Raw genomic sequence first — 55903 nt, forward strand, 5'->3', positions numbered from 1 at the left:
TGCCCGGCGTAGGCATCGAGGTAAGCCACGTCGTCGCGACGCCGGCCACGCACCTCCGCGTCGTACAGAGGCTCGTCCTCCGCGCCTGTACCGACCGGCTCTCCGTCGAGCGTGGCGCCGCGCAGCACGACCGATGTGGATTCGTCGAACCAGGGGTGTGTGCCGATCCCCGAGTCGAGAACTGCCACGACAGGCCGTGCCGTGCCATCTGAGGCCGTCAACGGGGAGCCGCCCGTCGCGAGCGTGCGCCGTGGCGCCGGACCCAGGAAGACCGCTGGCTCACGACCGACAGGGCGCCCGTGCCCCTGCCACCTCCCATGGCCGGTCAGAACGTGGTCCAGAGACACCCGACGCCGGTCCTCACCATCGACCGCGTCCGCCACCTCGTCCAGAAGATCCCACACGTCCCTGTCGGTCGTGCTTTGCTCTCCCGCCGACACCCGGAACGCCATTCCGGGCCGCGGCCCGGGCGAGTTCGACGCATCTGCTCGTGACGCCGCTTCCTCGAACGCGGTCTCTTCCAGCTCCAGCCCGCGTGCTGCCGCCCGTTCGCGGACCATGCCCACCACGGCGTCACTCTCGACGTCGTCGACCGCCCGTACGATCAGCCGGTCCGCCACGTAACGAGTCGGCATCAGCCGCCCCTGGCGCCGCGAAGAGACCCGCGCAGGATCCAGGTCCTGAACACGGCACCACGCACCAGCGTGGTCTCGGACTCGCAGCTCGGACTCGGGCATGGGCTCACTCACAGCAGTACCTCTCCATCGATAGACGCACGTGGCCGACCCCGCCGCGCCCCCTCGGCCGGGTCAGAGAACAGTTCAGAAAAGTTCAGAGTTCGATGACCGGCGTGCTCACAGCACCGCCACCGCCATCGGTCCGGCGGACCACCAGGCTCGCTCGCCCGCGCTCGACGGAGTCGAAGGCGAACCGGCCGTCCTCGTCGGAGGCGACCGTGACGACGTCGACCCCCGGTCGGTGCAGCTCCACGTCCAACCCGGCCGCTGGAGCGGCCCAGCCGTCGATCCGTACCCGGCCGCCGGGGGACGGGGACAGGCTGATCATGACGGTCAGCGAGTCGTGCGTGAAGGTGATGGTCTTGGCCTCGGCGGGCGCGGTGTCGTCAGCGCGTGCGGCTGCGGCGGCCCCCCGGACGCCCGCAAGGGGCGCGTCGAGGTAGACGGCCTCCATCAGGTCGGCCTCCAGGCCGGCCAGCGTGATCGCGAACAGCGAGCGCTCGACGAGGTCGTTCGGCACCGGGTCGACCGTCTCGACCAGCCGGGCAAGACGAGTGAGCACGGCTCCGTCGTCGGTGTCGAGCCGGCCCTTGGGATCGAACGAAAGGTCCCCCACGGCGCCTTCGTCCTTGTTCGGTTCCGGCGTCAGGCCCACGAGAAGTCCCCCTGCTCGTCGAGGATGGTGCGCAGCTTTGCCAAGCAGCGCCCACGAGTCGAGCCGATGGAACCCATCGGCATTCCGATCGCCGCCGAGATGTACCGGTAGTCCGGCCGGTCGGCGAGCGAAACCAGACGCAGCAGCTCTTGGCAGCGTCCGGGAAGTTTCTGGAGCGACATCCACAGGAGGCGATCGCGCTCGTCGCGCAGCACCTCGGCGTCGGGCAGCGGGTCCTTCGAGGGGAGGGCCATCGGATGCTCCGGGCTGTCGTCCGGGAGCTCGGTGCGGCGCTTCTCGTCGTCACGGTGCTTGCGCACGGCCTCCCAGGCGGCGCGCTTCGCCGTGACCAGGAGCCACTTCAGCACGGCCTTGGGCTCGGTGATCGAGTCGGCGTGCCGCACGAGCGCGACCCAGGTGCTCTGCACCACGTCCTCGGCGGCGTCGGGTTCGACGCCCTGCGCGCGGACCGTGTGCCACAGCAGCGGCGTCGCCTCGCGGACCAGATCGCCGAGCGCCTGGTGGTTGCCCTCGCGGTACTCGGTCAGGGCGATCGCAGCGCGATCGCCCAGCGTGGGCCCAGACCCGTCGACGTCGGGCAGGGCCTCCCTTGATCCTGTCATTGCACCACGGGATTCTCTGCTGGCGGATGTTGCCCTGTCCGATACCGGACGTGGACCACTTGGACCAGCCGAGTCTACGGCCGAGACTGCGGATCCGGGGAGGAAAAAGACTGTGCCCATCGGGCACTCCCCCCTCCTCGATGCGCGTCGGCACGGTGCCGCTCATCAGACAAGAGGGGCTAATGCCCAGTTCGATACATACTGTTGAAAAGAAACAAGAAGGCCCGCATCCCTGAGGGATGGGGGCCTTCTCGCGCTCAGGAGCGCTCGGTTCAGGCCGAGACGTCGTCCAGGAGCTTGGTGGTCTTGCTCTGGTCCAGCGGGATGCCGGGGCCCATCGTCGTGGCCATGGTCGCCTTGCTGATGTAGCGACCCTTCGAGGACGACGGCTTGAGGCGCAGGACCTCGTCGAGCGCGGCCGCGTAGTTCTCCAGCAGCTGGACCTCCGAGAAGGAGGCCTTGCCGATGATGAAGTGCAGGTTGCCGTGCTTGTCGACGCGGAACTCGATCTTGCCGCCCTTGATGTCGGCGACGGCCTTGGCCACGTCCATCGTCACGGTGCCGGTCTTCGGGTTCGGCATGAGGCCGCGGGGGCCCAGGACCTTACCGAGGCGACCGACCTTGCCCATGAGGTCCGGCGTGGCGACAGCGGAGTCGAAGTCGGTGTAGCCGGCGGCCACCTTCTCGATCAGCTCGTCGCCACCGACCTCGTCGGCACCGGCCGCGCGGGCCTCCTCCGCCTTGGCGGCGTTGGCGAACACGATGACCTTGGCGGTCTTACCCGTGCCGTTCGGCAGGTTGACCGTGCCGCGGACCATCTGGTCCGCCTTGCGCGGGTCGACGCTCAGCCGGAACGCGACCTCGACGGTCGCGTCGTACTTGACGGTGGCGGTCTCCTTGGCGAGACGGATCGCGTCCAGCGGTGCGTACACCGAGTCGCTGTCGATCTTCTCTGCTGCGGCGAGGTACGCCTTGCTGCGCTTTGCCATGTTCTCTCTCCTTGTGGTCGTAGCGGGCCCGAAGGCCCTGCCACTGCGGTGTCCGACGACGTCCGCCGGTCACCATGGTCTGTCGGTTCTCGCTGTGAGCGCGATCTTTGAGGCGACGCGCCCGTTATAGGCGCAACGATCGCGCTCACAGCGAAGGGGTCACTCCGAGACGGTGATGCCCATCGAGCGGGCGGTGCCCGCGATGATCAGCGAAGCGGCCTCGAGGTCGTTCGCGTTGAGGTCCGGCATCTTGGTCGTTGCGATCTCGCGGACCTGGTCCTTCGTGATCGAGGCGACCTTGACCGTGTGCGGCGTCGCGGAACCCTTGGGCACGCCTGCTGCCTTCTTGATCAGCTCGGCGGCCGGCGGGGTCTTCGTGATGAAGGTGAACGAGCGGTCCTCGTACACGGTGATCTCGACCGGGATGACGTTGCCGCGCTGCGACTCGGTCGCCGCGTTGTACGCCTTGCAGAACTCCATGATGTTCACGCCGTGCTGACCCAGGGCAGGGCCGATCGGCGGAGCCGGCGTCGCGGCGCCGGCCTGGATCTGCAGCTTGATGAGGCCGGAGACCTTCTTCTTCGGGGGCATGCTTGTCTACCTTCTGTTCGGTTGGGCCGACGCCGTGGGCGATGACCCGGTTGCACTGCTGGGGAGCTGACGACTCAGATCTTGGCGACCTGGTTGAACCCCAGCTCGACCGGGGTCTCCCGGCCGAAGATGGAAACGAGGACCTTGAGCTTCTGGGCCTCGACGTTGATCTCGGAGATCGAGGCGGGCAGCGTGTCGAACGGCCCGTCGGTCACGGTCACCGACTCGCCGACCTCGAAGTCGACGTGGACCGGGGCCTTGCCACCGGCCGCCGCGCCACCGCCGGAGGCGGCCTGACCGGCCTGGGCCGGCTGCGGCAGCATCGACGGCGCGAGCATCGAGTAGATCTCGTCGAAGCTCAGCGGCACCGGCTGGTGCGTGTGCCCGACGAAGCCCGTGACACCCGGCGTGTGCCGCACAGCGCCCCACGACTCGTCGGTCAGGTCCATGCGCACGAGGACGTAACCCGGGATGCGGACCCGGCTCACGATCTTCTTCTGCGCGTTCTTGATCTCGGCGACCTCTTCCATCGGAACCTCGACCTGGAAGATGTAGTCCTCCATGTTGAGGCTCTGGATGCGGTTCTCGAGGTTGGTCTTCACGCGCTTCTCGTAGCCCGCGTACGAGTGGATGACGTACCAGTCGCCCAGCTGGCTGCGGAGGGTTCGCTTGAACTCCTCGACCTCGTCCACGATGACGTCGCCGTCGGCGTCGACGGTGCGCTCGTCGGTGGCGTCGCCATCGACCTCGCTCTCGTCCGTGGTCTCGGCGTCGGTGTCGGTGTCGGCCGGAGTCTCGGCGTCCGCAGGCACGTCAGCGTTCTCGGCGTCCAGGGGCGCGTCGACGGCCGCCTCGTCACCTTCGGGCGGCGAGACGTTCTCCGTCTGGTCCAGAGAGTCCTGGGACACGAAACGAACCTGCTTTCTCTTCGTGCGCCGGGCTGAGCCCGGCGCGGGTGTGCGTACCTCTACGAGCTGTGTTCGCCCATTGTCGCGCGAAAATGCCGCGAAGGGACAATCAGCAACAGGCGAGAACGATCACAGCGAAGTACTGCGCAGCGTGCCCCATCTGCTTGTCCGGCGCACCCGGACCGGCGCCGACCTGCGGTCGGGACCGTCTACGGACGCGTCAGCGTGCCGTCGCGGAAGCGTCGATCAGCCGAAAACCCAACCCGCGAGCATGCCGAACGCGTAGTCCAGCAGCACCACGAAGATCATGACGACGACCAGGAAGACGAGCACTACGCCCGTGTACGTCATGAGCTCGGAACGCGTCGGTGCGACGACCTTCTTGAGCTCGGCCACCACTTGACGGACGAAGAGCGCGATTCGGGCGAAGATGTTGCCGCCGCCCCTGCTCGGACGCTCCGCGGCGCTCTGGATCACCTCGGTGTCGCTCACTGCTACCCCACTCCTGTGGCCCGGCGCGCCGGGCGGCGCGGACTGGCTTTCCAGGTCCACTCACGTGGGCCCGCTGCGCGCGGCCCCGCTGGGGTTCACGCTGGCAGGGTAGACAGGACTCGAACCTGCAACCTGCGGTTTTGGAGACCGCTGCGCTACCAATTGCGCCACTACCCTTTGTGTTCGATGCCGGTGCCACGATTTGCTGCGCATCCTGAGGAGGCACGCCACATCACGTGAGCATCAATCACCGAGGCATAACTGTACGGTACCCACGGCCGTAGGTCGAACCCGTTCCCGCTGAGCCTTGGTGGCCTCGACACGCTCGACCAGCGGGGACGGACAGGGGCCGGCAGGGGCGGCTGTCCACCGAACGGTGGACAGCAGGTGCAGTCGAACGGGCGTCCCGCACGCGGTGCCGACCGGAGCATGCTCGACGCATGCAGACCTCCGACACCCTGGCCGTGCGAGTACGCGGCCTCCGCAAGCGATACGGCAGTGCTCGCGCCGGCTACAAGGATGCCGTCGCAGGCCTCGACCTCGACGTCTCCCCCGGCGAGATCGTGGCGGTCCTCGGCCCCAACGGCGCGGGCAAGACCACGACCGTCGAGATCCTCGAGGGCTTCCGCGACCGGGACGACGGCGATGTGCGGGTGCTCGGCGAGGACCCCAGGCAGGCGGGCCGGGCCTGGCGGGCGCGAATCGGCGTCGTCATGCAGGACTCCCGGGACATGAACGAGCTCACCGTCCTGGAGAAGGTCCGGTCCACCGCCGCGTCCTACCCCGACCCCCGCGACCCCGCCGAGGTCATCGCCGCCGTCGGGCTCGCGGAGAAGGCACGGGCCCGGACGCGCGGGCTGTCCGGCGGGCAGCGCCGCCGGCTCGACGTGGCGCTCGGGATCGTCGGCAGGCCAGAGCTGCTGTTCCTTGACGAGCCCACCACCGGGTTCGACCCGCAAGCCCGCCGGTCGTTCTGGGACCTCGTCACGAGCCTGCGCGACAGCGGCACCACGATCCTGCTGACCACCCACTACCTCGACGAGGCGGCCCAGCTGGCCGACCGGGTCGTCGTCGTGCGCGACGGCGTCGTGGTCGCCTCCGGCACTCCCGACACGCTGGGCGGGCCCGAGGCCCGCACCCCCGTCGTCGCGTGGGACGACGGCGGCGTGCGACGTACCGAGCGCACCGAGCGGCCGACGGATGTCGTCGCCCGGCTGATCGCCGCGGCGGGCCCCGACCGCGAGGTGCCCGGCCTGTCGATCACCCGTCCGACGCTCGAGGACGTGTACCTGTCCCTGATCGGGGAGTCCTCCACCACCGACACCACCGACACCACCGATGGCGCAGGCATCGACGACAGCAGCAGGAAGGCGGCGTGATGAGCACGACGGCGAGCACGACGGGCCCGGACCGGCTCGACCAGGGGCAGACCACCGCGCGACGGCTGCCCGGCACGCTCCGGCAGGGGCTGGTACGTGGCGGCGTCGAGCTGCTCCAGTTCGTCCGCGAGCGGGACTCGGTGATCTTCAGCTTCGCCTACCCGATCCTCATGCTCTCGATCTTCTCGACGGTCTTCGGCGACGACGACCCGATCGTCGCGAACGGCGTGACGGTCAGCTTCGCGCAGTACTTCCTGCCCGGCATGGTGGCGACCGGCGTCATGCTGTCCACCTACCAGACGCTCGCCATCTCGATCGCGGTCGAGCGGGACGACGGGACCCTCAAGCGTCTCCGCGCCACGCCGCTGCCCGCGACGTCGTACTTCCTGGGCAAGGTGTTCCTGTCGCTGGTCACCGTGCTCGCGCAGACCGCACTGCTGCTGGCGGTCGCGGTTCTCGCCTTCGACGTGCCGCTGCCCGACGACGCAGGGCACTGGGTCACGTTCGCCTGGGTGTTCGTGCTCGGCACGGCGGCAGGGGCCGTGTGCGGCGTCGCGTACTCGTCGGTGCCGAGCTCCGGCCGCTCCGCGAGCGCCGTCGTGGTCACGCCGGTCCTGGTGCTCCAGTTCACGTCCGGGGTCTTCTTCCCGGTGAGCCAGCTGCCGGGCTGGATGCTCGACCTGTCGTCGCTGTTCCCGCTCAAGTGGATCGCGCAGGGCATGCGCTCGGTGTTCCTGCCGGACGTCTTCGCAGAGGCCGAGCCGTCCGGGACCTGGCAGCACGGTGCGACGGCTGCTGTACTTGCGGCATGGCTGGTGGTCGCGCTCGTGGTCGGCGCTCGCACGTTCCGGTGGCGTCGCCACGATGACGGCTGACGAAGGGCGCAGCGCAGGGTGGGGGCCGAGGAACGAGGCCCCCGCCCGAAGCGGAGCACAAGGAAGCCGTCCGGAAGACATGACGGCTGACGAAGGGCGAAGCGGAGCGCAAGGAAGCCGTCCAGAAGATATGACGGCTGACGAAGATCGCGTCATGGAGCGTCTGTACGCCGGGTGGTCCGAGCAGGTGCGGTGGTGGGACGCGGCGTTCGGGGTGATCGTCGGCCTGACCGCCGTCGCCCTCGCGATGGAGGGGATGCGGGGCGCGCAGCTTGCGATCGCGTTCGGGGCGCTGGGCGCGATCGTCGTGGCGTATCTGGTGTGGGGCGCCAAGGCGGCCCGGCTGCGGGACCAGCGACGGGCCATCGCGTACCTCGTGGTGCTGATCCTGGGCACCGGGGTGGCCGTCGCACAGGGCAACGTGGCGCAGTTCCTGCTGTTCATCGCTTTTGCACAGGTGTGGATGCTGCTGGAGTCGATCCGGCAGGGGGTGATCGGCTGCATCGTGCTCGGTGTGGTCGTGACGGTCGCCGTCGCGTCGGGGTACGACTTCGACCCCGCCGTCGTGCGCGAGGTGGCGCCGCAGATGGCGGCGACCCTGGTGTTCGCGATCGGGCTGGGGCTCTGGTTCCACCTCGCGATGCGGCGCGCCGAGGAGCACGCGCGTCTTCTCGTCGAGCTGCAGGCCGCGCAGGCGGAGCTGGCGACGACCAACCACGAGGCCGGCGTCCTCGCGGAGCGCGAGCGCCTCGCCCGCGAGATCCACGACACGCTCGCCCAGGGGTTCACCAGCGTGGTCATGCAGGCGCAGGCGGCGACCGCTGCCCTCGACGTGGGCGACGACGGCGCAGTACGCGAGCGGCTGCACGTCGTCGAGGAGACCGCCCGCGACAACCTCGCCGAGGCCCGCGCCCTGGTGGCTGCGTTCGCGCCGGTGGCACTGCAGGACGCGTCCCTCCCCCAGGCGCTGGGCCGGCTCGGGAGCCGGTTCGCGGAGGAGACCGGCCTGTCGGTGACGGTCGATGCCGATCGGGTGGGGGCGCTGTCGCCCACGGTGGAGGTGGTGCTGCTGCGAGCCGCCCAGGAGGCGTTCGCGAACGTGCGGCGGCACGCGCGGGCGCGGTCCGTCGTCGTGCGGCTGGGGCAGGCCGAGGGAGAGGTGACGCTCACGGTGTCCGACGACGGGCGGGGCATCGGCGCGGACGTCGTCGACGGCTTCGGGCTGGCGGGGATGCGGGAGCGCGTACGGTCGGCGGGCGGCACCCTGGCCGTCAGGTCGGGCGACGGCGGCGGCACCACGCTGTGCGCACGGGTGCCGGTCGACGGACAGGTCGACGGCCGGCTCCGGCCGGGCGCGGAGACCGACGCCGCCGGGACACACGACGGGACAAGGGGGGTGGCGGGATGATCCGGGTGCTGGTGGTGGACGACCATCCGGTGGTGCGGTCAGGTCTGGTGGGCATGCTCGCCGTCGAGGACGACCTGGAGGTGGTCGGCGAGGCCGCCGACGGGCGCGAGGCGGTGGAGCTGGCGACGTCGCTGCGACCCGACGTCGTCCTCATGGACCTGCGCATGCCGGTGCTCGACGGCGTCGCGGCGACCGCTGGGATCGTGGGTACCGGGCCGCGGGTCGTCGTGCTGACGACCTACGACACCGACGCCGACATCCTGCGCGCGGTCGAGGCAGGGGCCACCGGCTACCTGCTCAAGGACACGCCCCGCGCCGAGCTCGTCGCGGGCGTCCGGGCAGCAGCCCGGGGCGAGACCGTCCTGGCACCGAGTGTGGCGACCCGACTGGTCAGCTCGGTACGCACGGCCGCGGAGCGACCCTCGGCGCGGGAGGCCGAGGTGCTCACGCTGGTGGCGCTCGGCCGGTCGAACGCTGAGGTCGGGCGCGAGCTGTCCATCACGGAGGCGACGGTCAAGACGCACCTGATCCGGGCGTTCGCCAAGCTCGGTGTCGCCGACCGGACGGGCGCGGTCACCGTGGCCCGGGCGCGCGGCTGGATCGCCTGAACCGGCTCTTCCCGCTGGTAAGACCTCCACCGCGCCGCCGGTCGCCCGGCGGCGTCGGTCACCCGGCCGTCGGTCGCCTAGCGGCCGTCGACGGGGTCGGCCCCCGCGTCGCCGCCGGCCTCGCCGCTACCGGTGCCGCCACCACCGCCGGCGTCACCGGTCGGATCCGGCGTGGGCTCCTCGACCGGCGGGGTCGGGTCGACCGGCGGGGTCGGGTCGGCCGTCGGCTCCTGGGTCGGCGTCGGCTCCTGGGTCGGCGTCGGCTCCTGGGTCGGTGTCGGCTCCTGGGTCGGCGTCGGCTCGCCGGTCGGCTCCACCGAGGGCTCCTCGGTCACCGTCACCGTCGGTGTCGGCTCCGGCTCGGGGGCCGGAGGCGGCACGTACACGTCATCCTCGGTCTCGGTCGGGGTGGGCGTCGTCGTGGGTTCGCGCGACGACCGCTCCGGCTCCGGGCTGACGCTCGGCGTGACCACCGGCGTGCCCTGGTCGTCGAGGATGTTCGCGATCACCAGGCCCGCTCCGCCGAGGACGAGCAGCGCGAAGACGACGATCGTGGCCACCCGGCCGCGGCCGGTCGTGAAGGCGTGCCACCACTTTCGTTCCTCCTCGGGCGGCGCCACCGGAGGCGGGCCGACCGGAGGCGGGCCCACCGGTACCGGTCCGGTCGGCACCGGGCCGGTCATCGCAACGGTGTCCGCGCCGGACTCGCCCTCCGTGCCCGCCGCGGCGGCGGCACCCGCGACTCCGGCACCGACCGCTGCGGCGCCCACTGCGCCGACCATCATGGTGCGGTCGGCACCCTCGCTGACCTGACCCAGCTTCATGGTGCCCGAGCCGGCCGCCCCGGTCACCGGGTCGATCACCTCGGTGCCGCCTGCACCCACGCCGAGCTGCATGGTCTCGCCGCTGGTACCAAGCCGGCCCGCGGGACCGCCGAGCAGGATCGTCACGGTCGCGCGCATCGCCTCGGCGGTCGGGAAGCGCCTGCCCGGGTCCTTGGCCATCGCGCGGGACACGAGCCGGTCCACCGACGCGGGGACGGCCGCACGGCGCGCGGAAGCCGCCGGCACGGGCGCGTTCACGTGCGCCCGCAGGACGTCCTCCGCCTGCGCGCGCTCGTACGGCGCGTGCCCGGTCAGCGTGTAGTACGTGAGCGCGCCCGCCGCGTAGATGTCGCTGCGCGCGTCGAGGGGCTTGCCGCGTGCCTGCTCCGGCGACATCCCGATGACCGAGCCGGCCACCGTCGCGCCGTCGCCGTCGCCGCCTGCCGGGCGGGTGAGTCCCAGGTCAAGGAGCCCGACGACGAACGTGCCGTCCGCCTGCTTGTCGACCATCACGTTGCGTGGCGCGACGTCCCGGTGCACCAGGCCCGCCGCGTGCACGGCGGCGAGCGACTCCAGCAGCCCGTCGAGGATCGCGAGCGCGTCGCGCCAGGGCAGGCCGTCGTCCCCGGCGAAGTCGGACAGGGACACGCCCGCCATCCGGTTCATGACCGTCCAGGGCACGTTCGCGCCCGCGACGTCCTCCTCGCCGGAGTCCAGGACCTTCACGACGCCGGGGTGGTTCACCAACGCCGACGCCTCGACCTCGCGCCGCAGGGAGTCCCGTGCGTTCTGGTCGTCGACCAGGTGGGGGTGCAGCACCTTCACCACGAGCGGCTGGTCGAGGTCGACCTCCGGCTCGTCCGACTCCTCCGCCGGCTGGGGGATCTCGGCCGTCGCGTCGGGGTCGGTCGAGTCGGCGTCGGTCGCTTCTGCGCCGTCCTCGGAGTCGCTGTCGGAGTCGCTGTCGGAGTCGGCGGCGGTGCCTGCTGCGTCACCGGCGGCACCGGCGTCACCGGCCTGGTCGCCGTCCGACGCCGCGCCCGGCTCGGCCTCGCGCGCGTCGGCGTCCGCCGCGCCGGCCTCGCTCGCGTCGGCGTCGTCCGGGTCGCCGTCGTCGCCCGTCGTTGGCTCCGGCTCGGCCGGAGCTGCTACCCGCTGCGCCTCGTAGACGGTGAACGTTGCCCCAGTGCCCAGGACGTCGACCAGCTCGTACTTTCCGCCGAGAACAACGTGCACCGGAAGGTCTGCGGCATTGTCCTCGCCCGTGGTCTCTTCGTTCACTGGTTCACCGGTGTCCGTGGTTGCGCGTCGAACAAATCAGTCATTTCGGCTATCTGGGGCATGTTCTTTTCAGGATACTGAGCGGAGCGCGAGCGCACCAAAGATGGGGCGGCGGGATGTGTAAGTAGTGCGGAGTATCACGACCCGCGGCTGCCGTGGAAGCACTGCTTTGCCAGACTACGCAGATGCGCGACCTCGCACTCCTGCCCAAGGCGCACCTCCACCTCCACTTCACCGGATCCATGCGGGTACCGACCCTCGTCGACATGGCGGCAGCGCACGGCGTGCGGCTGCCCGAGGCCCTCGTCGACAACGACCCCCTGCGCCTGCCCGCCACCGAACGTGGCTGGTTCCGCTTCCAGCGCCTGTACGACGCCGCTCGGGCGTGCGTGCGCTCGGAAGCTGACATGCGCCGCCTGGTCGACGAGGCAGCGGCCGACGACGCCTCGGAGGGTTCCGGCCGGCTCGAGATCCAGGTCGACCCGACCTCCTACGCGCCGTTCGTCGGCGGCATCACCCCGGCCGTCGAGATCGTCATCGACGCCGCCAAGGCCGCGAGCGCCGCGCACGGCATCGAGGTCGGGGTGATCATCGCGGCGTCGCGCATGAAGCATCCGCTCGACGCGCGCACGCTCGCTCGGCTGGCCGCCCGGTACGCGGGCGAGGGTGTCGGTGAGGTGGTGGGCTTCGGGCTGTCGAACGACGAGCGCCGCGGGGACACGTCCCAGTTCGGGCACGCGTTCGACATCGCGCGCCGGGCCGGCCTTGCAGCAGTGCCGCACGGCGGTGAGCTGCTCGGGCCCGACCACATCAGCGAGGTCATGCGTGAGCTCGTCCCGGACCGGATCGGGCACGGGGTGCGCGCCGCGGAGGACGAGCGCGTCCTCGCCGACATCGTGGAGCGTGGTGTGGCGCTCGAGGTGAACCCTGGCTCGAACATCGGCCTGGGCGTCTACAGCGAGGCGAGCGAGGTGCCGCTGCGCACGCTGGTCGACGCGGGTGCCCTCGTGGCGCTCGGGGCCGACGACCCTCTCCTGTTCGGTTCACGGCTCGTCGACCAGTACGAGATCGCACGGAGCGCGCACGGCTTCAGCGATGCGGAGCTCGCCGGGCTGGCGACGTCGTCGATCCGGGCGAGCCGGGCGTCGTCGGGCACCAAGGCGCGTCTCCTGGCCGGCGTCGACGCGTGGCTGCTCACACCTGATCCCGCGGATCCTGCGGACGCGCTCCCCGCGGGCGGCACTGTCACGATTGGGTGACGATCAACCGACCCAACCATCCTGGACACCCGCGCGTCAGTTAGAGATACAGGACACTCGCGAGGGGACGACGTCGTCTCGCGTGCGCGGTGCCGTACCACCCCAGAAGGTGCGGCCGAGGAGGAGTCACGATGCGGGCAATACACGGTAGGCCGACCCACGGTGTGGGCAGGGCCGTCGGCAAGAGGGTCATCGGGACGCTGGGCGCGGTAGCGCTGACGGCGAGCCTGCTGTCCGCCTGCGGCGACGAGCAGGAGCCCCAGGGAAGCGCGGCGGCCACCAGCTCGCCAGCTCCGGAGGAGAGCTCCGCCGCCCCGGAGCCGAGTGCCGACGAGTCGGCGGCCGAGGAGCCGGAGGCGTCCGAGCCGTCGGCCGAGGGGAGCGCCGACGCCGGTGCGGAGGACGATGCCGACGACAGCACCGCAGCGCCCGACGAGGGCGATGCGGCCGGCGACGACGGCGCCAACAACGATGACGAGCAGACCGACGAGGGCGACGGTGCTGCCGACGGCGAGGAGAAGCCGGAGGACAACGACGGCGACAAGGACACGAAGGACGAGGAGCCGGAGGAGCCGGACCACATCGAGTACGGCGAGGTCAGCGACCGGGTGGGCGACCTGCAGCAGCGCCTGAAGGACCTCGGCTACTTCGTCACCTTGGTCGACAACGCCTACGGCGGCGAGACGCAGCAGGCGATCTTCGCGCTGCAGAAGGCCGGTGGCCTCTACCGCGACGGGGTGGTCGGCGACGCGACGCAGAGGGCGGCGGACGACGGCCTGGTACCGCAGGCCCAGACGTCGTCGGGCAAGGTGCTCGAGATCGACATCGACCGGCAGCTCGTGCTGGCGGTCGAGGACGGCTCCGTCGTGAAGGTCATCAACGCGTCGTCCGGCAACGGGGCGACGTACGACGCGAAGGGCGCCACGTACACGGCGTACACGCCGCGGGGTTCGTTCGCGGTGTACCGCGAGGTGAACGGGATGCACTCGTCGTCGCTCGAGCTGGGCGACATGTGGCGACCCAAGTTCTTCACGGGCGGCATCGCGGTGCACGGCTCCGCGTCGGTTCCCGCGTTCCCGGCGTCGCACGGGTGCGTGCGCGTGTCGAACAGCGCGATGAACTGGATCTGGGACACCTGGGGAGCGCCGTCGGGCACTCCGGTCGTCGTCTACTGACGTCTCGCGGGGTAGTCGCCCAGGTGACTACCCCGCCGGACCACTACCTCGGTGCGAGGGTCAGAGGGAGACGCCCACCAGCACGGTCTCCGGGACCAGGGTCACGCCGAACCGGTCACGTACCCCGTCGCGTACTGCCCTGGCCAGGGCGATCACGTCTTCCGCCCGTGCGCCCCCACGGTTGGTCATCGCGAGCGTGTGCTTGGTCGACAGGCGGGCCGGGCTGTGCTCCCCCGCGAGGCCGAAGCCCTTGCCGAAGCCTGCGTGCTCGATGAGCCAGGCGGCGCTCGTCTTGACGAGCGCCGGATCGATGGCGCCGAGGCTCGGCCCGGTGCTCGTCTCCGGGGTCGAGGAACGGACCGGGTACCGGGGAGCGTCGTCTGGCAGGTGCGCCAGGTGCTCCACGGGGATCACGGGATTGGTGAAGAACGACCCGGAGTTCCAGCGGTCGTGGTCCGGCCCTGCGCCGAAGGGCGGGCGGTCGAGCAGCATCCCTTTGCCGCCGCGCAGCCCCAGCACGGTCTCGCGGACGTCCTTCATCGGGGCGCGCTGCCCCACCTCGACCCCCAGGCGCCGTGCCAGCTCTCCGTAGCCGATGGGCGCTGACAGCGTGCCGAGCCGGAACTGGAACTGGACGCTCAGGACCACGTAGCGCGGCGACGGGTACCACGGGGCCAGCGGGTCGCCCTCTCGGCCCTCGCTGTGCATCGAGCGCTTGAGCAGCGACGTGCGGTACCCGAAGTCCAGCTGCCCGACGGAGAAGGTGCGCACCCGCCGCTCCGCCCGGTCCCACGTGCGGACGAGCGAGACCACGCCGGACAGCTCCTGGCCGTACGCGCCGATGTTCTGCACCGGGGCGGCGCCCACCGTGCCGGGGATACCGGACAGCGACTCGACCCCGACCCAACCGTCGGAGACGGCGCGCTCCACGAGCTCGTCCCAGTTCTGCCCGGCAGGGGCGCTCACCACGGCGCCGCCGCAGGAGTCGTCCGACTCGACAGTGATCCCGTTGCGGCTGTCGCGCACGACGACGCCGTCAAAGCCCTCGTCAGCCACCAGCAGGTTCGAGCCGCCACCCACGACCAGCAGGGGCACCCCGTCATCGTCGGCGGTGCTCACCGCCTCGATCAGTGCAGCCTCTTCCTCGGCCTCGACGAACGAGGCTGCCGGGCCACCAACGCGGAGTGTGGTGAGATCGGCGAGGCTGGGGGCCACCGCTTGCGCCTGGACGGTGTCTGCCGGGTATGGGCTCACCGTGCAAGCCTATCTACCTGTCGCGTTGGATTTGTGCACATCTTCGACATGCCGTGGGTGATGTCTGCCAATTCTGGAACCTTTTGGTGTCCACAGACGTGTTCCCTGCTCGACCTGGCGGCCCAGTCGTTGGGCGCCCGCGTTCCGCGCCGCCCTGCACTACCTCTTCACACCGGCGGCGGTCGGGAGCGGCCGCACGGAGCGAGCCACGAGCAGCCCCAGCACCATCGGGATCAGCAGCACCAGCACGGCCAGGCGGTAGCCCGTCGTGTGGGCGACGAACCCGATCAGCGGCGGGCCCACGAAGAACGCCGTGTACGCGATGGTCGAGACCGCGGCCACCCGCATGGCGGCACGCCGCGGCTCGTCGGACGCGGCGCTCATCCCCATCGGGAAGCCCATCGCCGCCCCGAGGCCCCACAGGCCGACCCCGACCAGGGCCACCCACAGGACCGGGACCAGCGAGAACGTCAGCACCCCGACGAAGGCCAGCAGCGCGGACAGGACGAGCACCGGCACCCGCCCGAACCGGTCGATGGCCCGTGTCCCGGCGAGGCGGGCCGTCGTCATGGCGGTGAGGAAGATGGCGAGGCCCACGGCGCCCATCCCGTCGGACGTGCCGAACCCGTCCACGACAGCGAGGCTGACCCAGTCGTTGGCGACGCCCTCCGTGAGGGCCGCGGCGAGGACGACGAGCCCGATCGCGAGCGTGCGCGGCTCACGCCAGGCGGCGACCAGCCCCGCGAGGCCCGACGTCGGCGGTGTCACGGCTCCCGGGTCGGCCCCGTCCGCGCTGCCCGCCTCACCGACGGGCGCGCCGTGGGGCACGGCGGCGGAGACCACGCTCGGCGAGAAGTAGCGGACGGCGATGAGCACCGACACGAGGGCCACCACCCCGGCCGCCACGATGTGCCAGACGACCGGGACACCCATCGTGGCCACCAGAGCGCCGATGCCGGCACCGACCACGGTGCCGAACGAGAACCCGGCGTGGAACACCGGCATGACGGCACGGCCGAGCCGCTGCTCCACGGCGGCGCCCTCGAGGTTCATCGCAGCGTCCCAGACCCCGGCCCCCACGCCGAACAGGATCAGACCGAGCCGTACCGCCAGGTGCTCGTCCGTCACGACGCCGTACCCGGCTACGGCGAGCCCCACCACCAGGAGGCTCGCGAAGGCGACGACCGTTCGAGCAGTACCGAACCGCTCGGCGACCAGGCCGGAGAGCGGGATGGCGGCGACCGAGCCGATGGAGCCCGTCAGCAGCAGCAGACCCATCTCCTGCTCGGAGAAGGACAGGCCGTCGCGGACCGCCGGAAGGCGCGATGCCCAGCTCGCGAACGCGAACCCACTGGCAGCAAAGACGACAAAGACCGCGCGAGCGGCGGCGTGTGCAGTAGGCACGGAACTCCTTGGTGCGATTGAATCTCCCGACCGTAGGCCACAATCTGGGATCAGCCCAGCAGATTCCTGGGTCCTGCACCACCGGTGCCCGATCGAGAGAAGGAACCCGCGATGAGCCGCCAGACCGTACGACCGACCCTCGCGAAGGTCGCCGAGCTGGCAGGTGTCTCCGTCTCCACCGCGTCGCTCGCGTTCTCCGGCGCGGGGCCCATCACGCCAGAGACCCGGGAGAAGGTGCTCGCCGCAGCCCGCGAGCTCGAGTACTCCGGTCCGAACCCCTTGGGCCGGCAGCTCCGGTCAGGGCGCTCCGGGATCGTCGGCGTGGTGATCGGCGACCAGCTGGGCCGGTCGTTCCGGGACCCTGTCTCCACCCAGGTGCTGCACGGCCTGGTCTCCGCGATCGGCGAGCAGGGGCTCGGCGTGCTGCTCGTCCCCGGCATGCCGCAGGGCGCCACCGCCCAGTCCGTCGGGCTCGCCGCCGAGGCAGGGCTGCCGCCCGCCGTCGACCCGCTGGTCGAGGCCGCCGCCATGGACGTGGCAGTGCTCGTGTGGGGAACCCTGAAGGACGACCCGAACCTCGCCGCCCTCCAGCGCCGGGGGGTCCCCGTGGTGATCGGCGAGGGCCAGCACGTCTCCGGCGTCCCCGTGGTCAGCGTCGACGACCGCAGGGGCGCCGCGGAGGCGGTGCGGCACCTGGTCGAGCTCGGGCACACGCGGATCGCGGAGATCGCGCTGCCGTTCGGCCGGGACGAGCGCTCGGGGCTGGTCGACGCCGACCGGCTCGCCGCCGCGGAGCGCACGCCCACCCGCAACCGGCTGGCCGGTGTGCGGGACGTCATCGAGCCGGTCATGTCGTGGGAGACGCCCGCCTCGCTCGTGGAGCACGGGCGCGACGCCGCCACCGAGATCCTGTCCGAGTGGGCGCCGGCGCGCGACCGCCCGACGGCAATCATCGCCCACTCCGACCTGCTCGCCGCCGGCGCCGTGATCGCCGCCCGCGAGCTCGGGCTGCGCGTGCCCGAGGACGTGTCCGTGGCCGGGTTCGACGGGCTCGACCTGCCGTGGCTCTCCCCCGACCTGCTGACCAGCGTGCACCAGCCCCTCGTCGAGAAGGGCCGGGCGCTCGGTCTGGCCGTCATCGCGCTGCTCGCCGGTGAGGACCCGGAGTCGGTGGTGCTTCCGGTGAGCCTGGTCGAGGGCACGACCACCGGCCCGGTCCCCGATCTGAGCGCTCTGCCCGACCCCCTCCGTTGAGGGCGGGCCATGTGCGGATCTGCGCCTGCTGATCCCGCACATGGCCCGCACTCAACGAGGGGTCGGTGGTGGCCTGGGTCAGGGGCGGAGGGTGGGGGCCGGGAGGTAGACCTCGGCCCCCGCGGCGCGGAACTCCGCCGACTTCTGGGCCATGCCCTCCGCCGCCGTGTCCGCGAGCGCCGCCTGGGCCTGCGCGCCGCCGAACTCGTCGCGGATGTCCTGCGAGATCCGCATCGAGCAGAACTTGGGCCCGCACATCGAGCAGAAGTGCGCGGTCTTCGCGGCCTCGGCCGGGAGCGTCTCGTCGTGGAAGGCCTCGGCGAGCTCCGGGTCGAGCGAGAGGTTGAACTGGTCACGCCAGCGGAACTCGAAGCGGGCCTTGGACAGGGCGTCGTCCCGGTCGCGGGCGCCGGTGTGTCCCTTGGCGACGTCGGCCGCGTGCGCGGCGATCTTGTAGGTCACGACGCCGGTGCGCACGTCGTCGCGGTCCGGCAGCCCGAGGTGCTCCTTCGGCGTGACGTAGCAGAGCATCGCGGTGCCATACCGGGCGATCTCCGTGGCACCGATGGCCGAGGTGATGTGGTCGTACCCGGGCGCGATGTCGGTCACCAGCGGACCGAGCGTGTAGAACGGCGCGCCGTCGCAGAGCTCCTGCTGCCGCTCGACGTTCTCCCGTACCAGGTGGAACGGGACGTGTCCCGGCCCCTCGACCATCACCTGGACGTCGTACGCCCACGCCCGCTTCGTGAGCTCCGCGAGGGTGTCGAGCTCGGCGAACTGCGCCGTGTCGTTCGCGTCGGCGAGCGACCCCGGGCGCAGGCCGTCGCCCAGGGAGAACGCCACGTCGTAGGCCGCGAAGATCTCGCAGAGCTCGTCGAAGTGGGTGTAGAGAAAGTTCTCCTGGTGGTGCGCCAGGCACCAGCCCGCCAGGATCGACCCGCCGCGCGAGACGATGCCGGTGACCCGGTCCGCGGTGAGCGGCACGTAGCGCAGCAGCACGCCGGCGTGCACGGTCATGTAGTCGACGCCCTGCTCGCACTGCTCGATCACCGTGTCGCGGTAGACCTCCCAGGTCAGCGCGCTCGCGTCACCGTTCACCTTCTCGAGGGCCTGGTAGATCGGCACCGTGCCGATGGGCACCGGAGAGTTTCGCAGGAGCCACTCGCGGGTGGTGTGGATGTCGTCACCGGTGGACAGGTCCATGACCGTGTCGGCGCCCCACTTGGTGGCCCACTCGAGCTTTTCCACCTCCTCCGCGATAGAGCTGTGGACGGCCGAGTTGCCGATGTTCGCGTTGACCTTCACGAGGAACGCCTTGCCGATGATCATCGGCTCGGACTCCGGGTGGTTCACGTTGTTCGGGATGATCGCCCGGCCCGCGGCGACCTCGCTGCGCACCAGCTCGACGTCGCAGCCCTCGCGCACCGCGACGAACCGCATCTCCGGCGTGATCACGCCCTGGCGTGCGTAGTGCATCTGGGTGACGGTCCGGCCGGGGAGAGCCCGGCGCGGACGACGTCGTTCGCCCTGCCACTCCTGCGAGGCGGCGCCCCGGCGGACGGCGCCCCTTCCGTCGTCCGTCAGGTCCCTGCGGCGTCCGTCGTACTCCTGCGTGTCTCCTCGCGCCACGACCCAGGGTTCTCGGGCCGGTGCGAGCCCGCGCACCGGGTCGGAACCGGGCCCCTGGGTGCGGTAGACCCGCACGGGCTCGTTCGGGGTGCCGTCGGGCGACGGCGCCAGGGCGATCTCGGTGACCGGCACCCGCAGGCCGGTGTCGTCGTGCGGTGTGCTGTCCCCGCCGTCGTGCTCGTGGTCGTACGCGAGCGTGCGGGACTGGGTGTTCTCCATCATCAGACTCCTGCTTCCTACGCCGGTGTTAACCGGACAGGTTCAACGGTCCCGGGCCGTCCAGCCCGATCTCAGCCCCTGCGCGAGGCACCCGTGGGATCGCCGATGACGTTAGCACCTCAGGGTTGCCTACGATCGGCGGGTCTCTTTCGGAGCCAAACGGGGGCCGCTGGTGATAAAGAAGCCCCATGGCTCGCTCCACCCAGAAGTGGGCCCAGGACATGGAGGCAGGCATGTCGATTCGAGGAAAGCTGCGGACAAGGGCGTTCGCGCTGGCAGCGACGGGAGCGTTCGTGGTGCAAGCAGGGATCGTGGCGAGTGCGTTGCCGGCGGCGGGCGAGCCCGAGGCGGGCACGGCGGCGTCGGACAACCAGATCACGCTGACCGCATGGGACGGGTACCGCGAGCTGCGCGAGGGAAAGTCGTCGAACCTGCGGCCGGGCGCCAAGGGCGGGCTCGTGCTGCGCGGTACCGGCGACACCGTCGAGTACACCGACCCGTTCGGTGACGGCACGCCCGTCACCTACGAGACCGGCCGGTGGACGTCGCCGGTCGTCGAGGCCGGATACCTGATCGACGAGTCCGTGAGCTCGTGGAACGCACACACCCCCACGGGCACGTGGGTCGAGATCGAGTTCCGGGGCCGCAAGGCCGACGGGACCTGGACCAAGTGGTTCGTGATGAGCCGCTGGGCGTCGGGCACCGAGTTCGCGCCGGCCGACGGCAGCGTCGGCGACATCCACCGCACGTCCGTGAACGGCCAGACCGACGCGGACGCGTACCTGTTCACGGACACCTACGTCGCGAAGTCGGGCCACGAGCCGGACGCGTTCCAGACCCGGGCCACGTTGTACCGGCCAGAGGGCACCCGGGTCTCCCCTCGGCTCGACTCGGTGAGCACCATGACCAACGAGTACCTGCCCGACGCGCACTACACGGGCACCAGCGACTTCACGCTCGGAGGTGAGCTGGCGCTCGACGTGCCGCAGTTCAGCCAGAACATCCACCGCGGCGAGTACCCGGAGTTCGGGGGCGGCGGACAGGTGTGGTGCTCGCCGACGTCGTCGACGATGGTGATCTACTCCTACGGCCTCGAGGTCCCGGCGGAGGAGCTGGAGGGCATCGAGGCGCCGAACGGTGACCCGCAGGTCGACTACGCCGCCATGCGGACGTGGGACTACGCGTACGAGGGCGCGGGCAACTGGCCGTTCAACGCCGCCTACGCGAACACGTTCGGGCTGGAGTCCTTCGTGACCCGGCTGCGGTCCCTCGCGGAGGCCGAGCGGTTCATCGAGGCAGGCATCCCGCTCATCCTCTCGATCAACTTCGAGGAGGAGGAGATGCCGGAGGCCGGCTACGGCACCAACGGGCACATCGTCACGCTCGTCGGGTTCACCGCCGACGGCGACCCGATCATCAACGACCCGAACAAGGCCAGCAACGAGGCGGTGCGCTCCGTGTACACACGGGAGAACTTCGAGCGTGTGTGGCAGACGTCGACCGACGGCATCACGTACGTCTACCACCCGCACGACGTGAAGCTCCCCCACAACCTGCCGGGGGTCACCCCGAACTGGTAACCGGCCTCCGGCCGACAGGGAAGGACAGTTAGCACGCGGGATGCGTTGCACAGAGTAGACAAGCTCTACTGAGCGCAACGCACCCCGCGTGCGTACCGTCGCCCCCGCGACCGCTCTATCGGCCCGGGACCTCCCGTGGTTCCGAGGTGTACGACGCCGTCGTGTAGCCCTCCGCGGAGACCGTCACCTGCACCGTGAGCTCAGCGCCCCGGTCGTGGCCGGTCACCAGGTACCGAGGGCCGGTCGCCCAGGGCAGCGGCTCGCCGTCGCGCAGCCACCGGTAGCTGACGTCGACGTCGGCCGGGAGGTACGTGCCTGCGTCGGCGGTCAGGATCTTCCCGGGTTTTGCCCGCCCCTCGATGACCGGCCCGGACACGTCGGCCACCACCGGGTCGTGCAGCTCGACGTCGTCGGCGTTGACGAACACGTGCCGGTGCGCCAGCCACACCTGGTAGTAGACGTCGTCGCCGCGCACCACCGTGCGGTCGCCCGGCCCGGAGCCGTCGAACGTCGTAGCCCGGTAGTAGTCGGATGCCACGTCGTCGTCGGCCACCGCGTACGTCTGCTCCACGCCGACCTCGTACTCGATCGGCGTGACCGGTTGCACCGGGACGCCAGGGTGGTCCTCGTAGGCGGCCGCCTCCGGATAGGCCCGCCCGAAGACCGGCGCCGGGGCATCGCCCGCGACGGTGACGGTCTGCGCCGTCGCGGGCACCACGACCGGCCGGTCGGCCGGGTTGTGCAGCCACGCGAGCGACCCGGCCCACCACACGCCGAGCCAGTCACCCTCGACCCGGTCGACGACCAGCTTGTGCCCCGACTGCACGCGCGCGCTCACGTCGCTCGCGTACGTGGTCCCGTTCGACCCGTCCGGCTTCCAGCCCGGGTCCTTCGCCAGCGGCGCGTCGTCGGACGGCGACTGGTGCAGGTAGCGGAAGTTCGTGCCGGCCCCCTCCACGCAGGCGCCCGAGCCCGGGGACGCCGCCTCGCAGCCCGTCACCGTGTTCGGGTTGTCGGCGTACCCGGTCCGCACCTCGACGACGTCGCCCTGCTCGACGCTGGTCGTCGCCTCCAGGTCGCCACCGATGGGGGCGCCGAGCAGCTCGAAGTAGTGGTCCCAGTCCCAGTACGGGCCCGGGTCCCAGTGCACGTTCTTGGTGTACCCGGGCAGGATGCCGGGCACCTGGTCGTGCCCAATGACGTGCGCCCGGTCCAGCGGGATGTCGTGCTCTTCCGCGAGGTGGCGCACCAGCGCCGCCGACGACTGGTACATCGACTCCGTGTACCAGGCACCGGTGCCCGCCCAGCCCTCGTGCTCCAGGCCGATCGAGTGCATGTTCAGGAACCAGTTGCCCGCGTGCCAGCCGACGTCGGCCGGGTCGAGGTGGTTCGCGACGTGCCCGTCCGAGGACCGCAGCGTGTAGTTCCAGGCCAGGTAGGTCGGGTCCTGCACGAGGTTGACCGTCGGCTGGTAGGCCGTCTCGGTGTCGTGGATCAGGATGTAGTCGAGCGACGGCCCACCCGCGCCGGTGCGGTCGGCCTGGTCGTGGTTGCCGTAGTCACCGGTGCCGTCCGGCAGGTCCGGCGAGGCCTTCTCGTACGGGGCGGGCAGCCACTCGCAGCCCAGGTCCTCCGGGCAGTCCGCCTCCGGGTCGCTCGTGCTCGCGGCACGCGGCACGACGACGTCGCGGTTGCCGGTCAGGACGACCGCTCCGTCCGCGGGGGTCGTGGTGCCGGCACCTTCACGGAGGGTTTGGTACACCTGTGTAGCGAAACCCTCGACGTCGCTCATCCGGGACACGGCGTCCTCCCACGCGGCCAGGGTCTCCGCCGTCGTAGCCGCGTCGGCGTCGACCGCGCCGTCCCGCACTGCCTGTGCCTGGTACGACGCGAGCAGGGCCGCTCCACCGCAGACGTTGGCCTGAGCGTCGGACTTCAGGCTGACCTCGTCGAGCCCCGTGAGCGTCGCTGCCCGGGCGAGCTCCCGGGTGCCCTCGCGCGCAGGGCCCTCCTTGTCGGTGACGGCGGACAGCGGAAGCCCGTCGCCGTGCGCATGGCCGAGCCCCGCAGCGCCCTCGAGGTTGAACACCCCGTAGCCGCCGTCGGCGCTGACCTGGCCCGCGTGCTGGTCCCAGCGCGACTCCATGTAGGACACCGCCTTGAGCAGGTCCGCAGGCACCCCGGTGACGTCGGCGGCAGCCGAGAATGCCTCGTCGAGCGAACCGGCGGCGAGGACGGAGGCGCAGACGACAACACCGTCGTCGGTGGCCGCCGGGGCCGCATCGGCCGCCGAGAGGGGAATGAGTGGAAGAAGCACCCCGGCCGCTGTGGCCAAGGCTGTGCTGCGCCGTCGTGACGTCACGCGGAGATCCTCTCGTCGACTCCGTACAAACGTGGACGAGAGAATCACACCCGATCCGGGCGTGCATGAGAAGGGTCCCGGGCCAAAAACCCGGGACCGATGTGATCAGAGGCGGACGAGCACCTGGGTGCGGCCAAGGACCTTTGCGCCGTCTACCGTGACGGCGAGGTCCACGCGCACCGTTCCCGCCTCGACGTCGATGACGCCGATCGTGCCCGTGACCTCGATCGATGCGGTGCCAGGGTTGGGCACCTCGACGGGCTTGGTGAACCGCGCCTGGTAGTCGACGACGGCGCCCGGGTCGCCCGCCCACTCGGCCGCCAGGCCCACGACGGTGCCCATGGTCAGCATGCCGTGCGCGATGACACCGGGCAGGCCGGCGCCCTCCGCGACCTTGTCGTTCCAGTGGATCGGGTTGAAGTCGCCGCTCGCGCCGGCGTAGCGGACGAGCGCCGCGCGGTCGAAGGTGACCGTGCGCGTACCGATCACGTCGCCGACGGCGAGGTCTGCGATGTCAGGGCGGCTCATGCGTCCTCACCTCGGATCGCGAGCGTGGACGTGACGGTGGCGACCGGCTCACCGAGAGCGTCCCCCTCGGAGGACGGCACCTCGACGTTCTCCGGCATCGCATAGATCTCGCAGCGCGTGGTCACCATGCTGATGGCCCCGCGGGAGACGATCCGGTCCACGTGCAGCACCGTCGTGAGCTCGTCGCCGGCGACGATGGGGCGGTGGTGCGTGAAGCGCTCGTCCGCGTGGACCACGCGCGAGAAGTCGATGTCGGCGGCCGGGTCGCTGATGTACTGCGACTCGGCACGCTGGGCCACGACCACGGCGAACGTGGGCGGGGCGACCAGGTCCGGATAGCCAAGACCCCGCGCCGCCACGAGATCGTGGTGCGCGGGGTGCGTGGCACCGACGGCACTGGCGAACTCGCGGATCTTCTCGCGGCCTACGGAGTAGGGAGCGTCGGCCGGGTAGACCCGGCCCTCGAAGTCAGCGTTCGCCACGTCGGTGTGAGCTTGCTATCGAGACTCAGCGAGTCTCGCGGTGCGACGTGTGCTTGCCACAGCGCGGGCAGAACTTCGCCAGCTCCAGGCGGTCAGGGTCGTTACGACGGTTCTTCTTCGTGATGTAGTTCCGCTCCTTGCAGTCCACGCATGCGAGCGTGATCTTCGGGCGGACATCCGCACTCTTGCTTGCCATGGCTCTCACCTCCGCGCCTCGATGGGAGAGGCGCCATGTGTCTTCTCGTCGTCCGGCAGTAACGTCGGACGGATGTACTTGCTTGGTAGCGAGGGCGGGGCTCGAACCCGCGACCTCACGATTATGAGTCGTGCGCTCTGACCAGCTGAGCTACCCCGCCGCGCGTGACTGAACGCGAGACCGTCCGCCGTTATTGTCCCACCAGCGAGCCGATGAGACAGGACGGACGACCCCGCGTCGATCACAGAGCCCCGAAAGGGAATCGAACCCTTGACCTTCTCCTTACCATGGAGACGCTCTGCCGACTGAGCTATCGGGGCGGCGAGGAAGACTCTACATGCCCTCCGGCCTGGCGTGAAATCGAATCGGGTGTGAAGTACGCCGCGTCAGTCACCGGCACCCGGACGGGCATCCACAGCACCCCCGAGGGGAACAAGAACGGGGCGCCATCCGCATGGATGACACCCCGTCCGTCACGTGGCTGGTGAGGGATTCGAACCCACGTAGGCTGAGCCGTCTGATTTACAGTCAGATCCCTTTGGCCGCTCGGGCAACCAGCCGTGAACGTGCCCAACCATAGCGCCCTCCGGGCCCCCGCGAGAAATCGAAATCACGGGCCGGCCTGGTGACGAGCCCCACAGGGCCTGCCGGGGCTGGTGCGACGTCACGAGTCCTATCGTGACGCCGTGACACAACACCACGATCGCTGGGGGCTGCCGCTCGGGATCAGCGCTTTCATGCTCTGGGGCGCGATGCCCCTGTTCTTCCCGCTGCTCGAGCCGGCGGGCGCCATCGAGATCGTCGCCAACCGGGTCGTGTGGAGCCTCGCGTTCTGCCTGATCGCCCTCGCCGTCATGCGGCAGCTCGGCGCCTTCCGCGATGCCCTGCGCTCGCCGCGGATACTCGGCACGCTCGCCACTGCTGCGGTCCTGATCGTCATCAACTGGGTGGTGTACGTGTACGCCGTCCTCACCGACCGGGTGCTCGACGCCGCCCTCGGCTACTTCATCAACCCCGTCATCACCGTGCTCCTCGGCGTGCTGATCCTGCGTGAGCGGTTGCGTCCGGTGCAGTGGCTGGCCATCGCCTTCGGCGCCGCGTCGGTGGTCGTGCTGTCCACGGGACTGGGTGGGCTGCCCTGGATCTCGCTGTGCCTCGCGCTCTCCTTCGGCATGTACGGGCTCGTGAAGAACCGGGTGGGTCGCACCGTCCAGGCGCTGCCCGGCCTGGCGGTCGAGACCGTGGTCGCCACCCCGTTCGCCGTCGCCTACCTCGTCTGGCTCGGCAGCTCGGGGACGTTCACCGGGCACGGTGCAGGACACTCCGTCCTGCTGATGGCGTCGGGCGTGGTGACGGCGCTACCGCTGCTCTTGTTCGGCGCCGCCGCACGCCGCCTGCCGCTCTCCGTGGTCGGCATGCTCCAGTACCTCACCCCCGCCCTGCAGTTCCTGGTAGGACTGCTGATCTTCGGGGAGCACATGCCGGCAGCGCGCTGGGTCGGCTTCATCCTGATCTGGGTGGCGCTCGTGCTGCTCACCACCGACGGCATCCACCAGTCCAGAAAGACGCCACGGATCCGTTAGTACGGCCTCGGCAGCCGGTGAACCGGGCGTCGACCGCCCGTGCCCGGTGGTCGGGTGAGGACCTGGCCCGTCACATCCGCGCCCTGCGCGCCGTCACACCGTTGACGCTCCCGAGAACGAGGATGTGACCGATGACCCCCGACGAGCTCGCCATCGCCTTCGAACAGCACCGTCCGCGCCTGCGCGCCGTGGCCTACCGGATGCTCGGCAACCCCGACGACGCCGACGACGCGCTGCAGGAGACCTGGCTACGCCTGAACCGCACCGGCGAAGCGGGCATCGACAACCTCGCCGCCTGGCTGACGACGGTCACGGGCCGGATCTGCCTCGACATGCTCCGCTCCCGGTCGACGCGCCGCGAGGACCCGCTCCCGACCGGTCTGCCGGACGACACCGCGCCGGAGATCCTCGACGAGGACTCCCCCGATCCCGCACGGCAGGCCGAGCTCGCCGACATCGTCGGGCTGGCCATGCAGGTGGTGCTGGAGAGCCTCGACCCCGCCGAGCGCCTGGCGTTCGTACTGCACGACCTGTTCGCGGTGCCCTACGAGCAGATCGCGCCCGTGCTGGGGCGTTCGGTCCCGGCGGCACGCCAGCTCGCGAGCCGCGGACGCCGGCGGGTGCAGTCCGGGGCCGCGGTGGCGCGGGCCGACGACGGCGCCCGGTCCCCCGCCGAGACGCGGACCGACCGGCAGGTGGTCGAGGCGTTCCTCGAGGCCTCCCGTACGGGCGACCTCGCTGAGCTCCTCGCCCTGCTCGCGCCGGAGGTGGTGCTGCGGGCGGACCAGTCCGCCGTCGACTCGGCCGCCGCCAACGCCGACCGCGGTGCGCCTCTGCTGGCCCGGGAGATTCGTGGCGCCGCCGCGGTGGCGGAGGCGTTCCGCGGTCGGGCGAAGCTGGCCGTGCCTGCGCTCATCGACGGTCTGGTCGGGTTCGCCGGGGCGCCGGGCGGTATCCCGCGCTTCGTGTTCTCGGTGGTCGTGCACGACGGACGGGTCGCCGCCATCGACCTGACCGCCGACCCGGACGCTGTCGCCGGCATGCACGTGGTGCTGCTCGGCCCCTCGTGACCAGCGGACATCCACCCGACGGCAGAGCGAGCCCGCTCCGCGACCCGTAGCGCGGCGGGGCCTTGGTTCAGACACCCGCCTCCGCGAGCGCCTTGGCCAGCTCCTCCGCGACGCCGTCGGCGTCGTGGTGCCCGACCACGGCGTCCGCCGAGGCCAGCACGTCGCGGTGGGCGTTCGCCACGGCGATCCCCCGGCCGGCCCAGGTGAGCATGGGTAGGTCGTTGGGCATGTCGCCGAAGGCCCAGACCTCGGAGGCGTCGACCCCGAGCCGCGTGCACCAGCGGGCCAGCGCGGCGGCCTTGTCGACGCCGAGCGGCATGAGCTCGGCCAGGCCGACGGCGCCCGAGTACGCGAGCTGCGCGTGCGGCCCGACGGCGCCGCGGACGGCCGCGAAGAACCGCTCCTGCGCGAGCCGGATCTCTTCGGGCGGGTCGAGGATGATGCCCGGTGGTGGGATGTACGCGGGATCGAGCGCAAGGATCTTCGACACAGGTCCGGCCACGCCGAGCGTGTCCTCGACCGGTACCGACCACAGACCGGGGTCCAGCGCCGGCTCCCGGTTCGGGTAGGTCGGGTCGAACGCGACGCCGTCGGGCCGCTCGAAGGCGAGTGCGGCGTGCGGCAGCTCTGCACGGATGCCGGTCACGACCGCGCGCACGGCGTCGTCGTCGAATCCGCAGGTGTCGAGCGTCTCGCCCGAGGCGAGGTCGAGCACGCACGCCCCGCCGATGCAGATGACGCGGCCGTGCCCGCCGACGGTGTCGGCGAGGTGCGTGAGCCAGCGCGGTGGGCGGGCGGTCACGAAGACCACCTCGACGCCCGCCGCGTCCACGTCCGCGAGCACCTGCCGGGTGCGGTCGGAGACCTTGCCGTCGCTGCGGAGCAGCGTGCCGTCGAGGTCGGTGGCGATCACGCGCGGCAGGCCGGTCACTGCTGTGTCCAGGGGTTGACGAAGGGGGCGGCGCTCATCTTGACCACGTCCTGTGTAGGCGCATACCCACACGATATGCGGCAACCGGCACAGCGCGGAGGACCGCATGCGCCAGATCACATGATTTACATGGTGTAACGTGTAAACACGGGAAACCAAGACCTCGGAGGCAACTGATGTCCGGCGACAAGGATCCAACCCAGTACGGCCCGGGCGGCCGAGGCTTCTACGGTGCCGTGACGGTGAGCGAGCGCGGGCAGATCGCCATCCCGGCCCAGGCGCGGCGCGACCTCGGGATCGGAGCGGGCGACAAGCTCCTGGTGCTCGCCGACCCGGAACAAGGCCTCGCACTGATGACCATCGAGACCCTGATGCGCAACCTGCAGGGGTCCTCGTCACTGCTGGAGATGATCCGGCAGCACGCCGACGACGACGCTGACCCAGCGGGGAAGCCATGACCGTCGCCGGCACGTCAGCGGCGACCACGCCGACGCCGTCGGCTCGCAGAGCGTTGGCACCTGACCTGGCACGGGGCGGGATGCTGCTCTTCATCGCGTTCGCGCACGCCCCGCTGTTCGTGTCCGCGATCGACCGCGGGCCCGAGCTGGCCAACGAGGTCACGAAGGTCTTCCACCTGATCTTCGTGCACAACCATGCGCGGCCGCTGTTCGCCTTCCTCTTCGGCTATGCGCTGGTGCAGATGATGCACCGGCGGCAGAGCCGCGGGGCGAGCTGGACCGACGTGCGCAGGCTGGTGCGGCGACGAGGCTGGTGGCTCGTCGCCATCGGCTGTGTCCACGTGCTCCTCTTCACGCCGCTCGACATCCTGGCGCCGTACGGGATCGCCGGGCTGCTGCTCGTCGGGCTGCTGCGGGCCAAGGACGCCACCCTGCTCCGGGTGGCCGGGCTGACGCTGATTCCGGCGACGGCCGCCGCCGCGGTCGGCATGTGGCTGCCGCTGTCGCAGGGCGTCTCGAGCTACACCGTTGGCAGCGTGGCCACCGGCGACCGGAGCTGGACCGAGGCGCTGGTCGACCGGGCGACAGGCTGGCCGTACGGGCTGGTCATCGGCATCCTGCTGGTCATCCCCGGTGTCGTGCTCGGGATGTGGGTAGCGCGACGGCGCGTCCTGGACGAGCCGGAGAACCACCGCGCCCTGCTCTGGCGGTTCTCGACCGTCGCGACGGTGGTGTCCGCCCTCGGCGCGCTCCCGGCCGTGCTGGTCGAGCTCGGCACGTGGTCGAACGGGAACCCGGTGACCGTCCTGGTCGCCTCGGTCGCCCAGCCGCTCACCGGTTATGCGGGCGGGATCGCACTGGCCGGGTTCATCGCGCTGGTCTCTCTCGCCGTGACCGACCGTCCCGGCCGGTTCACGACCGCGATCCAGGCGCTCGGTCAGCGGTCGATGAGCATGTACCTCTTCCAGACCGTGGTGTGGGTAGCGGTCTTCGCACCCTTCGGCCTGGGGCTGGAGAACCGGACAGGGCTCGCGGGTGCCACGGCCGTCGCGATCGCCACCTGGGTGGTCTCTGTGATCATCGCCGACCTGATGCGCAAGGGCGGGTACCGCGGCCCGGCGGAGATCCTGCTGCGCCGGCTGTCGTACCCGCGAGCGAGTACGGCCTAGCGCTGGCCCGAGACCGGCGGTCGAGACCGGGGTCAGCCCACGACCAGGGCCCCCACCGACACGAGGGCCGATGTCACGAGCAGGCCGAGCACCACGCGCTCGTAGCGTGCGCTGCCGAACGCGTGGAATGCCCGTGCGCCCACGAGCTGCCCCAGCAACGCCGCACCGACGAGGGGAAGCCAGTGCTCATAGGTCTCCCACGTCCCCGCGAGCACCAGCGCAGCGATGCTCAGCGGCAGACGCACCAGCGAGACGGTCACGAGGGTGTCGCGCATGGCGTGCGGCGCCAGGTCCCGGTGGACCAGGTAGTAGACGCTCGGCGGGCCGCCGAGTGACGTCGAGGTGCTCAGCGCGCCCGACAGGATTCCGGCAGGTACGGCCCAGGCGGGCCGCACGACCACGCCGCGCTCCCGCGAGCGCAGCCGCAGGACCACCGCACCGAGGACCACGCAGGCGACGAAGATCTGCAGCCCGGTCGCGGGCAGAGCGCCAAGGAGCCAGGCACCGACCAGCATCCCCGGGACCGACCAGCCGGCCAGCGCCGACACCTCACGACCGACGGGTCGTGGCACGCTGCGCCGCATCGCAAGGATCGCCACGTCGCACACGGTGCCGGTGATGATGATCGTCGACACGGCCTCCGCGCCGCCGACGGTCGCGGCGAGCACCGGGGCGCTCAACAGGGCGAACCCGAAACCGGACAGCGACTGCAGGACCGCGCTCACGAAGATCAGACCGAAGAGAGCGCTGAGGAGGAGCCCGCCGTCGAGGTGCACCGGGTCAGGCGGCCCGAAGCCCAGCGGCCGGCAGGATGATCTCGTCGATGTTGGCGATCAGGAACTCCCGGTCGACGGGGATGCGCAGCATGAGCGTGCGGTACGCGACCATCGCGGGGCCGACCATGCAGAGCTTCTCGACGTCGAGGTCCGCGCGGACCTCTCCGCGGTCGATCGCCCGCTGGAAGAAGACCCGGTTGACGGCAGCGCGCGGCTCGACCAGCGCCTCGTGCGCTGCGGCGGCCAGCTCGGGGTTGCGCGCGATCATGGAGACGATCCCGGCCATCACGTTGAGCTTGCGCTCGCTGTCGCGGATGCTCGGCGGCCTGACCATGGCGACCAGGTCCCCGCGCAGCGTGCCCGTGTCCGGCAGGCTGTCAAGGTCCGGGTCGCTGCCCTTCATCCACGCGACGGCGTCGAGCACCAGGTCCGCCTTGGACGACCACCGGCGATAGACGGTCGCCTTTCCCGCCTTAGCCCGCGACGCGACGAGGTCGATGGTCATCCCGTCGTAGCCGGTCTCCGCCAGCACGTCGAGCGCGGCGTCCAGGATCTCGGGGTCGCGGGTGTGGTCCCGCTTGCGCCCGAGCCGGGGCCTCGCCTCGGCCTGCTCGGTCTGCGTCATCGCAGTCGCCCTCCTCCCTCTGTCCATCCCTGACCTTACCGTCGGGTTAATTATTGAACCAGCCATATCCGGAACTCTTCAGTTCCGTATATGGTGAGCGCATGTCCGATACCGCAACACCCGCGACCGACCGCCGTCGCTGGATCACGCTCGTCGTGGTCGGGCTCGCCCAGCTCATGGTCGTGCTCGACGCGACAGTCGTGAACATCGCGCTCCCGTCCGCCCAGGCCGACCTCGGCTTCTCGGACGGGCAGCGCCAGTGGGTCATCACTGCCTACTCCCTCGCCTTCGCCAGCCTGCTCCTGCTCGGCGGGCGCCTCTCCGACCTGATCGGCCGCAAGCGCACGTTCGTCATCGGCCTCATCGGGTTCGCCGTCGCCTCCGCGCTCGGCGGCGCTGCCGGCTCGTTCGAGCTCCTCGTCGCCGCCCGCGCACTGCAGGGCGTGTTCGGCGCACTGCTCGCTCCCACCGCTCTCGCGGTGCTGACCACGACGTTCACCATCCCGAAGGAGCGCGCCCGAGCCTTCGGCGTCTTCGGTGCGATCGCCGGCGCAGGCGGCGCCGTCGGGCTGCTCCTCGGCGGGGTCCTGACCGAGGCACTCGACTGGCGCTGGAACCTGTACATCAACGTCTTCATCGCCGCGGTCGCCCTTGTCGGCGCGCTCGTCCTCATCCCACGCGTCAGCCAGACCGGCCCGCGGCCGAAGCTGGACGTCCCGGGCACCCTGCTCGTGTCCGGCGCGCTCTTCGGCCTCGTGTACGGCTTCTCGAACGCCGAGACCGGCGGCTGGGAGTCCCCGCTGACCTGGGGCATGCTGGCCGGCGCCGCCATACTGCTCACCGCGTTCGTCGCCTGGCAGGCGCGAGCGACGCACCCGCTCCTGCCGCTCTCGATCGTCCTCGACCGGAACCGGGGCGCCGCCTACATCTCGGTGCTCATCGCAGGTGCCGGAATGTTCGGCGTCTTCCTCTTCGTCACCTACTACCTGCAGCTCACGCTGGGGTACTCACCGATCCAGACGGGTCTCTCGTTCCTGCCCATGATCGGGATGCTCGTGCTCGCCGCGCAGCTCGGCACCAACCTGCTCGTCCCCCGGTTCGGCCCCAAGCTCATGGTGCCGGTGGGCATGACGCTCGGCGCGGCCGGCATGGTCGGCCTCACGTTCCTCGACGCCTCGAGCTCGTTCGCTCCGGACGTCCTCGCACCACTGATGATCATCGGCTTCGCGATGGGCACGATCATGCCCGCATCGATGCAGACCGCCACGCTCGGTGTCGACCGGCAGTTCGCCGGCGTCGCATCGGCGATGGTGAACACGAGCCAGCAGGTCGGCGGCTCGATCGGCACCGCTCTGCTCAACACCCTTGCCGCCACCGCCGCGGCCGACTACCTCGTGGCCAACGCGCCCCTGACCGAGGCGGTGGGTGCCCAGGCCGCGATCACCGGTTACTCGACCGCGTACTGGTGGGGCGCGGGCTTCTTCGCCCTGGGTGCGGTGCTGTCGGCGCTGCTCTTCCGCCGCCGCGGCGACGGCCTGTCGCTCACGAGCACGCCCCAGGTTCCGGCGGAACGAGTGGCCGAGCCGGTGGCGGTCGGCTGAGCCATGCTGAAGCTGGCGATGTTCGGCCTTGACGAGGGGCTCGACTGGGACTGCGGAGGGCTCGGGTTCGACGCTCGGCAGCGCCCGGACCTGGTCGCGATCGCCCAGGCGCGTGCACGCGCGAAGCACGGCGTCGCCTTCGATGCGTCCAACACGGTCCTGATCGGGGACACGATCAACGACGTCCACGCCGGGACCCGCGGTGGGGCCAAGGTGGTCGCGGTGCTGACCGGTGGCGTGGACGCCGCTGCGTTGACCGCGGCGGGCGCGTCGACGGTCCTGCCCGACCTCACCGACGCCGCGGCCGTTGTCAGCGCCGTGCGGAGGGCAGTGAGTTCCTGATAGGCCGAACGGGCGGCCACCGGAGTCCCCGGCAACCGCTCGTCGGCCAACACTCGGTCGCGTTACGCGCCGTACCCCCCGTCGATCCTCAGCACTGCGCCGGTGACGTAGGACGCCTGCGGGCTGGCGAGGAAGACAACACCCGCGGCGATCTCCTCCGGCCTGCCATAGCGCCCCATCGCCGTTGTCGGAAGAAACATGGAGGCGGCCGGGCTGTCGGCGGGGTTCATCTCGGTGTCGATGAACCCGGACTGGATGACGTTGACCGTGATGCCCCGGTGGGCCAGATCGCGGGCCGCACCCCTGCTGTAGCCCTCGAGGGCTGACTTGCCACCCGCGTAGTCGGCCATCCCGGGAAAGCCCACCCGCGTCCCCACACCCGAGCTGATACTGACGATCCGCCCACCATCGGGCAGCAGCGGGAAAGCTGCCCGGATAGCGGCCACCACGCTGGTGTAGTTGATCGCGAGCTGGCGGTCGAAGGCAGACTCGTCGGCGAGCTCGCCGTCGATCGGACCAGCGACGGTGACACCCGCATTGTTGACCAGAACGTCCAGCTTTCCGAACTGATCGACCACCCTGTGGATCAGGCCCGCCGCCTGCGCTGCGTCCGACTGGTCTGCCTGGAAGGCCGCCGCACGCACTCCCTTCGCCTCCAGGTCGGCGACCATGGCCTTGGCCTGATCCGCCGAGGACGAGTAGCTGATCGCGACGTCGGCCCCCTCGTCAGCCAGCGCCAGCGCCGACGCCGCCCCGATCCCCCGCGACCCGCCCGTCACGATCGCCACCTTGTTGTCCAGCTTTCCCATGAGCTTCCCGCTTCCCTGCTTGGTGGAGTTCTTGACCGTCTGGTCCACAATAAGGATGGTGGACCGGACAGTCAAGAATGGGTGGCCAACAGCGCCTGCGAGCTTGGCAACGCCGGTCCGGAAGTTCTCGCCCACGCCCATCGCACCTAGGAGACGGCCCACCGCGCTGATCGGGGACCGCATCGCGCGCGCCCAACGCGAGCGCGACCTGCCGGCCGAAGCCGATCCGATCGCACTGGCGCGTGCCCTTCTGGCCGCGCAACAAGGGATCGTGTTCATGGGTCGGACCGGGTTGGACACGGCCACACTCACTGCCACGGCACGATCACTTGCGGCTCAGCTCCTGCCGGACCGTTCCGGCGACTGAACCTACCGACGGCGAAGTGGGCTACTTCACCGAGAAGGCCCTCCGGCTCGCGCGGAGCTAGGACCTCCTGCTCGACCGGCCCTGACAGACCGAACGGGCGGCCGCCGTATACGCCGGAGTGCCGGAGTGCCGGAGTGCCTGAGTTGCACCTTCCGTAGCGGCATGTGGTCCCGTGGACTCATGTCGCGCCCCACTGAGGAAGACTCCCCGCTCATGTATTCGTCCTTCATCCCGCCGCGCCGGGTCAAGATCGGTGACGCGGCGGCCTTCGTCGGCACCACACCGCGGGCGATCCGTCACTATCACGAGATCGGCCTGCTCCCCGAGCCCGAGCGGGGCGGTGACGACCGCCGCCGCTACGGATACGAAGACATGATCCGGCTGCTGTGGATCCGCAAGATGGCCGACGCCGGGATCGCCCTGGACGATATCCGTGCCGCCTTCGCCGACACGGCTTCTGCCGGTGCCGGGGGCGACGGCGACGGCGACGGCGACCACGACATCGCGGACATCCTGGAACGGGTGGAGGAAACCCTCGGCGCCCAGGAAGCAGAGCTGCGGCGACAGCGGACTGCGGTGCAGCGCATGCGCACCGAGGGCAGCAGGATGGGCCTGCTGTCCGACTTCGTCACCAGCCGCCTCAAGAGCCTGCCCGAGGGCTCCCTACGCCAGGCAGACCTGGACAACATGCTGGTCATCGAGCGGATCTTCGGCCCGCTCGGTGCGGCCGTCAACGCCACTCGCTACATCGCCCTGGCCACCCACCCGGATCTGCGGGAGGAATCCGACCGTGTCGATGCCGCCGAGGAGGCACTCGATGACACGGTTGCTGTCGATGACCCTCGCGTGGCACAGGTGGCTGCCCAACGGCACGCCTTCGAGAAGGCGCTCGAAGCCGTCATCGAGGACTCCGGCCTGGCTCAGGACGACGATGCGCTCTTCGACTCCTGGGAGGCCTTGCACCCCCCTACCACTGACGAGGGGACGGACGAGGCCGGCCGAAGCTCCGGTAGGGAGCAAGGAACAATGAGCGCATTCGAGGCCACCGGAAAGATGCCCTACGACTTCTCCCCTGCCCGCCTGCGCTGCATACAGCTGGCCGGGGAGCTCTCGGTGGCCTCCTGACAGACCGAACGGGTGAGGCGTCAGCGGTAGTTCGTGAACTGGAGGGCGAAGTCCAGGTCCGAGCCCTTCAGCAGGGCCATCACCTCCTGCAGCTGGTCGCGCGACTTGCTGGTCACGCGCACCTCGTCACCGGTGATCTGTGTCTTCACGCCCTTGGGGCCCTCTTCACGGATGATCTTGGTGACCTTCTTCGCGGACTCCCCCGCCAGGCCCTCCTTGAGGGTGGCCGCGAGGCGGTACTCCTTGCCCGAGGGCTTGGGCTCGCGCTCACCGACGTCGAGCGCCTTGAGCGAGATGCCGCGCTTGATCAGCTTGATCTCGAACACGTCGAGGGCGGCGAGCACGCGCTCCGACGAGTTGGCGACGATCACGATGCTCTCGCCGCTCCAGGCGATCGAAGCACCGACGTTCTTGAAGTCGTACCGCTGCGAGATCTCTTTCCCCGCCTGGTTCAGCGCGTTGTCGACCTCCTGGCGGTCGACCTTGCTGACGATGTCGAACGACGAGTCGGCCATGTCGTGCTCCTTCTGCGTAACACCCGGACGCCCCTGCACGTCCAGTGGGATTCGGCACCACCGTATCGGGCACTGCGGGTGAGGGACGAACGGATGGTGCAGGTCACCGACCCGTGTCGGCGGCGACCCCCGGGAGCCGCGCGGCTCAGTACCGCGGCGGTGTGCCCCAGGGCGGCGCGTCCGGGCCCGGCGTCGGCCCGCCGGACCAGCCGGGGCCGTAGCCGTCCGACGGTCCGCCGGCCATCGTCTCGAGGCGGCGGATCCGGTCCTTCATCGGCGGGTGCGTGGCGAACAGGCGCCCGATCCCGGCCCCTCGGAACGGGTTCGCGATCATCACGTGGGACACGTTGGTGAGCTCGCGGTCCTGGGGCAGCGGTGCGCGCTGCGTGCCCTGCTCCAGCTTGCCCAGCGCGGAGGCCAGTGCCAGCGGGTCACCCGTGAGGCGGGCTCCGTCCTCGTCAGCGTCGTACTCACGCGTGCGCGAGATCGCCATCTGGATCAGCATCGCGGCCACCGGGGCCAGGAACGCCATGGCGAGCGCTGCGAGCGGGTTGCCGCCCTCACGGCGGTCACCGCCGCCGAAGAAGAGCAGGAACTGCGCCAGCGCCGTGATGAGCCCCGCCATCGCGGACGCGACCGACGACGTGAGGATGTCGCGGTTGTAGACGTGCATGAGCTCGTGCCCGAGCACGCCACGCAGCTCGCGCTCGTTCAGCAGCTGGAGAATGCCCTCCGTGCAGCAGACCGCAGCGTTCTTCGGGTTACGGCCCGTTGCGAACGCGTTGGGCGCCTTGGTCGGCGAGATGTACAGCCGGGGCATCGGCTGGCGCGCCGCCGTCGACAGCTCCCGCACGATGCGGTGCATCTCCGGCGCCTGCAGCTCCGTGACGGGATATGCCCGCATCGCTCGGATCGCCAGCTTGTCGGAGTTCCAGTAGCCGTAGGCCGTCGTGCCCAGCCCGATGAGCACGAAGATCCAGAGCATGCTGGAACTGCGCCCGAGGAGGGCCCAGATCCCGAAGATCACGACCCACATACCGCCGAACAGCGCGGCTGTCTTCAGCCCGTTGTAGTGCCTGTGCATCGCACTCCTTTCCTCCCAGCCGAACGCGCCGCGCCGGGCGGCGGTTCCCACGAGCATGATCTCGCACTGCGTCGCGCGCATGAAAACGGCGTGAGCCCCGTACGGGACTCACGCCGTCTGCACGCCATGACCGGACCGGTCAGGCCTGCGGCCTGCTGATCGAGATCATCTCCGCACGCGGCACTACCTTGACCCGTTCACGGCCCTCTGCCTCGCCGAGCGCCCGCTCGTGCGCGTCCAGGAGCTCCCAGCCGGACCACTCGATGTACTCGACGCCCTTGCCCGCGAGGAACTCGGTGACGGCCTCCGGTGCACCGTGGGTGGCGGTCCGCCCGCCGTCCAGGTCGCCGGGAGCCTCGCCGTCGCCCACTCCGGTGACGTCCTCGACGAGGTGGCGCACCGTCTCCGAGGCGTCGGACTTGGTGTGGCCGATGAGGCCCACCGGTCCGCGCTTGATCCAGCCCGTCGCGTAGACGCCGGGGACCTGGTTGCCGTCGATGTCGACGACCCGGCCCTCGCGGTTGGTGATGACGCCCTTGACGTCGTCGTACGGGATCTCCGGCAGCGCCGAGCCGAAGTAGCCCACGGCGCGGTAGACGGCCTGGACCGGCCAGTCGATGAACTCGCCGGTGCCCTTGCTGGTGCCGTCACCCTGCAGCGCGGTGCGCTCCGTGCGGAAGCCGACCACCTTGCCGTTCTCGCCGAGCACCTCGGCCGGGGCGTTCAGGAAGTGCAGGTGCAGCCTGCGTGACGCCGTGTTCTGCGCCGGGTCCTTCAGCGTCCAGTCCACCAGGGTTTTCACGACCTGCTTGGTCTGGTTCGACGAGTTGATGGCCGCCTCGGAGCCCTCGTCGAAGTCGAAGTCCTCCGGGTAGACGACGACGTCGACGTCCGGCACGTGGCCCAGCTCGCGCAGCTCCAGCGGCGAGAACTTGACCTGCGCCGGGCCGCGGCGTGCGAACACGTGCACGTCCGTGACCGGAGAGGACTTCAGGATCTCGTACACGTTGGCCGGGACCTCGGTGGGCAGCAGGTCGTCCGCGTGCTTGGCGAGGATGCGGGCCACGTCCAGGGCGACGTTGCCGGCACCGATCACCGCCACCTGCTCCGCCTCCAGCGGCCAGGTGCGCGGCACGTCCGGGTGGCCGTCGTACCAGGACACGAAGTCCGCGGCACCGTAGGAGCCGTCGAGGTCGATACCCGGGATGTCCAGCTCGGCGTCCTTGATGGAGCCGGTGGAGAAGATCACCGCGTCGTAGAACTGGCGCAGGTCCTCGAGCTTCACGTCCACGCCGTAGTCCACGTTGGCCAGCAGGCGGATGTCTCCGCGGCTCAGCACCCGGTGGAGCGCGACGATGATCTGCTTGATGCGCGGGTGGTCCGGGGCCACGCCGTACCGCACCAGACCGAACGGCGCGGGAAGGCGCTCGAACAGGTCGATGCTGACGTCGAGGTCGGTCTTGGACAGGATGTCGCTCGCGTAGATGCCGGCAGGGCCGGCGCCGACGACGGCGACGCGCAGGGGTCGGGTGGTGCTCACGAAAGGGGCGCCTTCCGGGTCGAGGTCAGGAGGGAAGCGAAGGCCGGTCCTGATTCTACCGACAGGGTAAGGATCGCCTCACCGGGCGTCTCACGTTTCACACCGCGCGTGCGGGATCGTCACCCTCTGGATCCCGCAGCACCGACCTCCGCGACCGCACGCCGCAGGTCCTCCTTGCTGCTGCCGCCCATGGCCCGCAAGGGGCTGTACGCCGGGACGACGGTCACGGACGCACTGCCGTCCGACAGGCTCAGAGCATCCACCGACCGGGTCCCGTAGACCGCCTGCACCACAGCGGCGTCCGCGGACCGGCGCAGGGTCCAGCTGGGCGCGGTGCTGCGGCGACCCGCCCAGACCTCGATCTCGGTGCCGGTGACCACGAGGGCCATGGGGCTGCCGCCCATGGCCATCAGGCCGGGCCTCGGGTGGGCATACGTGGCGGCCTCGTCGGCAGCCTCCGCCGTCGAGTACACCGGGACGACGACGACGTCCGGCCGGTTCTGCCGGGCGTTCGAGGCCACGCCCGCCGACCGGCCGAGCATGACGGCGACCGTGACGCCGCAGATCGCCAGCACCACGACGAGCGCTATCCACAGGGTGGCATCGCCGAGGCCGTCGCGCTGGACGGTGAGGACGAGCCGCACCACCGAGACGAGGGCGAAGACGATCAGGGCGCCGATCCAGAGCTTCTTGCGGGCGTTCGCACTCATGGTGCCTCCACGGTCTCTTCCTGCTGGTTCAGCTGGTCGTCGTACCGGTCCCAGGCTGCGTCGCGCTCACGGTCGTCCAGCCAGTAGGCGCCGAGGAACAGCCCCGTCGTCACCAGCAGCACGAGCAGGACGGGTACGGAACGTCGCACCAGGTCCCACGGGTTCTCGAGGTCCTCGACCCTGCCGATGAAGAAGCGGTAGCCGCCGAGCACCCAGAAGGCGAAGAAGCACGCAGCCAGGGCCGCGACGATGCCGGTGACGACGAGCAGTGCCCCGGGGTCGTCCGACGGCATCTCGGGCGTTGCGGCGATCATCCACGCACCACCGGGTGCAGCGACAGGACTATCGAGTCGAAGAGCTCGAGCATCGCTTCGCGAAGCGGGACGAACGGCGTGGTGAATGACACCTGGAGGATCTTGTCGAGACCACGGCGCTCTGTCCAGTAGTCGGCCCTGAGCTCGGGAAGCTCCGGGTTGCCCTCGGCGTCGGTCCGCGTGATCTCGGTCTGCCGGACGGCCCGCAGCACCCACCCGTCGTCGAGCGTCTGCCGGTCGACGTCGGCCCCCGACAGCGAACCGGTGATGCTCGCCATCAGCTCGTCCCGGTCCCCCTCGGTCACCGCGTACGGGAACACGGCCATGGTGCCGGTGATCGCGACGTCGCCGACGTCCATGCTGAAGACGGCCAGGCTGAGCCCTCCGTCGTCGGCGGCACCGTGCGCGGCCTGGGCGAGGTGCTCCCGCGCCTCGCGCCTCGCGCGGGCGCGGTCGTCCCGTCGGCCCAGACGGTCGACGACGATCTTGCGCACCGCCTCGTCGATCCGCTCAGGGTCCGCGAGCGGGACCGTCCACCACCCGCGCGGGTACACGAACGTCCAGGACGTAGCCGCCTCGCGGAAGGCAGCCGCGGCGGCAGCCTTGAGGTCGGTCGGTTCTTCGTCGGGCTCGATCTCCACGCCGGCCTCGGTGTCGCGCATCTCCAGGCTCACTCCAGCCCCAGTTCCTTCGACAGGGCGGACCCGGGCTTGACCCCGTAGTGGGCGTGCTCGATCAGCCCGGTGATCTCGTCCTCGATCTCGTCCACCAGGTGTCCGTACAGACTCTGGAACTCGAGCCGCACCACCTCGTCCCTGGCCCCGCTGAAGAGGGTGAAGTACCAGTGCAGGTGGACCTCACCCGCGTCATTGACCGTGTCGATGACCTGTTCGATGAAGCGGCCGAAGTCCACTTCGCCCTCGCCGACGTCGTACGAGCTGATCGTCACGCCAGGCAGCTGCGGCACACGCGCGGCCTGCTTCCGGAACTTCCGGTACGCCTTCTTGGAATCGCCTCGGTCGGGGAACGTCTTGATCAGCACGCCGGCGCGGGCTTCGTGCCCGTGCGCAGCGGGGAACCAGACGCCGGCTCCCCACGCATTGTCGTCAGCGGCCTCGACAGCGTCCTGGTCCATGGTGCGGATGGCGCCGATCACCGCCGCGTTGTCCACGCCCCACTCACGGGTCGCGGCAATCTCCTCCGCACCCTCGCCGCCCATGCCTGCCACCCAGAAGATCCAGTCCTCGGGCTCCGTGAACGTGAAGACCTGGTCCTCGTCCCACGGACGCCACTGCGCGGCCTGTTGCTCCATCGTCTGCTCTCCCTGATCCGTCACCATGTGCGTACGTCACGGTAGAGCAGCGTCGCGTTCGCCCCGATGTCTGCGGAGTACGGCACGAGCGCCGACCCGAGACCGCCGAGCTTCGCCGGGTTGATCGACCCGAGCCGCCCCATCGTGCCGACATAGCCCGTCGCGTTCCGGGAGAACTGTGCGACGTCGTCCGCGTTGCGCAGCACCTGGTAGGCGCGTGCCGCCTCGCCGTGGCCCATGAAGTTCATGAAGCGCGCACGACCGGTGAGGCCGCTGAACGATGCCGCTCCGGAGCGGACCCAGCTCACCGGATTGAGCTTGCTGTACGGAACCGACTTGAAGGCCTTGGTGGCGTTGGACCACGCATTGGTCGCAGCGATCCGGTTGAGAGGGCTGCCGTACCGCGACGCACGAGAAGCCACCCGGCTCCCGCGTGACGCACCCTGCGCCATCCCCCTGGCCGCGGTCGCCTTCCCCGCGGCGCCGACGATGCGGCCGATGCCGAACGACGCGACACTGATCACACCGAGCAGCACGTTCACCCAGTCGCCCTCACCATTCAGCACCAGGGCGATGTCTGCCACGAGCGCGGCGACCGTCGCGATGATCGCGATCGCCGTGAGGATCTGCCCGAGGATGGGCACCCAGCCGAGGACCAGCGCGGCGATACCCGCCCACATCGCGATCTTGCCCGCCCACTTGGAGACGAAGCCGGCGACCTTCGAACCCCACTTCTCCCACCAGCCGTCCTTGAGGTCGTCCTTCGCGGCGGCCTCCTTGATGGTGGTAGCGGCGTTGCCGGCCTTGGTGTGCCAGGCGTCGACGATGCCAGGCAGCTCGCCGATGATCCCGGACAGCACGGCGCGGGACGACTCGGCCGCGTTGTTCGCGTTGGTCAGGCTGCCGCGCGCGTCGGAGTCGAGCTCCTCGCCGGTCGACCGGGCGGTGCTCACCGCCCCGTCGAACTCGGTCTGCGCCGCGTCGGCGGCGCGCTGGTCCGCCTGGGCCGTCTCCTGCGCCTCCTGGGCCCTGAGGAGCAGGGCGTGCGCGGCGTCCTGTGCGTCCTGGTGGTCGACCGCGTACTGGGTCAGCGCCGTCGAGGCCGCGGCATAGCGGTCCTTCGCCTTGATGACCTCGGCCTTCACGTCCTCCGCCTTGCCGCGCAGCTGCTCGACCGCGTCGGACTGGAAGCCCTCCATGTTCTCGATGACGCCCAGCGCGGTGTACGCCTCGGCCATCGAGTCGGCGATCGTGCCGTAGTACGCGCCGGCGCTCTGCGACATCGTCGGGTCGCCCGGGATCGGGTTGCTGCTCGCCAGTGGTTCCCAGCTCATGCGTCTGCTCCCCCTTCGAGAGACGTCGCGAGCTGGTTGTCGACGTCCTGGAACTGCGTGCCGACGGCGGTCGTGAGCTCGGCCAGGTTCGCGATCGACTCCTTCATCTTCTCCCGGCGGTTCTTCCACTCGCTGGAGAAGTCACGGATCGCGTCAGCCAGGGTGTCGTCCCCGACGGCGTCCGCAACCTGGTCCGCATAGGAATCGGCGCCGTCGAACTCGTTGACGATGGCGGTCAGGTCATCGCCGGTGTCGAGCAGCAGGTCGACGTCGACCACGAGCTGATCCGTCATGAGTCACTCCTTCTGTCACTGGTGGGTCGGCCGGACCATCAGAGCCAGGCCGGGCAGCGGCGGGGCGGTCCCAGACCGAGGTCCGGAACCGCCCCGTGGTGCATGATGCGTGGTGCTGCGGTCAGCCGCCGATGCCGCTGGCCAGCTGCGAGTCCACGTCCTGCAGCGTCTGAGCAGCCTGCTCCAGGAACGAAGCCATGCCCTCGAGGCCCTCGATGGCCTGCTTGGCACCCGTGGTGAACTCCTCGTACGACTGCTGGAACGCGCCCGACGCAGAGTCGGTCTGGAAGCCAGAAGCAACCAGGTTGTTCACCTGGGTCGACAGGTTGGACAGCGTGTCCATGATCGTCGACTGCCCGTTGCGGAGCTGGCCCGCCTGACCCCGAAGCTCCTCGTAGGTCACATTCATGTTCGCCATGAGAATTCCCCTTCAATTCCCGGACGGCCCCTACGGCCGATCCGACTAGCCCTGACAGTAACGAACCCACCACAACCCGTCGATGGGTATATGTACCCATGACCGGCACCGGCTGACCTGCGCGGAAATGCCGTGCCCTGACACACCGCAGCGGGGCGGTCCCGGACCGAGGTCCGGGACCGCCCCGTGGTGCATGATGCGTGGTGCTGCGGTCAGCCGCCGATGCCGCTGGCCAGCTGCGAGTCCACGTCCTGCAGCGTCTGAGCAGCCTGCTCCAGGAACGAAGCCATGCCCTCGAGGCCCTCGATGGCCTGCTTGGCACCCGTGGTGAACTCCTCGTACGACTGCTGGAACGCGCCCGACGCAGAGTCGGTCTGGAAGCCAGAAGCAACCAGGTTGTTCACCTGGGTCGACAGGTTGGACAGCGTGTCCATGATCGTCGACTGCCCGTTGCGGAGCTGGCCCGCCTGACCCCGAAGCTCCTCGTAGGTCACATTCATGTTCGCCATGAGAATTCCCCTTCTCAGATCCCGGCCGGCCCCCACGGCCGATCCGACTGAGCACGACAGTAACGAACCAACGGGGGTCGGTCGATGGGGAGCGCTACCCATGAGGGCCCGGGCTCCAGCACAGGGCTAGGACTGGCCTCGGTCGCCGTAGAACCGGGCTCGGAACGCAAGGAATCCCAGCACGGCCGATGACAGCAGCAGCAACGCTGTCACCACACGGAAGACCAGGTGCACCGGGTCCGGCAGGCCGGGGAAGAACGCGACCACCGCCGCCGACCAGGCGAAGCCAGCGGGAAGCATCGCAAGGAACATCCGGCCCTCCAGGTCCCAGCCCGAAACATAGAACCGCATGACGAGGTCGGTGAGCCCAGAACGCCGTACCGGCTGGAGCGACATCGAGACATCACCGGCGGTCGGCGGCCCGAACGTGCTGCCGCGAGCCGACCAGGAGGAGAACGAGAGCTTCTCCCCCGCATACGAAGGTCGTAGCGACCGCACGGCGTAGAGGTACGAGAGCACCATCGGCGGCCAGGCCGCTGTGGGCAGGTGCCAGATCGCGCCCGGCCCCATGATCAGCGCCATCAACGGCACGAGAAGGACCACCACCGCGATGGCCTCTATCGGGTTGGCGAAGCGCTCGCCCAACCCGTTCACGATGTCCTCGTCCAGCACGAGATAGATCACCGAACCCGCAGGGACCCCCAGCGCGAAGATCCAGATCATCAGCCACACGGAACCGATCAGCAGATAGCCGAACGGCCGCAGGACGAGGCTGGACGTCGTGGGCTTCTCAGCCGATCTGGTGGTGCGTCCGTCGGCACCGGTCCTCAGGTCTTCGTCGGCCATCGTTCCCCCTTGCTGCCCAGCATCAGGGATGACGCTACAGGTGGGGCCACTGGCGCACCGCCGTCGTTCCGTGGGTGAATTGTGTCGCCGACCACGCCGGACGCGTACGGTACTCGGCACGACACTCGACAAAGGAGAACAACGTGGCGCAGGTGAACTGGTTGACCAAGGGCGAACGCTCCGGGACGACCCTCATCACGGCACCCGGGACACCAGCCGGGGTCGAGAGCGGTGTCGAACGGCTCGACGCAGCCCTGGACGGATTCACCGGGCCCATCCCTGGCTGGTTCCGAGCCTTCGAGAAGCTCGGGTTCTGGTGGTACCCGATCTGCGCCGTGGTCGGGGTACTGCTCGTGCTGCTCCTGGTGGACCCCGCCGACGCGGTGCGCATCGCGTCCGGCATGGCCATCAGCCTCGTGCTCGCCTACCTCGGCGCCTTCGCCCTCAACGTCGCGGCCAAGGCCCAGGCCCGCGGCAGGGGCCACGCGAGCTCCCAGCAGGCCATCGCGGAGGTGGACCCGCTCGCCCGCATCGCACCGACCGGAGCCCGCGCGCTCTCGGACGCCGTGCTCGGACGCGACGCAGGCCTGGAGGACCAGGTCCACACGCTGCTGTGGCGGTCCGTCAAGACGACGACCGCAGACGGAGCCGCCGCCTCGGAGGAGCTGCAGGCCCTGCTCGCTCGGACGGCCCCGGAGCACGCGGCAGGTCGGGCTGCGGATGCGGAGCGGCTCGAGCAGCAGATCAAGCGGCTGAAGGAAGACGGAAAGATCTGACCGGTCGATGGTGTGCGGGCCCCGCCGACGAGGGCGACGGCCCGCACAGCATGGTCGTTCAGGCCGGGTTTCGGGCCGGCTCCTGCGCCACCTCGACAGCCGGGGAGACCGTCACGGCGCCCTGGGCCTCGTCGGCCGCCTCGTCGACGACCGCAGGGAACGTGATCGAGTCGACGATCTCGTTGAACAAGGTCGCGAAGGGCTCGCCGCCGGGGATGTTCGACATGTTGGCGCGCACCATGAGCAGTCCTGCACCGTCCGGGTACGGCAGGAAGTATTCGAGCCGCATGGTCATGAACTCTTCCTCGCCCACCTGCTGGCGCACCATCTCCCAGCGTCGCGCGATGAGGCCTGAGACGCCCTCCGTCACCTCGACCTCGGGGAAGCCGGTGGTCAGGGCTTCTTCGATGTTCCCGGCCTGGAGTGCGGGCAAGGACTCGGCCGGCCATTCGTCGTCGCGAAGGAGCATCGCTGCCGGGAACGGTATGCCCGGCAGGATCTCCAGCGACATCAGGTAGGTGTGCACACCGATCCCCACGGCGTCGCGTGCCGAGCTCACCAGCTCCTGCACCGCCTCGCGGCGTGCCCTGGCCAGCCGGTCCGCCTTTCCTGTCTGGCGCTTGACCAAGCGCTTGGCAAAGGCGACGGCCACCTCTTCGCTGTCGAGGGGAACACGCACCCAGGTGCCGGGCAGGACGATTCGCATGTCGCTGTCCGCGATGCGGATCTGCTTCACCTCGGTCATGCCCCGCCCTCCGTCCGGAACGTCATGCCTTCGAGCAGATCGACGACCGTGACAGGCAGGTTCTCGAACAAGCCGACGTTGGCCGCCACCACCATGATCTCGAGAGCGTCTCCGGTGCCTGGCGGGAACACGGCGGCGTGCACGCGCTCTTCGAGGTGAGCTCCCGCTTCCCCTGCCCCGTCGACCATGTGCCCGATCAGGAGGTGGGAGCCGACGACCGGGCCGGCAGGGACCTCCGCATCGAAGATCTGCTGTCCCATCACCTGCGCGTCCTCTACCTCGTGGGCGACGTGCTCGAGCTCTGCCTTGTACCGCTCGACGTCCGCTCCGCTCCCCACGCCGATCGTCAGCATCGCGGTCACGAGCGGGTCCGTGACCGAGTCGATCAGCACGGCGGTGCGCAGACCGCTCACGCCCACCGCCCCTACCGAGGCGCGTACGTCCTTGAGCTGCTTCGCGAGCAGGCCAGGAGCGTCGGGGAGGGCGGCGGAGCCCGACGCCAGCTCCGCGGCCATGTCCTCCGCCCACTGCGAGTCCCCGTCGCTGGTCGGGAGCATGTGCCAGCCAGCAGGGAGCCCGAGCCCGAACTCGGTGATCGATCCAGCCATGTGTGTGGTACCCCTTGTCGTCAGACCGCTATGCTCCCGCGAACGCAGGGGCGGCGCACACCGGCCGGCGCCCCTGCGCTCATCGCGTCGAGCGGTCAGCTCCCGAGCGTCCCGATCTCGGGAACGTCGACGGTGCCGAGCGTCTTGATGTCGTTGAGGAGCGTCAGCGGCGCGTTCGCCGCCCCGCCCCAGGAGCCGCCGAGGAAGCTGCCGCCGACGCCGATCGTGTTCTTGATGCCTCCGGTGACGTCACCGTTGATGAAGCTGTTGGTGGCGTTCATGCCCGCGTTGGCGACGCTGCTCGTGAACGCCGTCGCACTCATGATCTGCGCCGCGCGGACCGGGCCTTCCAGCCTGATGGCGTCAGCGCCCATGTCCGAGAGCCGGGTGGCGAGCGTCGCCGCGTCGCCGCCGATCGTGCCCTTCAGGTTGAACGTCGTCGGCAGCGAGTTCTTGAGGGTCGAGACGAGGGCCTCGGTCTTGGTCAGCGCACCCGACTCGAACGCCTCACGGACCGCGGTCTGCGAGGTCGACTGGACGAACGGGGACTTGAACGCGTACGTGAGCTTGTCCATGCGGGAGACCGGAAGCTCCGACGTGAACCGGATCGCGTCGTCCACCAGCTTGACGCCGTCGTCGCCGGCACCGGCGACACGAGCAGCGGTCTGGCTGGTGCTCAGCACCGTCTTTGCGGTCACGAGCTTGCCGAGGTGGGTGGCGATCTTGCCACCGAAGAGCGATACGACGCCCAGGGCGATACCCGCGACCGCCGCCCAGCTGAACCCTTCCGTCGAGAGTTTCACGACGCCCTCGACGATCGCGAGGATCGCCCCGATCGCCGCGAGGGCGACCAGGACCTGACCGAGGATCGGCACCCAGGAGAGGAAGATCGCGAGGATTCCGGCAATGTCGCAGATCACCTTGAACACCTTGTACACCTGCGACACGAAGTTCTTGAACTTGTCCCACCCGCTGTCGTGCAGCTCGGACTTCTCGTCTCGCTCGAACTGCTCGTCGATCGCGTTCTTCGCGGTGCGGGCCGAGCCGTCCTTTGCGTCCTTCGCCTCCTGCCACTGCCCTCGCCAGTAGGCCAGGTCCGACTGCAGCGTCTCGACCCGGGTGGCCGCTGTGGACGCGGCGGTGTTCGCCGTGGTCTTGTCGGCGGGTGTCGCACTGTCCGGGAGGCCGTCCGCCTCGTTCTCGGCGGCATTCTTCGCGAGCTGTGCGTCCCACAGGTCCTGGTGGATCTCGGCGATGCGGGTCGCGGCGGTCTCGGAGGAGCTGATCGAGCTGTCCAGCGTCGGCGCATAGGCGACGAGCGCGTCGCCCGTCACGCGGTACCGCCCGGTCGCCTTCTTGATGTCGTCGCGGACGTCCTCGGCGAGCTGCCGCGTCTTGTCCATGGACTTGGCGGTCGTCGCCGTGTCGCTGACGATGCTGTCCAGCGCGGACAGCGCACCTTCGATGGCCTCAGCGACCGACTGGTAGGCCTCACCCTTCGACCGCACGAGGTCGGCGTTACCGTCCAGCTTCTCGTACTGGCTGTCACCCACGGGTGCCCCCTCTACTTCTTGCTCGTCGCTTCGGAGGCACCCTGCTCGAGCGCCTTGGCAAGCTCGGTGTCGACCTGCGAGAACGTGTCGACGACCTGCTGGATGATGCCCTGGAGCTTGACGATGTTGCCCGTCATCTCGTCGCGCTTGATCTTCCACTTGTCGGCGAAGTCCTGCACCTTGTCGCGCAGCTCGTCGTCACCGGTCGCGTCCGCGGCATCTTCCGAGTTGTTGTCCGCGTTCTGGAACTCGTCACCAATGACCTTCAGATCGCCGGCCAGCTCCCTGAGCTGTTCCATATTGATGGAGAGGTCATAACTCACCGCGCTCACCCCTGTCTTGTCGAATGACCTCTTATCAAGGTCACCCTGTCGTCTCACTGAGGAGCACGGTACCGGGCAACACATTCACTGGGCATGGGGAGCACTCCCCATGTGCTCCCCACGCCCTGCAGCAAGGAACGGCCTCGGTCCTCGGTTCAGCCCTCGGTGCCCAGCACCAGCGGCACGTGCACGCGCACGCTCTTGCCGCGCGCGATCCAGGCTCCGCGGCCCACGGGGAACTCGCCCTTCGCGGCACGCGGGAGCGAGGTCTTGAGGATCGTGTCCCCGTCGAGGTTCTCCGGCTGCAGCAGGAGACCGCGCCGGCCGTTCTTGACCTCCGAGAGCAGCGGCCACGTGGCGCCCCACGAGCCCGTCTCCGCCTCGGCCACCAGCAGGTGATCGCTCTTGCGGATCGCCTTGGTGAGGTCCTGGATCGGCTTGTCGGCGGGCGTCTGCAGGTACTCGTTGATGCCCTCGATCAGGACGACCATGCCTGGCTCCGTGTCCTCGTCCTGTACCGCGGCGAGGAGCTCCTTGGCCATGTCGGCGACCTTGTCCACGCCCATCGCGACGTCGGCCCACGTCATCTCGCCCGCGATCGCGGAGCGCGACTGCGCGAACAGGTAGATCCGCGCCTCGGGGTTGGCCCGCTGGACGGCCCGCGCGATGTGCACGAGGGCGTTCGAACGACCGGACCCGGGCGGACCGGCCACCACGAGCGTGCCGGTGGGGTCGAACGGGAGGGGCGCCATCGCGATGTTGTCGATACCGAGCACCGGGTGACCGTTCACCGACGGCGGGAGCTCCAGGGCGGAGTACTCGGTCGGCAGCACCTGGACCGCGGGCGCCGGGCGCACGCCGGCGCGGCGCATCGACTCGGCGAGCCGGTCGGTGGCCACCGCCTGCTCCTGGACCGACGTCGTGCCGCCGACCACCGCCACCTGGACCTCCAGACCGTCCAGGACCGCGCGCCCGCTGGGCGACGTGGCCGTGACGATGTCACGCGGCGCGTTGAAGGCGAGGTACCCGTCGTCGCTCATGCGCAGCAGGATGTTGCGCTGCACCATCGACCGCACGTAGGTGGGCACCGCGCCCGACCGGTCTGCCGTGAACATGACGTGCATGCCGAGCCCTCGGCCGTCGTTCAGGATGTCGCGGAACACCTCGAACCACTCGGCCCGGCCGGCGCCCACCTCGTACTCGTCGCGGAAGTTCGCGAACCCGTCCACGAGCAGGAGGATGCGCGGCACGTCGTGCCGCCCGCTGACCTGCCGGTACTCCGAGACGCTCGCCGCGTTCACGGCGGCGAAGGCCTCGCCGCGGCGCTGCAGCTCGTCGCGCAGCATCCGCATCAGCCCGACGATGCGCTCGTTGTCGTCGCCCTTTGCGATGGTGCCGACGTGGGGCAGCGCCTCGAGCATGCGCAGCGCACCGGCCGCGAAGTCGAGCCCGTACACGTGCACGGGCCCGCCCCGCGGCGTGATGCCGGCGACTGCCGCGAGCGTGCGCAGGGCCGTCGACTTCCCGGCACCACCGGTGCCGTAGATGCCGAGGTGACCGTCCTGGTCCGGGTAGAAGTACTGGGGCGCCTGGGCCTGCTGCTCCGGGATGTCGGCCACGCCGATGAGCAGCTCGGTGTCCGTGCGCTGGTAGAGCCGCGTCAGGTCGTAGACGTCGGCGAGCGAGTCCAGCCACGGACGCCGCGGGACCGGCAGGCGGCCGCGCTCGAACGCCTCCTGGACCCGGGCGACGAGCCGCTGCTGGTCGTTCGGGCCGAGGTCCGCCTCGTCGACCGAGACGTCCGACTCGACGACGGGCTCCTCCCACTTCTCCTCCCGCCCGAAGTGCAGGCGCGCGACCTCCACCTTGGCGCGCTCGGGTGACCGCGTGCTCCAGGCACCGGCGTAACCGGACTGGAAGGCCTGCACCCGCCCAGGGCCGGTCTTGACGAGCCCGCGGCCGGGGATCGACGGATCGACGAACGCGGCGTCCTTCACGTCGACGACGTCGGAGGAGTCCGACTCGTCGGCCATCCGGAGGGCGACGCGCATGTTGGTGTTGGCGCGCAGGTTGTCCTTGATGACACCGGCCGGGCGCTGCGTGGCCATGATCAGGTGGATGCCGAGCGAGCGGCCACGCTGGGCGACGTCGACGACACCGTCCACGAACTCGGGGACGTCGCCCACCAGGGCGGCGAACTCGTCGATCACGATGACGAGGGCCGGTGGGGTCTCCGGGTCGCCACGCTTCTCCAGCTCGAGCAGGTCCTTCGCCTTCTTGCGGTTGAAGAGGTGCTCCCGGTGGTGCAGCTCTGCCCTCAGGCTCGTGATGGCCCGCAGCACCAGGTGCGGCGACAGGTCGGTCACGAGGCCCACGCAGTGCGGGAGCTGGACGCAGTCGGCGAAGGCCGAACCACCCTTGTAGTCGACGAACAGGAACGTCACGCGGTCCGGGCTGTACTCGGCGGCCATCGCGAGCACCCAGGCCTGGAGGAACTCCGACTTGCCGGCACCGGTGGTGCCGCCGACCAGGGCGTGGGGGCCCTGGCTCCGCAGGTCGAGGTGCTGGGCGTCCACACCGGCCGAGCCGACGATCGCACGCAGCGAGCCGGCGCGCTTGCGCTGCACGCCCTGGCCCGTGCGGTCGTAGACCGACAGGTTCTGGCGCCAGCGCTCCATGACGGCGTCCGGGTTCTCGAACAGGTCGTGGCCGAGCAGGGCCGGCATCGTGATGGAGCGCGGCAGGTCGGAGGCGTCCTCGACGATGGCGCCCGCGTCGAACACCGGAGCCAGCCGGCGCCCGTACTCCAGCGCCGCCTTGCCGTCGACCTCCTCGAGCGCGATGTCGTCGACCCAGCGACCGAGCCGCACCATGCCGACTCGCGGGCCGTCCTGGCTCACCTCGACGAACGTGCGGCACGCGGCGGGCAGACCGGCCGTCTCGGCGGAGATCCACAGCGGGTACACGCCGGCGTCGGCGCCCATCTCGGCGAGCTGGATGAGCCGCGCCCGGTCCACGTCGATGTCGTCGGAGATGACCACGACCACCGCGGGGACCGGCGACTTGGTACCGGTGTCCGGGCCACGGTCGCCGACGTCGCCACCGCGCTCCAGCGCAGCCGCGTCCTCGCCGATCGCGCCACGACGGCCGCCGCCGCGCACCGCCTTGAGCCGGTTCGAGATCAGCTCCTCGAGCTGTGCCAGCAGGCGCTGCGCACCGGAGGCGGAGTCCGCGAGGTGGTGCCCGTCGATAGGGCTGTGGGCCGACGACGTGTGCGGGATCCAGGTGAGCCACTGCAGGTGCTGCGTCCACACCGGGCTCACGATGCTGGTCACGACCAGCTCCGACGGCGAGTGCAGGCCGGTGAGCTGCAGCAGCGTCGCGTTCAGGGAACCGATCACGCGGGCGGGCGGACCGGCGAAGCCGAGTGCGCCCGCGTCGTACAGGTTCTCCACGACGGGGACGCCGTCGACGTCCTCGTACTGCTCGACGAGGTTGTCCAGGACGTCCTGGTACTCCTTCATGAGCGCGCCCTTGCCGCCCGTCTTCACCGTGTTGCGCGACGGCATGGTGCCAAGGCCGAACCGGACGTTGAGGAAGCTCCAGTGCTCCGGACGGCGCGTCCACAGGAGCGGGCCGTGCCGCATCGCCTCGACGTAGACGTGCTGGGTGGCCGGCGCCTCCCGCAGGCGGACGGAACGCTCCGTCTCCTTCTCCTCCTTGAGCACCTCGCGCAGCGACTCGAGCTTCTCCTCGAACCTGCCGACGTCGCGCTCGAGGCGCCGCTTCGCCTGACGGCCCTGCGTCAGGTGGTTGCCGATCATCATCACCGGCGCCATCAGCACGAACAGGAGCGCCGTCGGCCGCTGCATGATGAAGAACATCGCGAAGCCCATGAGGATGGGCGCCAGCAGCGCAAGGAACGGGAACTCCTTCGGCTCTGCCTCCTTCGGCGCGTCCGGGGACTCGAACTCCTCGCCCTTGTAGCGCGCCTCGACCCGCGGCGACCGCGTGAACGCGACCGGGCCGGCCTTGGGCGTCACGCCCGTGATCGTGCTCGGCCGGCGGCTCTCGATGGTGACCGCCGTGTCACCGAGCACCACCCGCTGCGAACCCTCGATGCGCAGGCGCTGCACGTGCTCGCCGTCCACGAGGATGCCGTTCGCCGAACCCAGGTCGACGACCTCGACGTCGTCCGACACGTCGAGCCGGAGGTGCTTCTTCGACACCATCGGGTCATCGACCACGACGTCGCACTCCTGCGAGCGGCCCAGCACCCACGAGCCCTCCGTGAGCTCGACGGTGCCGCCGCCCTCGATGCGGATGGCCGCGCGGACGGCGTCCGACCCCGGGTAGTCGAAGCCCGGCATGGCCTGCTCCACCGAGGCCACGAAGGCGCCGGACCCGATCCACGCCTCACCGAGCGCCGCGTCCGCGGGCAGCCGGACCGGCCGGTCCTGGCCCGGGAGCTGCGCCTCCAGCGTGCGGGACCGCCCCGGGGCGCCAGGCGCCGTCGGGTCCACCCTGGCGATCGTGTCGGCGATCTCGCCGATCCGAGCACCGGCGTCCGCGGTGACCACGACATCGTCGTGGCTACCGTCCGAACGTACGAGCGTCACCTTGACGCGCATGAATCCTCCCCGTCACTTCTTCTTGTTCTGAGGGCCGCCGACGACGGCGCCCACCACCCCACCGACCACGGCACCACCGGCCGCGATCAGCCACGTCGACCCCGTCGTGAGGACGCGCCCGAGAGCGCGGTAGGGGTCCAGGAAGTCACCCGTGCCGGCGCCGGTGAACAGCACCGTCCCGAAGACCACGATCACCCAGACGATGAGTCCGCCGCCGATGGCTCCGGCGACCACGAGCTCGGGCCGGCTCCGCAAGGGTCTGCTCATGCCGTAGCCCCCTTCTCGCTCTCTGCCTCGTCCAGCAGCGGCAGGTCCGACTGGGTCACCAGGCGCGAGGCCACCGCGTACTCGACAAGCCGTGCTCGCCGGTTCGTCGCCAGGGCACCTGGACCACCGCGCAGCCCCTTCACGCCGATCCGGTCGAGCTTCTCGCACACGTTGTCGAGCTTGCGGTTGAACCGCGTGCTCGCCCAGCCCAGCCGGCGCGCGGCCGACGCCGACGAGGGGATCTCGCTCAGCCCCGTGCCCTCGCGGCGCAGCATGGGCTCGGCGAGCGCAACGATGAGCTGCTTCTGGCTCTTGGTGAAGCTGATCGCACCGATCGTCGTGGCGCCCGAGTCGTCATCGTCCTCGGACCGGATCTCGTGGTACGGCGCGTTGTCGAGCTGTGCGGTGATCTCGTAGGTCGTGGGACCTGCCGTGAACACGATCGACGTCGTGGGGAACACCATGGGCAGGCGGTTGCCCGGCGGGAGCCAGGACTGCACGCCGCCCCCCGCGTCGCACACGGTCGCCGAGATGAGCGAGCCGACGTTGGACAGCCACCAGATGCCGTCCTCGTGCGCGATGCGCAGGAAGCGACGGTGCAGGTAAGGGTTGTCGTCGATCGCGAGGTCACCCTCGCGGCCGATGTCGAAGGCCGCGCCCTCCTCGGACGGCCGAAACCACTCGCCGGCGAACTCGATCGCAAGGCCGTTCATCCACTCACCTCCCCGTGCCAGGTCCGAGCGGGTGTGCTCGGAGCTACCGTTGTCTGCTCAGCTGTGTGCTCAGCCCCTGCTCAGCCCTGTGCGGTCACGCAGCCGGACGCCGCGCTCGACGGTTTGCTGGAGCGCACCACCACGATCTCGACGCACGTCTCGCCCTTGAGCGGCACCGTCACGGACGTACCCTTCGGGACCGCCTCGTACACGGGATCGCCGGTCAGCTCCAGCACCCGGTAGGCGTAGGTGTCACCCTCCTCCAAGGACTTGGGTGGCGTCCACGTAAACACCGCATCCTTGCCCTGCACCGTGCCCTTGACGTCGCTCACGGGCGGTACGTAGCCACCGGCCGGTGCCGGGGGCACGACGGCGGAGGTCGAGGCGGTCTGCTCACCCTCCGGATCGCCGCCACCGTCCTGGGTCAGCGCCCAGGCGGACACCCCGACGACCACGACGACCACCACGCCGACGACGAGCGCCCAGATACCGCGTCGCGGCTGCTCCTCTTCCTCGGCCACCTGGGCGGGGGCCGGTGCCTCCGTGAGCTGCCCGACGGCGCCGGGGGTCGCCCGGGTGCCCTGCGTCGCCTGGTCCGCCGAGCTGCGGTACACGGTGTCGTCCGACGGCGCGGGGCCGGGTGCCGGTGCCTGCGTCGGCGCGGCGGGCGCGTAGGCGCGGCTCGCAGCGGCCTGCAGCGCGCCGCCCGAGCCGTGCCCGGTGGCGCCCGGCCCGAACGCGCTGGGGCCTGATGCACCCGCGCCGGCCGGGTCGATGGTGACGATCTGGCGCAGGCGGGTGCCGTCGGCCTCCGCCTCGTCCTCCTGCATCGCGCCGGACTCGTCCAGCAGGTCGATGGGGGTGACGTCGCGGGACAGCTCGACCTGGACCTTCTGCAGCTCGCGCGCGAAGGCGAGCACCGTCGGGTACCGCGAGGACGCCAGCTTCGACATCGCGATGCGCAGCACGCGCTCCAGCGACGGCGTGACGTCGCTGCGGCTCACCGCGGGCAGCTCGTCCTGCTCGATGCGGCGCACGAGGTCGGCGGACGTGTTCGAACCGCCTGGCGTCTCGAACGGGGTGCGGCCGGCCAGCAGCGTGTAGCAGGTGGCGGCCAGGGCCCACACGTCGGTCGCGATGCCCGACATCGGCGGGTCGCCGAACGACTCCGGCGGGGACCACGGGATCGACATGCCTTCCGCCGCCGCCGCCTCGTCGACCGTCGACGAGATGCCGAAGTCGGTCAGCGCCGGGTGCCCGAACTGCGTCACCAGGATGTTCGACGGCTTCAGGTCACGGTGCAGGATGCCCAGCCGGTGCGCCGTCTCGACGGCCCCGGCGATCTGGATGGTGATGCGCAGGGCCTCGGCCACCGAGAACCGCTCCGACCGGTAGCGCGCACCCAGGTTCGGGCGCGAGCAGTACTCCATGGCCAGGTACGGGCGGCCGTCGTTCGCGACGCCCGCCTCGTACATCGTGACGATCGACGGGTGGTTGCCCAGCGTCGCCATCAGGTCTGCCTCGGCGTCGAACGCGGCGCGCTGCGTCTCGCTCGACCACTCCTTGAGCAGCACCTTCACCGCGACCTGTCGGCGCGGTCGCTGCTGCTCGTACAGGAACACGTCCGAGAAACCGCCCGAACCGATGAGCTTGCGGTACTCGAAGCCCTCGATCTCGGGTGGCGGGGACGGCTTCCTCTTGCTGCTCACACTGCTCCTTCGTCGGTGGTGGGGCTTGCGGTGGTCGAGGCCCTCACCAGATGCCCTCGAACGTGAGGGTCACGCCGTCGCCCAGGTCGACGACGTCGCCGTCGGACACGAGCTCCTTCTCGTTCGGGTGCAGGC

The 55903-nt window shown here is 70.2% G+C and carries 56 protein-coding genes, 4 tRNA genes and 1 riboswitch (2 of these 61 running past the window's edge); of the genes, 16 read left to right on the plus strand and 44 right to left on the minus strand.

Going from position 1 to position 55903, the window contains the following annotated elements; translation table 11 throughout:
• The 8 genes from ACFS27_RS27735 to ACFS27_RS27770 form a co-directional block, all read right to left on the minus strand.
• Positions 1 to 737, minus strand: the 5' portion of a protein-coding gene (locus tag ACFS27_RS27735) for a S8 family serine peptidase (protein WP_377191205.1). The gene continues 805 nt to the left of window position 1, outside the view; 737 of the gene's 1542 nt are visible here — the first part of the coding sequence; it begins with the start codon at positions 735 to 737; its stop codon lies beyond the left edge, outside the window.
• Between the two features lie 94 nt (positions 738 to 831).
• Entirely contained in the window at positions 832 to 1353 is a 522-nt protein-coding gene (locus tag ACFS27_RS27740; RefSeq protein WP_377190359.1) for a hypothetical protein, read from the minus strand.
• A 29-nt stretch (positions 1354 to 1382) separates the two neighbouring features.
• Positions 1383 to 2015, minus strand: coding sequence for an RNA polymerase sigma factor (locus ACFS27_RS27745; protein WP_377190361.1), 633 nt, complete (start codon positions 2013 to 2015; stop codon positions 1383 to 1385).
• Positions 2016 to 2287: 272 nt separating this feature from the next.
• On the minus strand, positions 2288 to 3004 hold the full coding sequence (gene rplA / locus ACFS27_RS27750) for a 50S ribosomal protein L1 (RefSeq protein WP_377190363.1): 717 nt from the start codon (positions 3002 to 3004) through the stop codon (positions 2288 to 2290).
• A gap of 159 nt (positions 3005 to 3163) precedes the next feature.
• On the minus strand, positions 3164 to 3595 hold the full coding sequence (rplK, locus tag ACFS27_RS27755) for a 50S ribosomal protein L11 (protein WP_274993138.1): 432 nt from the start codon (positions 3593 to 3595) through the stop codon (positions 3164 to 3166).
• Between the two features lie 74 nt (positions 3596 to 3669).
• Positions 3670 to 4503 (minus strand): transcription termination/antitermination protein NusG, encoded by an 834-nt coding sequence (nusG, locus tag ACFS27_RS27760; protein ID WP_377190365.1) that lies wholly within the window; start codon positions 4501 to 4503, stop codon positions 3670 to 3672.
• A gap of 246 nt (positions 4504 to 4749) precedes the next feature.
• Positions 4750 to 4995: a preprotein translocase subunit SecE gene (gene secE, locus ACFS27_RS27765; protein ID WP_253869194.1), complete on the minus strand. Its 246-nt coding sequence runs from the start codon at positions 4993 to 4995 to the stop codon at positions 4750 to 4752.
• 101 nt (positions 4996 to 5096) lie between these two features.
• Positions 5097 to 5172, minus strand: a tRNA-Trp gene (locus tag ACFS27_RS27770).
• 263 nt (positions 5173 to 5435) lie between these two features.
• Between ACFS27_RS27770 and ACFS27_RS27775 the strand changes: the two genes are divergently transcribed.
• The 4 genes from ACFS27_RS27775 to ACFS27_RS27790 all read left to right on the plus strand — a co-directional run bounded on the left by ACFS27_RS27775 (position 5436) and on the right by ACFS27_RS27790 (position 9265).
• A complete protein-coding gene (locus ACFS27_RS27775; protein ID WP_377190367.1) occupies positions 5436 to 6374 on the plus strand; it encodes an ABC transporter ATP-binding protein in 939 nt (312 codons plus the stop codon).
• Complete coding sequence (locus ACFS27_RS27780; protein ID WP_377190369.1) at positions 6374 to 7249, plus strand: ABC transporter permease; 876 nt, start codon at positions 6374 to 6376, stop codon at positions 7247 to 7249. The genes ACFS27_RS27775 and ACFS27_RS27780 overlap by 1 nt, the downstream gene beginning before the upstream one ends.
• Before the next feature lie 154 nt (positions 7250 to 7403).
• On the plus strand, positions 7404 to 8657 hold the full coding sequence (locus ACFS27_RS27785) for a sensor histidine kinase (RefSeq protein WP_377190371.1): 1254 nt from the start codon (positions 7404 to 7406) through the stop codon (positions 8655 to 8657).
• Positions 8654 to 9265 carry a response regulator gene (locus ACFS27_RS27790; RefSeq protein ID WP_377190373.1) on the plus strand — a complete coding sequence of 204 codons (612 nt, stop codon included), beginning with the start codon at positions 8654 to 8656 and terminating at the stop codon, positions 9263 to 9265. Before ACFS27_RS27785 ends, ACFS27_RS27790 begins: the two co-directional genes overlap by 4 nt.
• A 77-nt stretch (positions 9266 to 9342) precedes the next feature.
• On the opposite strand, the gene ACFS27_RS27795 is transcribed toward ACFS27_RS27790, so the two are convergent.
• The gene (locus ACFS27_RS27795; RefSeq protein WP_377190375.1) at positions 9343 to 11370 is read right to left on the minus strand and encodes a serine/threonine-protein kinase; all 2028 of its coding nucleotides are present in this window, start codon (positions 11368 to 11370) and stop codon (positions 9343 to 9345) included.
• A 185-nt stretch (positions 11371 to 11555) separates the two neighbouring features.
• On the opposite strand from ACFS27_RS27795, the gene ACFS27_RS27800 reads away from it, so the two are divergent.
• On the plus strand, positions 11556 to 12629 hold the full coding sequence (locus tag ACFS27_RS27800; protein WP_377190376.1) for an adenosine deaminase: 1074 nt from the start codon (positions 11556 to 11558) through the stop codon (positions 12627 to 12629).
• 131 nt (positions 12630 to 12760) lie between these two features.
• A complete protein-coding gene (locus ACFS27_RS27805; RefSeq protein WP_377190378.1) occupies positions 12761 to 13804 on the plus strand; it encodes a L,D-transpeptidase family protein in 1044 nt (347 codons plus the stop codon).
• Between the two features lie 60 nt (positions 13805 to 13864).
• Here ACFS27_RS27805 and ACFS27_RS27810 read toward each other — a convergent pair whose 3' ends face one another.
• Together ACFS27_RS27810 and ACFS27_RS27815 are read right to left on the minus strand one after the other, a co-directional pair.
• The gene (locus ACFS27_RS27810) at positions 13865 to 15058 is read right to left on the minus strand and encodes a UDP-N-acetylmuramate dehydrogenase (protein WP_377190380.1); all 1194 of its coding nucleotides are present in this window, start codon (positions 15056 to 15058) and stop codon (positions 13865 to 13867) included.
• 159 nt (positions 15059 to 15217) lie between these two features.
• A complete protein-coding gene (locus ACFS27_RS27815) occupies positions 15218 to 16462 on the minus strand; it encodes an MFS transporter (protein ID WP_377190382.1) in 1245 nt (414 codons plus the stop codon).
• A gap of 111 nt (positions 16463 to 16573) precedes the next feature.
• Between ACFS27_RS27815 and ACFS27_RS27820 the strand changes: the two genes are divergently transcribed.
• Positions 16574 to 17716, plus strand: a complete 1143-nt coding sequence (locus ACFS27_RS27820; protein ID WP_377190384.1) for a LacI family DNA-binding transcriptional regulator — start codon at positions 16574 to 16576, stop codon at positions 17714 to 17716.
• Between the two features lie 78 nt (positions 17717 to 17794).
• On the opposite strand, the gene thiC is transcribed toward ACFS27_RS27820, so the two are convergent.
• The gene (gene thiC, locus ACFS27_RS27825) at positions 17795 to 19567 is read right to left on the minus strand and encodes a phosphomethylpyrimidine synthase ThiC (protein WP_377190385.1); all 1773 of its coding nucleotides are present in this window, start codon (positions 19565 to 19567) and stop codon (positions 17795 to 17797) included.
• A riboswitch (TPP riboswitch) is annotated at positions 19562 to 19667 on the minus strand. It overlaps the preceding gene by 6 nt.
• Positions 19668 to 19752: 85 nt before the next feature.
• Between thiC and ACFS27_RS27830 the strand changes: the two genes are divergently transcribed.
• Entirely contained in the window at positions 19753 to 21144 is a 1392-nt protein-coding gene (locus ACFS27_RS27830; RefSeq protein WP_377190387.1) for a C39 family peptidase, read from the plus strand.
• Between the two features lie 115 nt (positions 21145 to 21259).
• Here the strand turns inward: ACFS27_RS27830 and ACFS27_RS27835 are convergent, their stop codons facing one another.
• The 7 genes from ACFS27_RS27835 to ACFS27_RS27865 all read right to left on the minus strand — a co-directional run bounded on the left by ACFS27_RS27835 (position 21260) and on the right by ACFS27_RS27865 (position 25272).
• Positions 21260 to 23461, minus strand: a complete 2202-nt coding sequence (locus tag ACFS27_RS27835) for an N-acetylmuramoyl-L-alanine amidase (protein ID WP_377190389.1) — start codon at positions 23459 to 23461, stop codon at positions 21260 to 21262.
• A gap of 150 nt (positions 23462 to 23611) precedes the next feature.
• Positions 23612 to 24034: a MaoC/PaaZ C-terminal domain-containing protein gene (locus ACFS27_RS27840; RefSeq protein ID WP_377190391.1), complete on the minus strand. Its 423-nt coding sequence runs from the start codon at positions 24032 to 24034 to the stop codon at positions 23612 to 23614.
• Positions 24031 to 24516, minus strand: coding sequence for an FAS1-like dehydratase domain-containing protein (locus ACFS27_RS27845; RefSeq protein ID WP_377190393.1), 486 nt, complete (start codon positions 24514 to 24516; stop codon positions 24031 to 24033). Before ACFS27_RS27845 ends, ACFS27_RS27840 begins: the two co-directional genes overlap by 4 nt.
• A gap of 25 nt (positions 24517 to 24541) precedes the next feature.
• The gene (gene rpmG, locus ACFS27_RS27850) at positions 24542 to 24712 is read right to left on the minus strand and encodes a 50S ribosomal protein L33 (protein ID WP_013837798.1); all 171 of its coding nucleotides are present in this window, start codon (positions 24710 to 24712) and stop codon (positions 24542 to 24544) included.
• Between the two features lie 83 nt (positions 24713 to 24795).
• A tRNA-Met gene (locus tag ACFS27_RS27855) sits at positions 24796 to 24872 on the minus strand.
• An 87-nt stretch (positions 24873 to 24959) separates the two neighbouring features.
• Positions 24960 to 25032 (minus strand) — tRNA-Thr (locus tag ACFS27_RS27860).
• Between the two features lie 158 nt (positions 25033 to 25190).
• A tRNA-Tyr gene (locus ACFS27_RS27865) sits at positions 25191 to 25272 on the minus strand.
• 126 nt (positions 25273 to 25398) lie between these two features.
• Here ACFS27_RS27865 and rarD point away from each other — a divergent pair.
• Positions 25399 to 26295 carry an EamA family transporter RarD gene (rarD, locus tag ACFS27_RS27870; protein WP_377190395.1) on the plus strand — a complete coding sequence of 299 codons (897 nt, stop codon included), beginning with the start codon at positions 25399 to 25401 and terminating at the stop codon, positions 26293 to 26295.
• 131 nt (positions 26296 to 26426) lie between these two features.
• Positions 26427 to 27365 carry a sigma-70 family RNA polymerase sigma factor gene (locus ACFS27_RS27875; protein ID WP_377190397.1) on the plus strand — a complete coding sequence of 313 codons (939 nt, stop codon included), beginning with the start codon at positions 26427 to 26429 and terminating at the stop codon, positions 27363 to 27365.
• A 67-nt stretch (positions 27366 to 27432) separates the two neighbouring features.
• On the opposite strand, the gene ACFS27_RS27880 is transcribed toward ACFS27_RS27875, so the two are convergent.
• Positions 27433 to 28296 (minus strand): HAD family hydrolase, encoded by an 864-nt coding sequence (locus ACFS27_RS27880; RefSeq protein ID WP_377190399.1) that lies wholly within the window; start codon positions 28294 to 28296, stop codon positions 27433 to 27435.
• A gap of 176 nt (positions 28297 to 28472) precedes the next feature.
• Here ACFS27_RS27880 and ACFS27_RS27885 point away from each other — a divergent pair, with 176 nt between their 5' ends.
• Together ACFS27_RS27885 and ACFS27_RS27890 are read left to right on the plus strand one after the other, a co-directional pair.
• Complete coding sequence (locus ACFS27_RS27885) at positions 28473 to 28754, plus strand: AbrB/MazE/SpoVT family DNA-binding domain-containing protein (RefSeq protein WP_377190401.1); 282 nt, start codon at positions 28473 to 28475, stop codon at positions 28752 to 28754.
• Positions 28751 to 29923 (plus strand): DUF418 domain-containing protein, encoded by a 1173-nt coding sequence (locus ACFS27_RS27890; protein ID WP_377190403.1) that lies wholly within the window; start codon positions 28751 to 28753, stop codon positions 29921 to 29923. Before ACFS27_RS27885 ends, ACFS27_RS27890 begins: the two co-directional genes overlap by 4 nt.
• A 32-nt stretch (positions 29924 to 29955) precedes the next feature.
• On the opposite strand, the gene ACFS27_RS27895 is transcribed toward ACFS27_RS27890, so the two are convergent.
• Positions 29956 to 30699 carry a sulfite exporter TauE/SafE family protein gene (locus tag ACFS27_RS27895; protein ID WP_377190404.1) on the minus strand — a complete coding sequence of 248 codons (744 nt, stop codon included), beginning with the start codon at positions 30697 to 30699 and terminating at the stop codon, positions 29956 to 29958.
• A 4-nt stretch (positions 30700 to 30703) separates the two neighbouring features.
• A complete protein-coding gene (locus ACFS27_RS27900) occupies positions 30704 to 31324 on the minus strand; it encodes a TetR/AcrR family transcriptional regulator (protein WP_377190406.1) in 621 nt (206 codons plus the stop codon).
• A gap of 101 nt (positions 31325 to 31425) precedes the next feature.
• Between ACFS27_RS27900 and ACFS27_RS27905 the strand changes: the two genes are divergently transcribed.
• Together ACFS27_RS27905 and ACFS27_RS27910 are read left to right on the plus strand one after the other, a co-directional pair.
• Positions 31426 to 32925 carry an MFS transporter gene (locus tag ACFS27_RS27905; RefSeq protein ID WP_377190408.1) on the plus strand — a complete coding sequence of 500 codons (1500 nt, stop codon included), beginning with the start codon at positions 31426 to 31428 and terminating at the stop codon, positions 32923 to 32925.
• A 3-nt stretch (positions 32926 to 32928) separates the two neighbouring features.
• Positions 32929 to 33267 carry an HAD hydrolase-like protein gene (locus ACFS27_RS27910; protein WP_377190410.1) on the plus strand — a complete coding sequence of 113 codons (339 nt, stop codon included), beginning with the start codon at positions 32929 to 32931 and terminating at the stop codon, positions 33265 to 33267.
• 62 nt (positions 33268 to 33329) lie between these two features.
• Here the strand turns inward: ACFS27_RS27910 and ACFS27_RS27915 are convergent, their stop codons facing one another.
• The gene (locus ACFS27_RS27915) at positions 33330 to 34211 is read right to left on the minus strand and encodes an SDR family NAD(P)-dependent oxidoreductase (RefSeq protein WP_377190411.1); all 882 of its coding nucleotides are present in this window, start codon (positions 34209 to 34211) and stop codon (positions 33330 to 33332) included.
• 412 nt (positions 34212 to 34623) lie between these two features.
• Here ACFS27_RS27915 and ACFS27_RS27920 point away from each other — a divergent pair, with 412 nt between their 5' ends.
• Positions 34624 to 35568, plus strand: coding sequence for a MerR family transcriptional regulator (locus ACFS27_RS27920; RefSeq protein WP_377190413.1), 945 nt, complete (start codon positions 34624 to 34626; stop codon positions 35566 to 35568).
• 20 nt (positions 35569 to 35588) lie between these two features.
• On the opposite strand, the gene ACFS27_RS27925 is transcribed toward ACFS27_RS27920, so the two are convergent.
• From ACFS27_RS27925 to ACFS27_RS27980, 12 genes are all read right to left on the minus strand, one after another.
• Positions 35589 to 36083: a YajQ family cyclic di-GMP-binding protein gene (locus tag ACFS27_RS27925; RefSeq protein WP_377190415.1), complete on the minus strand. Its 495-nt coding sequence runs from the start codon at positions 36081 to 36083 to the stop codon at positions 35589 to 35591.
• Between the two features lie 145 nt (positions 36084 to 36228).
• Positions 36229 to 37167, minus strand: a complete 939-nt coding sequence (gene htpX, locus ACFS27_RS27930) for a zinc metalloprotease HtpX (RefSeq protein ID WP_377191207.1) — start codon at positions 37165 to 37167, stop codon at positions 36229 to 36231.
• A 139-nt stretch (positions 37168 to 37306) separates the two neighbouring features.
• Positions 37307 to 38707: an FAD-dependent oxidoreductase gene (locus ACFS27_RS27935; RefSeq protein WP_377190417.1), complete on the minus strand. Its 1401-nt coding sequence runs from the start codon at positions 38705 to 38707 to the stop codon at positions 37307 to 37309.
• Positions 38708 to 38826: 119 nt separating this feature from the next.
• On the minus strand, positions 38827 to 39417 hold the full coding sequence (locus ACFS27_RS27940) for a hypothetical protein (RefSeq protein WP_377190419.1): 591 nt from the start codon (positions 39415 to 39417) through the stop codon (positions 38827 to 38829).
• Positions 39414 to 39731: a hypothetical protein gene (locus ACFS27_RS27945; protein WP_377190421.1), complete on the minus strand. Its 318-nt coding sequence runs from the start codon at positions 39729 to 39731 to the stop codon at positions 39414 to 39416. The genes ACFS27_RS27940 and ACFS27_RS27945 overlap by 4 nt, the downstream gene beginning before the upstream one ends.
• Complete coding sequence (locus ACFS27_RS27950; RefSeq protein WP_377190423.1) at positions 39728 to 40405, minus strand: hypothetical protein; 678 nt, start codon at positions 40403 to 40405, stop codon at positions 39728 to 39730. Before ACFS27_RS27950 ends, ACFS27_RS27945 begins: the two co-directional genes overlap by 4 nt.
• Positions 40402 to 41043 carry a hypothetical protein gene (locus ACFS27_RS27955; protein ID WP_377190425.1) on the minus strand — a complete coding sequence of 214 codons (642 nt, stop codon included), beginning with the start codon at positions 41041 to 41043 and terminating at the stop codon, positions 40402 to 40404. Before ACFS27_RS27955 ends, ACFS27_RS27950 begins: the two co-directional genes overlap by 4 nt.
• Before the next feature lie 20 nt (positions 41044 to 41063).
• Positions 41064 to 42377: a hypothetical protein gene (locus tag ACFS27_RS27960; protein WP_377190426.1), complete on the minus strand. Its 1314-nt coding sequence runs from the start codon at positions 42375 to 42377 to the stop codon at positions 41064 to 41066.
• Positions 42374 to 42670 (minus strand): hypothetical protein, encoded by a 297-nt coding sequence (locus tag ACFS27_RS27965; protein WP_377190428.1) that lies wholly within the window; start codon positions 42668 to 42670, stop codon positions 42374 to 42376. Before ACFS27_RS27965 ends, ACFS27_RS27960 begins: the two co-directional genes overlap by 4 nt.
• A 121-nt stretch (positions 42671 to 42791) precedes the next feature.
• Complete coding sequence (locus ACFS27_RS27970; RefSeq protein WP_377190430.1) at positions 42792 to 43088, minus strand: WXG100 family type VII secretion target; 297 nt, start codon at positions 43086 to 43088, stop codon at positions 42792 to 42794.
• Between the two features lie 212 nt (positions 43089 to 43300).
• Entirely contained in the window at positions 43301 to 43597 is a 297-nt protein-coding gene (locus ACFS27_RS27975) for a WXG100 family type VII secretion target (RefSeq protein ID WP_377190430.1), read from the minus strand.
• A gap of 126 nt (positions 43598 to 43723) precedes the next feature.
• Positions 43724 to 44443, minus strand: a complete 720-nt coding sequence (locus ACFS27_RS27980; protein WP_377190432.1) for a hypothetical protein — start codon at positions 44441 to 44443, stop codon at positions 43724 to 43726.
• Between the two features lie 143 nt (positions 44444 to 44586).
• On the opposite strand from ACFS27_RS27980, the gene ACFS27_RS27985 reads away from it, so the two are divergent.
• Positions 44587 to 45219, plus strand: coding sequence for a hypothetical protein (locus ACFS27_RS27985; protein ID WP_377190434.1), 633 nt, complete (start codon positions 44587 to 44589; stop codon positions 45217 to 45219).
• A gap of 58 nt (positions 45220 to 45277) precedes the next feature.
• Here the strand turns inward: ACFS27_RS27985 and ACFS27_RS27990 are convergent, their stop codons facing one another.
• The 9 genes from ACFS27_RS27990 to ACFS27_RS28030 form a co-directional block, all read right to left on the minus strand.
• On the minus strand, positions 45278 to 45964 hold the full coding sequence (locus tag ACFS27_RS27990) for a hypothetical protein (protein WP_377190436.1): 687 nt from the start codon (positions 45962 to 45964) through the stop codon (positions 45278 to 45280).
• Positions 45961 to 46572 carry a hypothetical protein gene (locus tag ACFS27_RS27995; RefSeq protein WP_377190438.1) on the minus strand — a complete coding sequence of 204 codons (612 nt, stop codon included), beginning with the start codon at positions 46570 to 46572 and terminating at the stop codon, positions 45961 to 45963. The genes ACFS27_RS27990 and ACFS27_RS27995 overlap by 4 nt, the downstream gene beginning before the upstream one ends.
• A 95-nt stretch (positions 46573 to 46667) precedes the next feature.
• Positions 46668 to 48125, minus strand: coding sequence for a hypothetical protein (locus ACFS27_RS28000; protein ID WP_377190440.1), 1458 nt, complete (start codon positions 48123 to 48125; stop codon positions 46668 to 46670).
• A gap of 11 nt (positions 48126 to 48136) precedes the next feature.
• Entirely contained in the window at positions 48137 to 48457 is a 321-nt protein-coding gene (locus tag ACFS27_RS28005; RefSeq protein WP_377190442.1) for a hypothetical protein, read from the minus strand.
• A gap of 146 nt (positions 48458 to 48603) precedes the next feature.
• Complete coding sequence (locus ACFS27_RS28010) at positions 48604 to 53079, minus strand: FtsK/SpoIIIE domain-containing protein (RefSeq protein WP_377190443.1); 4476 nt, start codon at positions 53077 to 53079, stop codon at positions 48604 to 48606.
• A gap of 12 nt (positions 53080 to 53091) precedes the next feature.
• A complete protein-coding gene (locus ACFS27_RS28015) occupies positions 53092 to 53346 on the minus strand; it encodes a hypothetical protein (protein ID WP_377190445.1) in 255 nt (84 codons plus the stop codon).
• On the minus strand, positions 53343 to 54059 hold the full coding sequence (locus ACFS27_RS28020; RefSeq protein WP_377190447.1) for a hypothetical protein: 717 nt from the start codon (positions 54057 to 54059) through the stop codon (positions 53343 to 53345). Before ACFS27_RS28020 ends, ACFS27_RS28015 begins: the two co-directional genes overlap by 4 nt.
• Before the next feature lie 80 nt (positions 54060 to 54139).
• Positions 54140 to 55768: a serine/threonine protein kinase gene (locus ACFS27_RS28025; RefSeq protein WP_377190449.1), complete on the minus strand. Its 1629-nt coding sequence runs from the start codon at positions 55766 to 55768 to the stop codon at positions 54140 to 54142.
• Between the two features lie 43 nt (positions 55769 to 55811).
• Positions 55812 to 55903: the 3' portion of an FHA domain-containing protein gene (locus ACFS27_RS28030; RefSeq protein WP_377190451.1), read on the minus strand. 1708 nt of this gene lie beyond the right edge of the window; 92 of the gene's 1800 nt are visible here — the last part of the coding sequence; its start codon lies beyond the right edge, outside the window; the stop codon is at positions 55812 to 55814.

This window comes from Promicromonospora vindobonensis, assembly GCF_042685865.1.
Classification (GTDB): domain Bacteria; phylum Actinomycetota; class Actinomycetes; order Actinomycetales; family Cellulomonadaceae; genus Promicromonospora; species Promicromonospora vindobonensis.

Coding starts and splice junctions, on each gene's coding strand:
- ACFS27_RS27745 (WP_377190361.1), bottom strand. CDS start 2,015: ATGACAGGATCAAGGGAGGCCCTGCCCGACGTCGACGGGTCTGGGCCC.
- rplA (WP_377190363.1), bottom strand. CDS start 3,004: ATGGCAAAGCGCAGCAAGGCGTACCTCGCCGCAGCAGAGAAGATCGAC.
- rplK (WP_274993138.1), bottom strand. CDS start 3,595: ATGCCCCCGAAGAAGAAGGTCTCCGGCCTCATCAAGCTGCAGATCCAG.
- ACFS27_RS27775 (WP_377190367.1), top strand. CDS start 5,436: ATGCAGACCTCCGACACCCTGGCCGTGCGAGTACGCGGCCTCCGCAAG.
- ACFS27_RS27780 (WP_377190369.1), top strand. CDS start 6,374: ATGAGCACGACGGCGAGCACGACGGGCCCGGACCGGCTCGACCAGGGG.
- ACFS27_RS27785 (WP_377190371.1), top strand. CDS start 7,404: ATGGAGCGTCTGTACGCCGGGTGGTCCGAGCAGGTGCGGTGGTGGGAC.
- ACFS27_RS27790 (WP_377190373.1), top strand. CDS start 8,654: ATGATCCGGGTGCTGGTGGTGGACGACCATCCGGTGGTGCGGTCAGGT.
- ACFS27_RS27800 (WP_377190376.1), top strand. CDS start 11,556: ATGCGCGACCTCGCACTCCTGCCCAAGGCGCACCTCCACCTCCACTTC.
- ACFS27_RS27805 (WP_377190378.1), top strand. CDS start 12,761: ATGCGGGCAATACACGGTAGGCCGACCCACGGTGTGGGCAGGGCCGTC.
- ACFS27_RS27820 (WP_377190384.1), top strand. CDS start 16,574: ATGAGCCGCCAGACCGTACGACCGACCCTCGCGAAGGTCGCCGAGCTG.
- thiC (WP_377190385.1), bottom strand. CDS start 19,567: ATGATGGAGAACACCCAGTCCCGCACGCTCGCGTACGACCACGAGCAC.
- ACFS27_RS27830 (WP_377190387.1), top strand. CDS start 19,753: ATGGCTCGCTCCACCCAGAAGTGGGCCCAGGACATGGAGGCAGGCATG.
- ACFS27_RS27840 (WP_377190391.1), bottom strand. CDS start 24,034: ATGAGCCGCCCTGACATCGCAGACCTCGCCGTCGGCGACGTGATCGGT.
- rpmG (WP_013837798.1), bottom strand. CDS start 24,712: ATGGCAAGCAAGAGTGCGGATGTCCGCCCGAAGATCACGCTCGCATGC.
- ACFS27_RS27875 (WP_377190397.1), top strand. CDS start 26,427: ATGACCCCCGACGAGCTCGCCATCGCCTTCGAACAGCACCGTCCGCGC.
- ACFS27_RS27885 (WP_377190401.1), top strand. CDS start 28,473: ATGTCCGGCGACAAGGATCCAACCCAGTACGGCCCGGGCGGCCGAGGC.
- ACFS27_RS27890 (WP_377190403.1), top strand. CDS start 28,751: ATGACCGTCGCCGGCACGTCAGCGGCGACCACGCCGACGCCGTCGGCT.
- ACFS27_RS27900 (WP_377190406.1), bottom strand. CDS start 31,324: ATGACGCAGACCGAGCAGGCCGAGGCGAGGCCCCGGCTCGGGCGCAAG.
- ACFS27_RS27905 (WP_377190408.1), top strand. CDS start 31,426: ATGTCCGATACCGCAACACCCGCGACCGACCGCCGTCGCTGGATCACG.
- ACFS27_RS27910 (WP_377190410.1), top strand. CDS start 32,929: ATGCTGAAGCTGGCGATGTTCGGCCTTGACGAGGGGCTCGACTGGGAC.
- ACFS27_RS27920 (WP_377190413.1), top strand. CDS start 34,624: ATGTCGCGCCCCACTGAGGAAGACTCCCCGCTCATGTATTCGTCCTTC.
- ACFS27_RS27925 (WP_377190415.1), bottom strand. CDS start 36,083: ATGGCCGACTCGTCGTTCGACATCGTCAGCAAGGTCGACCGCCAGGAG.
- htpX (WP_377191207.1), bottom strand. CDS start 37,167: ATGCACAGGCACTACAACGGGCTGAAGACAGCCGCGCTGTTCGGCGGT.
- ACFS27_RS27940 (WP_377190419.1), bottom strand. CDS start 39,417: ATGAGTGCGAACGCCCGCAAGAAGCTCTGGATCGGCGCCCTGATCGTC.
- ACFS27_RS27945 (WP_377190421.1), bottom strand. CDS start 39,731: ATGATCGCCGCAACGCCCGAGATGCCGTCGGACGACCCCGGGGCACTG.
- ACFS27_RS27955 (WP_377190425.1), bottom strand. CDS start 41,043: ATGGAGCAACAGGCCGCGCAGTGGCGTCCGTGGGACGAGGACCAGGTC.
- ACFS27_RS27960 (WP_377190426.1), bottom strand. CDS start 42,377: ATGAGCTGGGAACCACTGGCGAGCAGCAACCCGATCCCGGGCGACCCG.
- ACFS27_RS27965 (WP_377190428.1), bottom strand. CDS start 42,670: ATGACGGATCAGCTCGTGGTCGACGTCGACCTGCTGCTCGACACCGGC.
- ACFS27_RS27970 (WP_377190430.1), bottom strand. CDS start 43,088: ATGGCGAACATGAATGTGACCTACGAGGAGCTTCGGGGTCAGGCGGGC.
- ACFS27_RS27975 (WP_377190430.1), bottom strand. CDS start 43,597: ATGGCGAACATGAATGTGACCTACGAGGAGCTTCGGGGTCAGGCGGGC.
- ACFS27_RS27980 (WP_377190432.1), bottom strand. CDS start 44,443: ATGGCCGACGAAGACCTGAGGACCGGTGCCGACGGACGCACCACCAGA.
- ACFS27_RS27990 (WP_377190436.1), bottom strand. CDS start 45,964: ATGACCGAGGTGAAGCAGATCCGCATCGCGGACAGCGACATGCGAATC.
- ACFS27_RS27995 (WP_377190438.1), bottom strand. CDS start 46,572: ATGGCTGGATCGATCACCGAGTTCGGGCTCGGGCTCCCTGCTGGCTGG.
- ACFS27_RS28010 (WP_377190443.1), bottom strand. CDS start 53,079: ATGCGCGTCAAGGTGACGCTCGTACGTTCGGACGGTAGCCACGACGAT.
- ACFS27_RS28015 (WP_377190445.1), bottom strand. CDS start 53,346: ATGAGCAGACCCTTGCGGAGCCGGCCCGAGCTCGTGGTCGCCGGAGCC.
- ACFS27_RS28020 (WP_377190447.1), bottom strand. CDS start 54,059: ATGAACGGCCTTGCGATCGAGTTCGCCGGCGAGTGGTTTCGGCCGTCC.